The sequence below is a fragment of the Heyndrickxia vini genome, from assembly GCF_016772275.1.
Taxonomy (GTDB): domain Bacteria; phylum Bacillota; class Bacilli; order Bacillales; family Bacillaceae_C; genus Heyndrickxia; species Heyndrickxia vini.
In genome coordinates, this window is the sequence record NZ_CP065425.1 from 691,306 (window position 1) to 748,976 (window position 57,671).

At 37.3% G+C, this 57,671-nt stretch carries 48 protein-coding genes and 1 pseudogene (1 of these 49 running past the window's edge); 44 read left to right on the forward strand and 5 right to left on the reverse strand.

Annotated elements, in window-relative coordinates; genetic code table 11:
• Positions 1–40: 40 nt before the first annotated feature.
• The 20 genes and pseudogenes from galE to I5776_RS03695 all read left to right on the forward strand — a co-directional run bounded on the left by galE (position 41) and on the right by I5776_RS03695 (position 26,271).
• Positions 41–1,027 carry a UDP-glucose 4-epimerase GalE gene (galE, locus tag I5776_RS03600; protein ID WP_202779009.1) on the forward strand — a complete coding sequence of 329 codons (987 nt, stop codon included), beginning with the start codon at positions 41–43 and terminating at the stop codon, positions 1,025–1,027.
• Positions 1,028–1,039: 12 nt separating this feature from the next.
• Complete coding sequence (galT, locus tag I5776_RS03605) at positions 1,040–2,530, forward strand: UDP-glucose--hexose-1-phosphate uridylyltransferase (protein ID WP_202779010.1); 1,491 nt, start codon at positions 1,040–1,042, stop codon at positions 2,528–2,530.
• Between the two features lie 147 nt (positions 2,531–2,677).
• The gene (locus I5776_RS03610; protein WP_343066427.1) at positions 2,678–3,997 is read left to right on the forward strand and encodes a serine hydrolase domain-containing protein; all 1,320 of its coding nucleotides are present in this window, start codon (positions 2,678–2,680) and stop codon (positions 3,995–3,997) included.
• 342 nt (positions 3,998–4,339) lie between these two features.
• The gene (locus tag I5776_RS03615; RefSeq protein WP_202779012.1) at positions 4,340–5,305 is read left to right on the forward strand and encodes a bile acid:sodium symporter family protein; all 966 of its coding nucleotides are present in this window, start codon (positions 4,340–4,342) and stop codon (positions 5,303–5,305) included.
• Positions 5,306–6,135: 830 nt separating this feature from the next.
• On the forward strand, positions 6,136–7,470 hold the full coding sequence (locus tag I5776_RS03620; protein WP_202779013.1) for a spore germination protein: 1,335 nt from the start codon (positions 6,136–6,138) through the stop codon (positions 7,468–7,470).
• Between the two features lie 12 nt (positions 7,471–7,482).
• Positions 7,483–8,565 (forward strand): GerAB/ArcD/ProY family transporter, encoded by a 1,083-nt coding sequence (locus tag I5776_RS03625; RefSeq protein WP_202779014.1) that lies wholly within the window; start codon positions 7,483–7,485, stop codon positions 8,563–8,565.
• 32 nt (positions 8,566–8,597) lie between these two features.
• Positions 8,598–9,650, forward strand: a complete 1,053-nt coding sequence (locus tag I5776_RS03630) for a Ger(x)C family spore germination protein (protein ID WP_246483905.1) — start codon at positions 8,598–8,600, stop codon at positions 9,648–9,650.
• 202 nt (positions 9,651–9,852) lie between these two features.
• Positions 9,853–11,262: an ABC transporter permease gene (locus I5776_RS03635; RefSeq protein WP_202779015.1), complete on the forward strand. Its 1,410-nt coding sequence runs from the start codon at positions 9,853–9,855 to the stop codon at positions 11,260–11,262.
• Between the two features lie 58 nt (positions 11,263–11,320).
• Entirely contained in the window at positions 11,321–11,857 is a 537-nt protein-coding gene (locus I5776_RS03640) for an NAD(P)H-dependent oxidoreductase (protein WP_202779016.1), read from the forward strand.
• Positions 11,858–12,192: 335 nt separating this feature from the next.
• A complete protein-coding gene (locus I5776_RS03645; RefSeq protein ID WP_202779017.1) occupies positions 12,193–14,718 on the forward strand; it encodes a glycosyltransferase in 2,526 nt (841 codons plus the stop codon).
• Between the two features lie 49 nt (positions 14,719–14,767).
• Positions 14,768–16,306 (forward strand): polysaccharide pyruvyl transferase family protein, encoded by a 1,539-nt coding sequence (locus I5776_RS03650; protein WP_202779018.1) that lies wholly within the window; start codon positions 14,768–14,770, stop codon positions 16,304–16,306.
• 324 nt (positions 16,307–16,630) lie between these two features.
• Entirely contained in the window at positions 16,631–18,436 is a 1,806-nt protein-coding gene (locus I5776_RS03655; protein ID WP_246483906.1) for a S9 family peptidase, read from the forward strand.
• Between the two features lie 327 nt (positions 18,437–18,763).
• On the forward strand, positions 18,764–19,210 hold the full coding sequence (locus I5776_RS03660; protein ID WP_066231654.1) for an Lrp/AsnC family transcriptional regulator: 447 nt from the start codon (positions 18,764–18,766) through the stop codon (positions 19,208–19,210).
• Positions 19,211–19,260: 50 nt separating this feature from the next.
• Positions 19,261–20,106 (forward strand): M55 family metallopeptidase, encoded by an 846-nt coding sequence (locus I5776_RS03665; protein ID WP_202779020.1) that lies wholly within the window; start codon positions 19,261–19,263, stop codon positions 20,104–20,106.
• Positions 20,107–20,280: 174 nt separating this feature from the next.
• Positions 20,281–21,207, forward strand: a complete 927-nt coding sequence (locus tag I5776_RS03670; protein WP_107920667.1) for an ABC transporter permease — start codon at positions 20,281–20,283, stop codon at positions 21,205–21,207.
• 1 nt (position 21,208) lies between these two features.
• Positions 21,209–22,153 (forward strand): ABC transporter permease, encoded by a 945-nt coding sequence (locus I5776_RS03675; RefSeq protein WP_202779021.1) that lies wholly within the window; start codon positions 21,209–21,211, stop codon positions 22,151–22,153.
• Positions 22,154–22,164: 11 nt separating this feature from the next.
• Entirely contained in the window at positions 22,165–23,187 is a 1,023-nt protein-coding gene (locus I5776_RS03680) for an ABC transporter ATP-binding protein (RefSeq protein ID WP_066231637.1), read from the forward strand.
• Positions 23,180–24,132 (forward strand): annotated as a pseudogene (locus tag I5776_RS03685) (ABC transporter ATP-binding protein). The gene I5776_RS03680 and the pseudogene I5776_RS03685 overlap by 8 nt, the downstream one beginning before the upstream one ends.
• Before the next feature lie 70 nt (positions 24,133–24,202).
• On the forward strand, positions 24,203–25,810 hold the full coding sequence (locus I5776_RS03690; RefSeq protein WP_066231635.1) for a peptide ABC transporter substrate-binding protein: 1,608 nt from the start codon (positions 24,203–24,205) through the stop codon (positions 25,808–25,810).
• 86 nt (positions 25,811–25,896) lie between these two features.
• Entirely contained in the window at positions 25,897–26,271 is a 375-nt protein-coding gene (locus I5776_RS03695) for a DUF3899 domain-containing protein (RefSeq protein ID WP_202779022.1), read from the forward strand.
• Between the two features lie 901 nt (positions 26,272–27,172).
• On the opposite strand, the gene I5776_RS03700 is transcribed toward I5776_RS03695, so the two are convergent.
• Entirely contained in the window at positions 27,173–27,961 is a 789-nt protein-coding gene (locus I5776_RS03700) for a MurR/RpiR family transcriptional regulator (protein WP_246483907.1), read from the reverse strand.
• Between the two features lie 71 nt (positions 27,962–28,032).
• Here I5776_RS03700 and pfkB point away from each other — a divergent pair, with 71 nt between their 5' ends.
• Genes pfkB through lacD form a run of 3 tightly spaced genes read left to right on the forward strand, consistent with a single transcriptional unit; the run spans position 28,033 to position 31,895 of the window.
• On the forward strand, positions 28,033–29,013 hold the full coding sequence (gene pfkB / locus I5776_RS03705; protein ID WP_246483908.1) for a 1-phosphofructokinase: 981 nt from the start codon (positions 28,033–28,035) through the stop codon (positions 29,011–29,013).
• Positions 29,014–30,909 (forward strand): fructose-specific PTS transporter subunit EIIC, encoded by a 1,896-nt coding sequence (locus I5776_RS03710; protein ID WP_202779023.1) that lies wholly within the window; start codon positions 29,014–29,016, stop codon positions 30,907–30,909.
• Between the two features lie 14 nt (positions 30,910–30,923).
• Complete coding sequence (gene lacD / locus I5776_RS03715; protein WP_202779024.1) at positions 30,924–31,895, forward strand: tagatose-bisphosphate aldolase; 972 nt, start codon at positions 30,924–30,926, stop codon at positions 31,893–31,895.
• A 49-nt stretch (positions 31,896–31,944) separates the two neighbouring features.
• Here lacD and I5776_RS03720 read toward each other — a convergent pair whose 3' ends face one another.
• Together I5776_RS03720 and I5776_RS03725 are read right to left on the reverse strand one after the other, a co-directional pair.
• A complete protein-coding gene (locus I5776_RS03720) occupies positions 31,945–32,802 on the reverse strand; it encodes a Cof-type HAD-IIB family hydrolase (protein WP_202779025.1) in 858 nt (285 codons plus the stop codon).
• 144 nt (positions 32,803–32,946) lie between these two features.
• Positions 32,947–33,555 carry a TetR/AcrR family transcriptional regulator gene (locus I5776_RS03725; RefSeq protein WP_202779026.1) on the reverse strand — a complete coding sequence of 203 codons (609 nt, stop codon included), beginning with the start codon at positions 33,553–33,555 and terminating at the stop codon, positions 32,947–32,949.
• Between the two features lie 230 nt (positions 33,556–33,785).
• Here I5776_RS03725 and I5776_RS03730 point away from each other — a divergent pair, with 230 nt between their 5' ends.
• The 20 genes from I5776_RS03730 (at position 33,786) to I5776_RS03825 (ending at position 54,186) form a co-directional block, all read left to right on the forward strand.
• Positions 33,786–34,538: an SDR family NAD(P)-dependent oxidoreductase gene (locus I5776_RS03730; protein ID WP_202779027.1), complete on the forward strand. Its 753-nt coding sequence runs from the start codon at positions 33,786–33,788 to the stop codon at positions 34,536–34,538.
• Between the two features lie 49 nt (positions 34,539–34,587).
• A complete protein-coding gene (locus I5776_RS03735; protein ID WP_246483909.1) occupies positions 34,588–34,959 on the forward strand; it encodes a nuclear transport factor 2 family protein in 372 nt (123 codons plus the stop codon).
• A 329-nt stretch (positions 34,960–35,288) separates the two neighbouring features.
• Complete coding sequence (locus tag I5776_RS03740) at positions 35,289–36,011, forward strand: GntR family transcriptional regulator (RefSeq protein WP_202779028.1); 723 nt, start codon at positions 35,289–35,291, stop codon at positions 36,009–36,011.
• Between the two features lie 130 nt (positions 36,012–36,141).
• On the forward strand, positions 36,142–37,485 hold the full coding sequence (locus tag I5776_RS03745) for a M20 family metallopeptidase (protein ID WP_202779029.1): 1,344 nt from the start codon (positions 36,142–36,144) through the stop codon (positions 37,483–37,485).
• 52 nt (positions 37,486–37,537) lie between these two features.
• Positions 37,538–39,091: an ABC transporter substrate-binding protein gene (locus I5776_RS03750; RefSeq protein ID WP_202779030.1), complete on the forward strand. Its 1,554-nt coding sequence runs from the start codon at positions 37,538–37,540 to the stop codon at positions 39,089–39,091.
• A 73-nt stretch (positions 39,092–39,164) separates the two neighbouring features.
• A complete protein-coding gene (locus I5776_RS03755) occupies positions 39,165–40,082 on the forward strand; it encodes an ABC transporter permease (protein WP_202779031.1) in 918 nt (305 codons plus the stop codon).
• 59 nt (positions 40,083–40,141) lie between these two features.
• A complete protein-coding gene (locus tag I5776_RS03760) occupies positions 40,142–41,020 on the forward strand; it encodes an ABC transporter permease (protein WP_202780670.1) in 879 nt (292 codons plus the stop codon).
• A gap of 15 nt (positions 41,021–41,035) precedes the next feature.
• Complete coding sequence (locus tag I5776_RS03765) at positions 41,036–42,028, forward strand: ABC transporter ATP-binding protein (RefSeq protein WP_202779032.1); 993 nt, start codon at positions 41,036–41,038, stop codon at positions 42,026–42,028.
• The gene (locus tag I5776_RS03770; RefSeq protein ID WP_202779033.1) at positions 42,025–43,047 is read left to right on the forward strand and encodes an ABC transporter ATP-binding protein; all 1,023 of its coding nucleotides are present in this window, start codon (positions 42,025–42,027) and stop codon (positions 43,045–43,047) included. The genes I5776_RS03765 and I5776_RS03770 overlap by 4 nt, the downstream gene beginning before the upstream one ends.
• Before the next feature lie 39 nt (positions 43,048–43,086).
• Complete coding sequence (locus I5776_RS03775; protein WP_281397306.1) at positions 43,087–44,211, forward strand: NAD(P)/FAD-dependent oxidoreductase; 1,125 nt, start codon at positions 43,087–43,089, stop codon at positions 44,209–44,211.
• Between the two features lie 194 nt (positions 44,212–44,405).
• Positions 44,406–45,485, forward strand: a complete 1,080-nt coding sequence (locus I5776_RS03780) for an ABC transporter substrate-binding protein (protein ID WP_246483910.1) — start codon at positions 44,406–44,408, stop codon at positions 45,483–45,485.
• A gap of 15 nt (positions 45,486–45,500) precedes the next feature.
• A complete protein-coding gene (locus tag I5776_RS03785; protein ID WP_202779035.1) occupies positions 45,501–46,568 on the forward strand; it encodes an ABC transporter ATP-binding protein in 1,068 nt (355 codons plus the stop codon).
• A gap of 1 nt (position 46,569) precedes the next feature.
• Positions 46,570–47,496: an ABC transporter permease gene (locus tag I5776_RS03790; RefSeq protein ID WP_202779036.1), complete on the forward strand. Its 927-nt coding sequence runs from the start codon at positions 46,570–46,572 to the stop codon at positions 47,494–47,496.
• Positions 47,493–48,293, forward strand: a complete 801-nt coding sequence (locus I5776_RS03795) for an ABC transporter permease (protein WP_202779037.1) — start codon at positions 47,493–47,495, stop codon at positions 48,291–48,293. Before I5776_RS03790 ends, I5776_RS03795 begins: the two co-directional genes overlap by 4 nt.
• 15 nt (positions 48,294–48,308) lie before the next feature.
• A complete protein-coding gene (locus I5776_RS03800) occupies positions 48,309–48,632 on the forward strand; it encodes a (2Fe-2S)-binding protein (protein WP_202779038.1) in 324 nt (107 codons plus the stop codon).
• The gene (locus I5776_RS03805; RefSeq protein WP_202779039.1) at positions 48,622–49,710 is read left to right on the forward strand and encodes an NAD(P)/FAD-dependent oxidoreductase; all 1,089 of its coding nucleotides are present in this window, start codon (positions 48,622–48,624) and stop codon (positions 49,708–49,710) included. The genes I5776_RS03800 and I5776_RS03805 overlap by 11 nt, the downstream gene beginning before the upstream one ends.
• 36 nt (positions 49,711–49,746) lie before the next feature.
• Positions 49,747–50,076, forward strand: a complete 330-nt coding sequence (locus I5776_RS03810) for a (2Fe-2S)-binding protein (RefSeq protein ID WP_202779040.1) — start codon at positions 49,747–49,749, stop codon at positions 50,074–50,076.
• A 1-nt stretch (position 50,077) separates the two neighbouring features.
• The gene (locus tag I5776_RS03815; RefSeq protein WP_202779041.1) at positions 50,078–51,151 is read left to right on the forward strand and encodes an NAD(P)/FAD-dependent oxidoreductase; all 1,074 of its coding nucleotides are present in this window, start codon (positions 50,078–50,080) and stop codon (positions 51,149–51,151) included.
• 15 nt (positions 51,152–51,166) lie between these two features.
• Positions 51,167–53,344 (forward strand): malate synthase G, encoded by a 2,178-nt coding sequence (locus I5776_RS03820; RefSeq protein ID WP_202779042.1) that lies wholly within the window; start codon positions 51,167–51,169, stop codon positions 53,342–53,344.
• 71 nt (positions 53,345–53,415) lie between these two features.
• Entirely contained in the window at positions 53,416–54,186 is a 771-nt protein-coding gene (locus I5776_RS03825; protein ID WP_202779043.1) for a fumarylacetoacetate hydrolase family protein, read from the forward strand.
• 73 nt (positions 54,187–54,259) lie between these two features.
• Here I5776_RS03825 and I5776_RS03830 read toward each other — a convergent pair whose 3' ends face one another.
• Positions 54,260–55,144, reverse strand: coding sequence for a C39 family peptidase (locus I5776_RS03830; protein ID WP_202779044.1), 885 nt, complete (start codon positions 55,142–55,144; stop codon positions 54,260–54,262).
• A 155-nt stretch (positions 55,145–55,299) separates the two neighbouring features.
• On the opposite strand from I5776_RS03830, the gene I5776_RS03835 reads away from it, so the two are divergent.
• The gene (locus I5776_RS03835) at positions 55,300–56,481 is read left to right on the forward strand and encodes a DHH family phosphoesterase (protein WP_202779045.1); all 1,182 of its coding nucleotides are present in this window, start codon (positions 55,300–55,302) and stop codon (positions 56,479–56,481) included.
• A 122-nt stretch (positions 56,482–56,603) separates the two neighbouring features.
• On the opposite strand, the gene I5776_RS03840 is transcribed toward I5776_RS03835, so the two are convergent.
• Positions 56,604–57,671, reverse strand: the final stretch of a protein-coding gene (locus tag I5776_RS03840; RefSeq protein WP_202779046.1) for an NEW3 domain-containing protein. It continues 1,443 nt past the right edge of the window; only the last 1,068 of its 2,511 coding nucleotides appear in the window; the start codon falls outside the window, past its right edge; the stop codon is at positions 56,604–56,606.

Sequence of the window (57,671 nt, forward strand, 5' to 3'; positions counted from 1 at the left end):
ATTATAAAAAGGGAAGTTTCGGAAATAGGGGGGATTGTAAATGAGTATTTTAGTTCTCGGTGGGGCAGGTTATATTGGTTCACATGCAGTTTACCAGTTAATTGATAAACATTTTGATGTCGTCGTTGTGGACAATTTACTTACTGGACATCAACAAGCAATCCATCCAAAAGCAAGATTTTATCAAGGGAATATTAAAGATAAGGCATTTTTGCACCTAGTTTTTGAAAAGGAACAAATTGAAAGTGTTATTCATTTCGCCGCCAGTTCATTAGTAGGGGAGTCGATGACAAGTCCTATTAAATACTTTGACAATAATGTTTATGGTACACAAGTACTTTTAGAAGTAATGAACGATTTTGGTGTCAAACATATTGTTTTTTCTTCAACGGCAGCAACGTATGGTGAGCAGGAAGTCATACCAATTACAGAAACTGCTGAAACGAATCCGACCAACGCCTATGGAGAAACAAAATTAATAATGGAAAAGTTAATGAAGTGGTGTGATGCTGCATACGGGATTAAATATGTTTCTTTGCGTTATTTTAATGTTGCTGGTGCAAGAGCAACAGGAGAGATTGGCGAGGACCACGATCCGGAAACTCATCTAATCCCTGTGGTTCTCCAAGTACCCTCAGGCAAAAGAGATTTTATTTCTATTTTTGGCGACGACTATGATACTCAGGATGGGACTTGTATCCGTGATTATATTCATGTTGAAGATTTAATAGATGCACATATATTAGCGCTACAATATTTGCAAAAAGGTGGAGAAAGTAATGTGTTTAACCTTGGAAGCAGTAAAGGCTATTCCGTAAAAGAAATTGTGGAAGCTGCAAGGGAGATCACAGGGCATCCGATTCCAACAAAAATAGTAGAACGAAGAGCAGGTGACCCGAGTACATTGATTGCCTCTTCTGAAAAGGCAAAGCAAGTTCTTGGATGGAATTCGAAACGAACATCCATTCACCAGATTATTCGTGACGCTTGGAATTGGCATCGCACCCATGTAAATGGATATATGTAAGGAGGGATGAACATGAATGTGTATGGGTCCATTAACGAACTAGTCTTGAAAGCGATTGAATTACATATGATTCAGCAGGAGGATGAGATTTATGCACGAAACCAGATTATGGCCTTTCTCGGTTTGACCGATTTTTCGCAAAAAAATAACCATGTAGAGAGGCGTAATCTTGATGTTCCAGAACTTCTTGATGAATTGATGCTGTTTGCTGTTCAGGCGGGCATAATTGAGGATTTATTTGATGAAAGGGAAATGTTAAGCAGCCAAATCATGAATGTTTTTTTGAAACTGCCATCTGAAATTAATAAAATCTTTTATCAAAAATGGACGAACAGCCCTGAAAAAGCAACTGCCTATTTTTATGAATTAAGCCAAAATAGTAACTATATTCAAATGAAAAGAATCGCCGAAAATATTAATTACAAAGCCGTAACAGAATATGGCGAATTAGATATAACAATTAATCTATCAAAGCCAGAGAAAGACCCGAAGGAGATAGCTAGGGAAAAAGAGAGAAGAACGACCTCACATTATCCAACATGCCTGCTTTGTATAGAAAATGAAGGCTTTTCCGGCAGAATTGGTCATCCTGCGCGATCGAATCATAGAATGATTAGATTGGAATTGAATAAGGAACAATGGCTTTTACAATATTCACCATATGTTTATTATAATGAACATTGTATCGTACTATCCCATGAACATCGCAATATGGTGATTAATCGGGAAACATTTCAAAGACTTTTGGAATTTGTTGAGAAATTCCCTCATTATTTCATTGGCTCTAATGCAGACCTGCCAATTGTAGGAGGATCTATTCTTACTCATGATCATTATCAAGGTGGAAACTATGAGTTTGCAATGGTGAAAGCAAAGGATGAAATAGTATTTGCACTCGATGCTTTTCCAATGATTCATTTTTCGACGATCAAGTGGCCGATGTCCGTTATCCGATTAAGGGGCAGTGACATGAAACAAATGGTTGCTGCCTGTAACTATATTTTTGAAAAGTGGAAAGAGTATTCAGATCCCGTTTCAAATATTTATGCGTATACAGGCGGAACAAGACATAATACGATTACTCCCATAGCAAGAATGCGGAACGGTCGGTTTGAAATGGACCTAGTCCTCCGTAATAATCGAACAAATGAGGAGCATCCACTTGGAATTTTTCACCCTCACGCCGATGTGCATCATATTAAAAAGGAAAATATCGGATTAATTGAAGTGATGGGGCTTGCAGTCTTGCCTTCACGCCTGAAGGAAGAACTGTCAGAGGTGGAGAACTATTTACTAGACCGGACAAATCATATTAAACCCTGTCATCTTCCATGGTCGGACGAGATGAAAAATCGTTATCAAGATGAAATTACACCTGCAACCGTAAAAAAAATTATCCAAAAAGAGGTTGGATATAAATTTTTAAAGGTGCTTGAGGATGCAAGTGTTTTTAAACGAAAAGAAGGGCAGGAGGCATTTCGAACGTTTATTTTCTCACTATAATTCTGTTCGGTTAATGGGATGAGCTGGCTTGAGAAAAGTGTATTTGAAATGATTCAACATAGAAACATTAAATAACCTTCCCACCTTTCCTACAAAATGATAGATTAATAATTATATTATTAATACTTCGATAAAGAGGTGGTTGCGGTGAACTGGAGATTATTTGAGGAGAACCTAAGTAAACGAATGGAAGCTGACCATATCCCGGGAGTGGCTATTGCTGTCAGCAAAAATGGGGAAGTGATTTATCAAAAAGGATTTGGCGTAAAAGATCTGGAGTCCATGGAATTAGTAACACCAAAGACGATTTTTGGCATTGCTTCCGTTACAAAATCCTTTACTGCACTCGCGATTATGAAACTAGAAGAAGAAGGTAAACTGTCTATTCATGATCCAGTTATAAAGTACTTGCCAGAATTTCAGATTCCTAACATTGACGCGATGGAATCGATTAAAATCTATCATTTATTAACGCATACAACAGGTTTAGCACCGATTAGACGAAGAGAAGAACTAAATAAATTCCACGAACACTTAACCTATTTAGCTGAAAAGGAACATTCTTTACTAGGTAAGCCCGGAGAATATTTGAGCTATTGCAATGATACATTTTTATTACTAGGTGCCATTATCGAGCGATTGACAGGTCGTATATATAGAAGATATATAACCGAAGAACTGTTAACCCCGCTGCAAATGAATCGTTCCTCTTTTAGTATCGAAGAAATTAATAAACTGGATGATGTATCGAGCCCTTATGTATACCATCAGGAAACAGAACAATTTGAAAAGCAAAATTGGCCAACCTTAGGGAATTATGAGGTAGGTGGAGGGATTCGCTCGAATGTTCTGGATTTACTAAAATACGGTGAACTTTATGTCAACCAAGGTCTAATTGAAGAAGACACATTCATATCTAAGAATCAATTAGAAAAAATGCAAAATCCATATGTACATATAAACCGGAATTCGTATTACGGCTTTGCATTGCAAGTCACACCGGATTATCACGGTGTTACTTTAGTCGAGCATGGCGGTGGCCAACCAGGTGTATCCTCTAATTTTGGCTTTATTACTGAACATAAACTTGCGATTGCCGTTTTAACAAATGTATCAGACGCCCCTGCAAAAGATATATGGTTAGAAGTGGCGAATACGGCGTTAGAGCTCCCTATAAAAATAAATCATAATTATTTTGAACCAACCATCGAATTACCTGAAGAACGAAAAAAGAAATTTGTAGGCACCTATCAGTCAGAAGAAGGAACATATCTCCAGATTTTACTTGAAGGCAGCGTTTTACAAGCAAAAATTGATAACAAAATATTCACGTTAAGAGCTACTGACCAAACAACGCTTGTCATAATGGAAACCGATCGGCCAATCCGTTTTTATTTTAATCCAAATGATGAACCTTGGGCCGCTTTTCTCGGGTTAAGAATGCTATTGAAAACGGCCGGAAATTGAGGACAAAGAAATTAAAAAGAGCGGTGTATTTTTTCAATTAAAAAAATACAAAGAGGAGCGACCCGCATCGGCGAAAACGAAATGGTGGCTCTTCTCGTAATTCATTTACCCTAACATACCGACTTGCGATAGGTAGTTACAAATTTTCAAACCAGGGAGTTCTGAGCTCCTTGGTTTATTTTATGTTTCTTTTTCGATTTTCTCTAAAGAATAGAATTTGTTCTTTACTTTCAAAAATCATTTACGTGCGTCCTCTTTCATATTAATCTAATAAAGTAAAAGCTCAGATTTCCAATAAGTGTCTGTTCCGGTGAATTTGAAGTTTAATAGGAGATGTTTTTCTTGTTATTGAGAATAAATAAGCAGCTTGAAAAATTGATGCCGTTTATCACACCGGCTAGTGTGGTTCTTGGAGTGCTGTTAACCGCTTATATAAAGGATTTTTCTTATTTAATCCCATGGATTTTTGCATTTATGACCTTTTCGGGTAGCCTCGGTTCTAATTTTCAATCACTTAAACAATCGGTGACACACCCATTTCCGATTATTATTGCTATGCTGGTTTTACATATTGTGATGCCATTGTGGGCATGGGGGATAGGGTGCATTGTCTTTAATGGTGATTCCTATACGATCACTGGTCTTGTATTAGGAATGGTCATTCCAACTGGGATAACGAGCGTGATTTGGGTTTCCATTTATAAGGGGAATATGGCGTTAACGTTGTCACTCATCTTAATTGATACGTTATTGTCCCCGTTCATTGTTCCTTTGACGCTGTCGTTATTTGTTGGGCAGGAAGTTGAAATGGACATTTTCAGCATCATGAGTGGATTATTTGGAATGATTGTGGTTCCTTCCATTCTAGGGATGATTCTAAATCAATTGACACATGGAAGGGTAAAAGAAACTTTAGGAACAAGATTGGCCCCTTTTTCTAAAATATGCCTAGGGATTGTTGTCATGTTGAATGGGGCTGTAGTTGCTCCACATTTAAAAAATGTAAATTTGAAACTAATCGGAATCGGTGCTGTTGTTTTTCTCATTGCTTTCACTGGTTATTTATTTTCCTTTTTGATTGGTAAATGGCTAAAGAGAGACCGAGATACGATTGTTTCCTTAACGTTTCTTGGTGGGATGAGAAATATAAGCGCGGGAGCTGTCTTAGCTGTTACCTACTTTCATCCAAGTGTGGCCACACCAGTCATTATTGCGATGCTGTTTCAACAAGTATTGGCGTCATTATTCGGACATATGCTAGATAAGTATTTTCGTCGTTCAGTATATTTAGAGAAAAGGATTGCTTAGTGTGTCACTTTCACCAATAATTAAGACGTTTAACTGCGGTGGAACCATCCCTTCTTTCTCTAGTCGAAACTACAAAAACCGCTTTACTCATGAACTTGAAAGGTTGTAAATACGTTTAAGTGCGATGAAGAATGGATTCAAGGGGTAACCCCAAGAATAACTATGGATCACGTGAACCAAAGTAACAAGATTTATAGCTAAGTAGAAGGGATAGTGGACCAAGTCTGCTGTCCCTTTATCATTTTAAAATGATAGATGGTCTACAAACGGAAAAAAGGTAGATTCCCAAGCTGAGTATGCATCACAAAACCAAAAGTATGATGCACAAAACAGAACCTATGGGTCGCAAACAGAATTCTATGATTCACAAAACGAAAAAAGGTAGATTTCCAAGCTGCGTATGCGCCACAAAAGCAAAAGTATGATGCACAAAGCAGAACCTTTGGGTCACAAACAGAAATCTATGATCCACAAAACGAAAAAAGTAGATTCCCAAGCTGCGTACGGGTCACAAAATCCAAATAATTTGTTTATAGAAGTAAAGCCAAAAGAGAAATGCTAGTCAGATGTCACATGAATAAAATTCCAATTACCAGGAGACAGTAAGAGAAGTGTTTTTAAAAGATAAATGTATAAATTTTAAAACAAACAGAATCTGCTATGTCTAGCTTCAGCGCTTATCAGCAAACGTATTTCGACGCCTTCCACCGGGATAACTCAACATGACCCGCTACCTCGTCGTGACTCCTTCATCTCAGTAAAAGACTATGAAATTCATACGTCGAAAGTAAGGTGTTTATGCTTTTCTAATGTGGGGAGGATTTATATATATGATTCAATCTATCCAGGAATCCTTAAAAAGGAAGGTTGCTTGCTCGGAAGAGGTTGTTTCTAAAGAGTTACATACGGAAGAAAAATCGATTGAAGTTTTATATATAAATACGATTAGTGATGAGAAGATCTTTCAAGAATATGTGGTTGTTCCTTTTTTTGAAATTAAATCTCCTGAACGGTTCTTAGATTACCTGCAATCACAGCCAAAAATTAAACCGTTCGAGGATGAAAAGAAAACGCTAGATGAGTTAGTAAGAGGGGTTTCGATTCTTTTTTATCAGGATTTTATTTTTTTATTAGATAGTAAAATTGATCAAAATAATGCCGTTTTAGATACTACCATTGAAACGACCACACAAGGCCCGCAATCTGGATTTAGTGAAAGCTTGCCTACCAATCTGGGACTCATTCGTCAGCGATACCCGTCTACTACTTTAACTGTAGAATCTACAACGATTGGAACGGTATCGCAAACAAAAGTAATGATTCTTCACGATACCAAATATGCCGATCCCGCTGTTTTAGAAAGAATAAAAAATTTTCTTTCCTCCGTTGAAGTTCAAATGTTTCAATCGGGCGAACAGCTCCTTGATATTATAAAAAAAAGTAATCGGTCGCTGTTCCCGGTCATGCTCGTGAGTGAGAGACCAGACAGGGTAGCCGTAAACTTAGCTGGTGGAAAAGTAGTCTTGCTTACTTCCGGCTCACCATTTGCGGTCATTTTGCCAACCGTAATGAAGGATTTCATGGCTTCAATGGAGGATATCTATCAAACCTATTGGGTCGGCAGATTTCTACAGGTGCTCCGCTATATCGGATTTTTCTTGAGTATTACTTTACCTGGGTTATACGTTGCTTTGACAAGCTATAATCCCGAGGTATTTAGAGCTCAATTAGCGATATCGATTGCTGGAAGCCGTACAGGTGTCCCCTATCCATCTTTCATCGAGGTATTATTGATGCTATTTATGATGGAACTATTAACAGAAGCTAGTATCCGTTTGCCAAAAGCGATTGGTCCAACTGCAACAACGGTTGGCGGGTTGATTTTGGGACAGGCTGCTACGGAAGCGGATTTAGTTAGCAATATCATGATTATTCTTGTATCTGCCGTTGCGATTTCAAACTTTGTGGTGCCGATTAATGCTTTTAGTTTTGCGATCAGAGTGTTGAAGTACTTTGTGTTGGTGTTAGCAACGTTATTCGGATTAATAGGCGTTGTCATAGGATTCTTCATGATTATCGCCTATTTTGTGAAGCTGGACAGTTTTGGGGAACCGTTTCTTACCCTTGTTCAAAATAAATCAAAGAAAAATCTAGGAAACGGGTAAAGGAGCAGGACGTTGAATCGTTATTTTTTATACCTTGTATTAATAAACATGCTGATCAATGTCATTATGTTTGTTCCCAAAATTTTAATAGAGTATCGTTTTGAAGGGGCTGTCATGGGGATATTGATCGCTGTACCAATAAGCCTGTGCATAACATTTTTGTTCATTAAAGCCATGTCTAAATTTCCTGAACAGGGATTTCCCGAGATTTTTGCCTCAAGTCAGCATCGATTATTGAAAATCACCTGTTTTTCTATGATGCAATTTTTATGGTTTTCTGCGGGTTTGATTACCTTGCTTGAATTTATTGATATTTTAAATCGTTTCATCAATCCTGAATTTCCTAAGCTGATGATTTTAGCCATTTATTTAGTTTCCATTTGTTTTGTTATCCAGTTGCCGACTGATAGAGTTATGTATTTATTAGAAATTGTGCTTTTTATTAATACTCCATTAATTGGATTTATTATATTCAAGGCATATACGAATGAAAATATTAGCTGGGATGCCATCTTAGAGGTGGGAACTCACCTTTTTGAAATGCCAAATTTAAAAGTAATCGGCACGGCAACCTACGTATTTACTGGGTTTACCAATTTGATTATTTTCAACCGTGTGATTAAGAAAACATTATCTAATTGGAATTTCGTTGCTATTTTTTTATTGGGCTGCGTTAGTTTATTCACCACTTTTTTTATCCCGATTGGGTTTAATGGGGCGGATCAAACGGAGGAATTTCTTTATCCATGGATTTCAACCTCGGACTCGATTCGAATGGTCTATAGTCCAATTGAGCGAGTGATCTTCTTGTTCCTCATTTTTTATATGAGTACAGTACTTATTAGTGTTTCTGTTCACTGGCATGTTGCCTTTGAATTAATGAAAGGAACCTTTAAAAAGAAATCTAGTAAAAAGCAAAACGGGACAGTTATTGCCCTTTATGTTTGTCTTTCCATTGTTGGTGTTACTTTTACAAATACTGTTTTATTAAATACATTCACATCTTACTGGATGGTCGTCCGATTCATTGTTGAAATACTTTTTGTCGCGAGTTTCTTTTTGTGGGCAAGGAGGAGAACACTATCAAAAAAATAGTTAAAAAGAGTTGCTTCGTATGTATTTTTCTTTTGCTGCTTATTTTAAGCGGCTGTGGATTTAAAGATATTGATAAACGAATATTTGTTGTGAGTATCGGAATAGATACAGCATCTAATAGTCAAAAAAAATATGATATTAGCTTAAAATTTGTGATTCCTGGTACGAAGAATGAGCCGGATGATTTTCTTATTGTTTCTGAAAAAGCTAATTCTATTTCCGAGGCAGTACGAATGATAAAAACAAAGGTGGACAAGGAAATTGATTTCGGCCATGCAAAAGTCATTTTATTCGGGCAAGATTTACTGCGGGAAAAACTCCCTGTGGAAATTAATTATTGGTTCGCGCGCAGAAGAGATATCCAGCAGATTGCATGGGTTGGAGTAGGTAAACCAAGTGCACTCGATGTGTTGAAAGTGAAACCAAAATCGGAGCAGCTTCCATCCAATGCGTTGTTCCTCGCCCTTGGAAAAGATGGATCGGAAACACCGTATATCATTCCACCCTTTTATTATGATTTTAAAAAAAGGCTGACGGAAAAAGGACTTGATCCAATGCTTCCAATTATCCAAGCAAAGGAATCACTATTTACAATTAATACGATGGCTCTGACCAACAAGAAAAAAATGAAAACCATCTTAACTTCAGAAGAAACCAAATTTCTTAATTACATGTTAAATAAAGAGGGGAAAAGTGTACTAAAAGTAAACAAAGGAAAAGATATGATCATTATTGAAACACAAAAAGTAAAAACGAAATACAACATTATCACTCCACCTGGCAAGCAACCTTATATTCATGTGAAGCTTAAAGTAAAAGGGAGAATCGAAGAAGCAATCAAAGCGGTACATAATGAGAAATTAACACATTATGAGAAAGAGTCAGAAAAGATGTTAAACAAAAGAATGAAGAAATTCCTAGAAAAAGTGCAAAAAGAAGGTGTCGATCCCATCGGTTTTGGCATGCGCTACCGAAGCAGACATTTCAACTCAAATGATTGGGAAGAATGGCAACACATCTATCCAACCCTTAAATTTAAAGTGCAATCGAACGTGCAAATTGAGGATACAGGGTTGATTGAATAGAACGATTCAAAAAAGCTATAGTTTTTAATGATACAAATATCAATAAAACATAAGCCCGGATGATTCTTTTGTTTCGAAAACAGAAGAACCATCCTTTTTTTATTTATGGAGTTCCCATCGCTTTTTGATTTCTAATAATCACCAACAAAACGGACATAATAAATAGGAATAAAATATATTCGTGGTTAGGGGATTGAAGGTCGTGAATCAGTTGTTTAAATTAAGCTCCTCTTGGTTTCCAATTTGGTTAATCTCTTTATTAATGTTAGTCATGGTCTTTGTTTACCTGCCAATATTTAAAGGGGCAAATCAAAACATGTCCGATGTTCCTCTGATTATTGTAAATGAAGATAAAGGAAAAGTTGGCGATGCTATATTATTAAATCTTATCGAAAAGCAAAATGGAAACTCCTTTAAATGGAAGGTTGACAAAACTAGGCAACGTGCATTTACCGATTTAAGAAATAACAAAGCTTATGGAGCATTAATTATTCCTTCAAATTATTCGAAAAATCTTGATCAAGTTCATGATACCCTTCTTTCCAATCTTACGAATGGTAAACCAGCTGATTTAGAAGTTTTATTAAACGAAGGGATTGGACAAACTGCGACTATGATTGCGAGTAACACCCTTCAAACCGTCGCTTTGTCTACTTCTAAAGAAATTAGCAGCCAACTAAAAAAGGAACTGCTGCAAAAAGGAATGAGATTAGCACCGGAGAATGCTACATTATTAGACAATCCAGTAAAGGTTGTTTCAAAAAATGTGCTGGGGCTACCGGTTAATCTGAATAAAGGAATGACACCATTTGTTATGGCCCTAATATCCTCCATTACTGGGATGTTAGGAGCAAATATGATTCACGGATATCTTTTGCGAAGTAATGGTACGTTGAAAAAAAGAGGATCGGCATTAAGTGAATCTGAAGTCCTTGCATCAGAAATAATGTTTGGTTTCATTTTAACGTTCTGTGTGTCAATTCTTATCCAACTTGGGGTATTTGGAATCTTTGGAAGTGCACATGCTTCTAGCATTTGGGCAATATTCCTGTTTACTTTTTTTAGTTGTACAACCATGTTTCTCTTATTTAAAACGATAGCGGTTTTTTTAGGAGGATGGGGAATGTTAGTCATGTTCCCGGTAAATTTTATGGGGATCTTTTCTAGTGGAGGAGCATTTCCATTATCAACATTGCCTTTTGTCCATCGATTTTTCAGTTATATTTTACCTACGAGATATATTGTAGACGGAATAAGGGCATTGCTTTATTATGACGGAAGATTAGAAGCGGGGCTAGGTCAAGCCTTAGGGGCGCTTTCCATCTATTTTGTTTTGACATTAGCGATTCTTATTGCCTTCATTACTACGATTAAGAAATATAAAGAAGTTAAACCGGTTGAAAGTGAAAAGAAAATTAGGGTAAAAATAGAGAATGAAATACCTCATACATCATCTAATCATGAGAACAAGGGAAGCCGCCATATTGGAGAGAAAGATGAACAGTTTCGTCAAGCATTAAGCCATCTAGCGCAGGGCAATCAAAAAGAGAAACAGGAAATGAATGATGATGAGTTTCGAAATGCATTGAAATCATTACATAAAAAGAAATAAAAAGAAAATACGCTTCCTACAATATTTAAAACTCTTTAAAGTAATGGAGAGATAGTAAATGAAGGTGTTTATTGTATACGATAGTGAAGGCGGACATACGGAAGCTTTAGCGAGAGAGATTGGTCATGGGGCAGAACAGACTGGAAAAGCTACTGTGTACGTCAAACATGTTGACGAAGCCGATGTCCATGACCTGCCGGAAATGGATGCAATTATTTGGGGATGCCCCGGCCATTTCGGCAGCATTAGTTCTGGATTAAAGAAGTGGATGGACAAACTTGGTTATCTATGGGCACATGGCAAACTGGTGGATAAAGTGGGCGCTGTTTTTTGTACAATAGCCACAACACACGGGGGATTGGAAGCAACCTTGCTAAATCTTATTACACCAATGCTTCATCAAGGGATGATCATTGTAGGGTTGCCGGGAAATATACCCGAAAATGTTCTTTACGGTTCTTATTATGGCGTTGGAATCTCATGCCCCGTAGAAAGCTCTGTTCTATTAAATGAGCAAGATCAGGCGCTGGGAAGAGCATTAGGTGAAAGGGTTGTTCAAGTAACCGCTCAGCTCCAAAACGATAACAGGAAATAGATGGTATTCTTTCTGCATAAAAATGTTCTTTAAAACGGGATAATGGTGATTACCTTATCTCTTTTTTTGTAAAATTAGACGATTAAATAACGATATAGTTGCAAATTAAATTAACAATTATTTTGACCTCGAACTTGACGATTAATAGTCTCTTCCTAATCAAATATTTCCCGCCAATTTGAAACATCCATTTTACCTTTGAATTTCCCCATCTCGTATTTACTACGCCTTTTGTATGAAATAAATATTTCAGGTATATGTTTTAAAAAGGAAGGTAAATCTTATTGTAAATGGGTTGGCTTATTGACAAACATTTTAATAAGGAGAAATAGTAATTGAATAAATATATAAGAATACCACTTCGAAAAGTAAAAAGACTAGTTGAAAAACTAACGGGATTTACCATCATTGTTACAAAACAAAAAAGAATCAACAAAACAATAAATCATCGAACTTCGGATCATGCCGAATACACATATTATTATGAAACATTAGCGATACGTGAACACACTATCCTGTTTGAAAGCTTTCATGGGAAAAATATGAGTTGTAATCCGTATGCAATTTTTAAACGATTAGTTCACGATGAACGATTCAACGATTACCAATATGTTTGGGCGCTTAATGATGTAAATAACTGTCCGAAAGAGTTCCTAGATCTGCCTAATGTTGAATATGTAGAAGTAAATAGTGATTCCTACTTAAGGTATTTAGCCAGTTGTAAATATTTAATTAATAACACCTCCTTTCCCCCGTATTTTATAAAAAAAGAAGGTCAGGTATATGTAAATACTTGGCATGGAACACCATTGAAAACTTTGGGAAAAGATATGAATGGTAGTTTAGGACAACATAAAAACCTCATGAGAAATTTTATGCATACAGATTACATAATTGCCCCAAATAAATTTACGGCTGATAAAATGATCGATTCACATGATTTAAGAGGGATCTATCGAGGGAAAATAGCCGAAACAGGTTATCCTCGAGTTGATCTAGTATTAGAAGATTCTATAAATAGAAAGAAGCAATTAGGATGTAAAGAAAATAAAAAGATAATCCTTTATGCGCCAACATGGAGGGGAGAAGTAGGAAATGTTTCAGATGAAATAAATAAGATCATTCATGACATCAAAGTATTGGAAAAAAGCCTTAGTGAACAGTATACGATTTTGCTTAAAGTACACTCATTGATGCAAAATCATTTAAAGAATAGTCATAAACATATATCAGTTGTTCCTGAGCATGTTGATAGCAATGAACTTTTGAGTATTGTCGATCTATTAATTACCGATTACTCTAGTATTTTTTTCGACTTTATTATAACGAAAAAACCGATTATTTTTTATGCGTATGATCAAAATCAATATAAAAAAGACCGTGGATTTTATTTGGATATTGAAGAGATGCCCGGTCCGATATGTACGAGTATTTTTGACGTTATTGACGAAGTATCCAATGCTCAACATTATCAGGATGTATATAAAGAAAAACTCGATTTTTGCCAAAAGACATTTTTACCTTTAGAGGACGGTCAAAGTACATCACGAGTGATTGATGCTATTTTTTATAATGATAGTACCTATACGTACACGGTTGAGGATGATAAGACAAATATATTAATGTATTGTGGCGGATTTTTAAACAACGGGATCACAACCTCTGCCATTAACCTATTGAATAATATTGATTATGAAAAATACAATGTGATGGTGTCGGAGAAAGGGAATTTTAACGAAGAAACTTCTAAGAATTTTAATCGATTGAACGAGAAGGTGAAAAAATATTATCGGGTTGGAAGTATGGATGTATTGTCAAATGAAGCGGATCGCCAAACCCATTTATTTAAATACGGAGCGGAAACATTTTATCTTAAAGGACCTAAAGATTATTTAGATAAAGAAATTCTCTCGATGTATAGGAGAGAATATAAAAGGCTGTTCGGTCATTCGAAATTTGACATTGTTATAGATTTCAGCGGTTATGTTAAGTTTTGGACCATTTTATTTGCAGTAAATTCATTTAATAAAAAGTTGATATTTCAACATAATGAAATGATGAAAGAGTATGAGAAGATTGTTGACAATAAATATAAGCATAAAGAAAACTTTAATGTAATTTTTCCTCTTTATAATTATTTTGATTATGTAATTTCCGTTGCGGAACATACGAGAAATGTAAATAAAAAAGATTTGGAGCATTTAGTTTTAAACAGTGATGAAAAAATGGTTTATGTTCACAACTCAATAAATTATACCTATGTATTAGATTCAGTTTTGTTAAGGGAAACAATGAAAATAGGTGATAAGGAATACGATTCTAATGAAAAATCGGTCAATATTCAAAGACAGTTAGTACCAGATCAGTCTGTATATAATTTTGTAACGATGGGACGATTGTCACCGGAAAAAGACCACCAAAAGTTAATTCAAGCGTTTGTTGAATGTTATAAAAAAAACGAAAAGATTCAACTGTTTATTATTGGCAGTGGTGAATTACAAGCGGAGCTAACATCACTAATACACTCATACGGATTACAAGAGAAAATCCATTTAGTAGGACAATTAGAAAATCCTTTTCCATTGATTCAAGATTGCGATTGTTTTGTGCTTCCCTCCAATCACGAAGGTCAACCTATGGTGTTATTAGAATGTTTAATTCTAAATAAACCAATTATTGCTACGGACATACCGGGGAACAGAAGTGTACTTGAAAATGGATATGGTGAAATCGTAGAAAATAGTATTCAAGGTTTGGTGCATGGCATGGAAAAAGTTATGTATGAAAAACCATCCTATAAAGTGTTTGACTATAAAAAGTATAACATCGAGGCAATGGAAATGTTGTATAAGTATTTATAAAATACCTATGAATTTTGAACAAAATAAAAAAGGACAGGAGAATGTTACTTTGAAAAAAATATTAATTAGATCGGGCATGTCTCCATTGGATACTTTTAGTGCAGATGAAATAATTAAAAGAAATGCAATTGGAAACAATGTCGGGAACTTAATTTATGCGTATAGTATTTTCCGAAACATGACAACAGACGATGTGGAACTATTCTCTGACTATTACGGGCAAAATCCAAATGATGCAGAACGAATCAATGAAACGTATGATGCTTATGTTTTTCCATTGGCAAATGCCATAAGAAAAAGCTTTATTCCAACATTACAGAGATATACAGCATTAATTGAACGACTGACGATTCCTGTTTATGTCATCGGATTAGGAATGCAGTTCCCCTATGAGCCGAACATTAGTGAAAAACGTCCTTATGATGATGACGTCAAACGATTTGTTAAGGCAGTATTAGACAAATCAAGTATATTAGGGTTAAGAGGTCAAATTACATCCGATTATCTATCGTATTTAGGTTTTAAAGAAGGAAGGGATCATCAGGTTATAGGGTGTCCATCAATGTATACATTTGGAAATAATATCAACATTCGTGGCCTTCACTTGAGTGAATCCTCTTCTATTAGTGTCAATATGACACCTGCCGCAGATCAGAAGGTGCTAGAATTTTTAGATGGCCTTTCCCATACATTTAATCATTTGCATTTCGTTCCACAGGATATAGATGAACTGTTATTAACTTATGCGGGTGCCCCTTTAATCGGCGCATCCATTAATAGTAAGTTGGCTAACTATCCAAATAGTCTTTATAGTCATGTATACAAAAATGGAAAGGTTAAATACTTTTTAAATGCGCCAACGTGGATTGAACATATGAAAACGGTTGATTTGAGTATTGGGACAAGATTGCATGGGAATGTTGCGCCAACGCTTGCCGGAACCCCTAGTATTACAATACCAATTGATGCCAGAATGAGGGAACTATCGGAATATCATAATTTTCCACGGGTCTCACCGGAAAAAATAAACGGGAACACACGTCTGGAAGAGTTAATTAAGAAGGTTGATTTTCGGTCTGTCGAAAAGAGTCATCAAAAAAACTATGAAAATTTTATTAGCTTCTTAGCGAAAAATGGGATTGACCATATTTATGATAGAAATACGGAGGGTGTGAAACAGCCACTTGAAATAAAGCTTGAATCCATTCAATTAAAACAACCAATCGGCCCAATCACGTCCTGTTCTTCAGATGAAATGAGAGACAGGCTAGAAAAAGGCTTTGAAATCATGTTATCTAAATCGGAAAAGATAAAAGAAAACTTCAATAAAAAAATTAAAGATAGAGATAAGACCATTTCAAGCCTTCGAAATAAACTAAAGAATCAAGATGGTGGAATAACGGACGAATCGACTCCTTATGTCGATTTTAAAAAGGAAATAGAAGAGAAAGACGTGTTTATTTTAAAACTTAAAAATGACATAGAGAAGAAAAACATGAAAATCAGAAATATGGAAAGCTCTCGCTCTTGGAGAATTACCATGCCATTACGTCGGTTTTCGAAAAAAATAAGTGGAACCGAAAGATGATGCGAAAAATCCGAATCTGGACTGATGTTCTTATTAGATAGAAAATCAACAAATAAATATTCGCTAATTGAAGTCGTTTTTTTTATAAAGGATTGGGGTCTTAACTATCACTCCCAGTCCTTTTTGTATCCCCCGGAAAAAGAATACTAGTAAAATTAAATAAAATTTTTTGGAATATATTTATTTATTAATATATTCAGTTTTGTTATCCTTGTTTTCATAATGCTTTATCTTAAAATGCACCGGTAGCGATTCAAGCAAAAAAAATTAATCATCATCAAACTTTAGTATAGTTTTAAATTCAACTAGATGGGAGAGGGAAAAATGATCAATCAAGAGGAATTACTCGAATATTTACAGGTGAATGCGGCATATAAATCACAAGTCATTCCAAAAAAAGAGACATTCACATTTGTTTCTAAAATAACAGGGATGCCTCAAATCTGGACTTTAGATGAGAAACAACATCCAGTCCAATATATAGAAACGAAAGACCGTCCGATGAGTATTCATCATTCGCCGAATGGTGAAATGACGGTAATTGGTATAGATGATAAAGGAAATGAGAAACAGCAAATGTATTTGTATGATCAAAAGCATGACAAATTGGAAACATTGGTCGAATCCCTCGAGCATTTTCATTATTTAGGTGGATGGTCTCCTGATGGACAATATTTCTCGTATTCTAGTAATCGCCGTCAACCGGGTTACTTTGATGTGTTTATTGTAGAGGTTGCCACGAAAGAGATAAGAGAAGTTACTCAATATGATGGAAATTGTACCCCGTTAAGCTGGCTTGATCAAGATCATCTAATAATTGATATCCCCGAATCGAATATTGATAGTGCTATCTATCGATTAAATATACATACGAAGGAGAAAACGAGAATCGGAGAAGACCATCATCCAGCTCGTTATCAATCACCCGTGATGATGAAAAGTAAAGAGGGCGGGTATGTTCTAACCGATCTCGGAGAAGAAACATTGTATCTAGCCCGGTTTACTTTTGAACATCCAGAGAAACTAGAAAAGCTTCTCCATTGGGAAAAATGGGATATAGGAGAATTGAAGAAATCTCCCAACGAGGATTACTTGGCATTAACACTGAATGAAGGAGGTATTTCAAGGCTATGGCTTTACCTTCCTGACTCGAATGAAAAAGAATATATAAAAGGTATTCCGGATGGTGTCATTGAGTCGATTTCTTGGTTGAATACTGATGAATTCATTTTTTCGCTAAAAACTCCAACCATTCCAGGAGACATATGGAAATATTCCCTTTCTTCTAAGAAACTTAAGCGATTAACTACTATTAGTCAATCGGAGATGATTAGTCGAAGTGGGCAAGCTCCGAAAATCTGTACCTATCAATCTTTTGATCAATTGGAAGTACCTTATTTTTACTATAGCCAAGGTCATGACAAAAATAAGCCAGCTGTCATCTATGTACATGGTGGGCCAGAAGGACAGTCAAAAGCGGATTATAACCCCGTTATTCAATTTTTAGTCCATCAAGGTTTTGCTGTTGCTGCTCCAAATGTACGAGGAAGTAATGGCTATGGCAGAAGCTATCTTAAACTGGATGATGCCCGGAAACGAATGGACTCTGTGCGCGACCTTGAATGGTTAGTGAAGGATTTAATTGATACACATGGGGTTGATCCAGGAAATATTGGAATTATGGGGCGAAGCTATGGAGGATTTATGGTGTTGGCTGCTCTCACCCATTATCCCGATTTATGGGCGGCAGGTGTTGATATCGTTGGTATTTCCCATTTGGAAACGATGTTGGAAAATACAGGCGAATGGAGACGTCGTTTAAGGGAATGTGAGTATGGATCTTTAGATCGGGATCGTGAATTTTTTGATGTAATAGCTCCGTTGAATCATTCACACAAAATAAAGGTGCCGCTCTTCGTTTTTCACGGGCGAAATGATACCCGTGTTCCAGTAAGAGAATCCGAACAAATGGTGGAGAAGATGAAGGCTCATGACCAAGAGGTTGACTTAATTATTTTTGAAGATGAGGGGCACCAGACAGAAAGATTAGAAAATCATTTGACCATGCATAAGAATACGATTGAATTTTTTACAAAGCATTTAATGGAGTCAACAACTATAGAAAACTAAACGTGATAAGTGAAGATGGGTGCCCAACATTAATGGGACACCCATCTTTTTATAAAAATAAAAGTATATAATTTTTGCTAGCAGTTCTACATACACTTTTCTTCGATTATTTTCCCGTTCTCGATATAAACTTTTGCATTTGCGAAAAAACGCGTTGTAGGAACCTACTGAATTTTTATAAAAGTTATTGATTTCTGAAAAATATAAATATATAATACCATTTATATTCTCTTTTTTGATAGTAAAAAGTGAAATTAGTATTGGAAAATGGAATATTTCATAATAATATTCCGTTTTATAGTACTAAATGCAAAAAGGAGGTAATCTATGGATTACGAGATTGATGATTTAGATCGTGGAATAATTAAAGCATTATCTATGGACGGTCGAATGGCATTTAAAGAGATTGCTGGACGACTAAATGTAACGGAAAAAACAATTAGGCTTCGTTATAAAAGTTTAGTAGAAAACAAAATATTAGAAGTTGTTGGTGTAGTGAATCCGATTACACTTGGTCTGAAATCTGGTGCTATTATTCAAATAAAAGTTGGCCCTCATTCCATTTCGAAAGTGATTGAATTACTGAAAAAAATAAAAGGTGTCCGCTATATCACATTAACATCTGGGGAATATCCACTACTTGTGCAAACAACTGCACCAAATCAAGAAGAAATCACCGAGACGATCAACAAATTAAATCAAATTCAAGAAATTACCCACTTTAATACGATTGTACAGCTACAAGTATATAAAAATTCGTTCGATTATTTTTAAAAGGGACAAGGGACTTGTCGCCTTTGTTCCTCAAAAAGGGGGAGACATTCATGAAAGTATTTATTTCGGCCGATATTGAAGGGATATCTGGGGTTGCAACGAATCAGCAGTTAAAAACCAATGCTGAATACCAGCGGTTTAGAAAATTGATGACATCTGAAGTAAATGCAGCGATTGAAGGAGCATTTAACGGAGGAGCTACCGAGGTAGTTGTCGCGGATGGCCATGGAAATATGTCAAATATCCTAATTGAGGACTTAGATTCTAGAGCCAGATTAGTGTCTGGAAGCAATCGTGTGATGTGCCAGCTAGAGGGATTGGACAATACGTTTGATGCGATTATGTTTGTCGGTCATCATGGGAGAGAAGGCGGTTCAGATGCGATAATCAGCCACACATTAGCAGGTATATGTGTAAACGAAATGAAAATAGGTGGCAAAGTGGTTGGTGAAACCGAGATGAATGCATTTGTTGCAGGTGGCTTTGGCGTTCCTGCGGTCTTTATCAGCGGTGACGATGCTTATGTCAAAGAAGTAAAGGAAACTCTTCCAGATGTGGAAGCTGTTGTAGTGAAAAGAGCCGTTGACCGATTTGCTGCAGAACTCATTCATCCGGATGTCACTCACAAGGAGATTCGCGAAAAAGCGGAAAGCGCAATGAAGAAAATAAGTTCGTTTCAACCACTCGCTTTAGATGGCCCTGTTACATTTGAAATTGAATTTAAGGGACCACAGCAAGCGAAGATGACCACCACACTTCCAACGGTGAAGCAGATTAGTCCGAAAAGAATTCAATTTACTTGCGACGATATCATCACTGCGTATAAGCATATGTGGGGTTGTGTCATTATTGCCATTACAGCTACCAATGGTGTTCTAGGAAATGTAAATGCATAAGTAGAGGTAAATTATACCTAAGGACTTTAGTACGACTCAGCTTTTAAGCGATAGTTGGGTTAAGGGTTAAAGGTTAAAGGGTCGTTACAGTAAAAAAGAGCATTTTATCGTTAAACTATGCCACCGTGGAATTTAAAAGATCAAGCCTAAATAATGAATGGAGGTGTATGCGGGTTGTATATATTAAAACGATTTTTTACGATGATTTTGACGATATGGGTCATTGCAACGTTAACATTCGTTATTATGAAACTCATCCCAGGCGATCCATTTGCATCGGATGCAGATGTCTTACCTCAAGAGGTATTAGAAAATATACGAGCCAACTACAACTTAGATAAACCAATTCCGGTCCAATATGTACTTTATTTAAAAAGTTTAGTGACGTTGGACTTGGGACCATCCATCCAATCAAAGACAAGAACGGTCAATGATATTATTGCATCAGGTTTTCCCGCTTCCGCCACACTGGGGCTTCAATCCATTGTCATTGCCTTAATTTTTGGTCTTTTACTAGGGATCATTGCCGCTTTAAATCATAATCGATTTTTAGACTATACGGCGATGGTAATCGCCATCATAGGAATATCTATACCTAGCTTTATATTAGCACCGCTTTTAATTAAGTTTTTCGCTGTTAAATGGGGGATATTGCCGGTTGCATCATGGGGTACATGGCAGCATACAATTTTACCTTCCATTGCCCTTGCGACTACACCTTTAGCTGTCGTTGCCCGCTTTATGCGTTCCAGCATGATTGATGTAATGAATCAAAATTATATTAAGACTGCAGATGCAAAAGGCTTAACGACGACGAAACTAGTTTTCAAACATGGAATACGAAATGCGATTTTACCGGTAGTTACCTTCATAGGTCCATTATTTGTTTCTTTAATTACCGGAACATTTGTAATCGAAAAAATCTTTGCTATTCCGGGCATAGGGCGTTATTTCGTAGATAGTATCTTCAATCGTGACTATCCAGTCATTATGGGAACGACCGTCTTCTTTAGTGTCATTCTCGTTGTGACATTGTTTTTAATCGATATTTCATACCGGCTTATAGATCCAAGAATTAAGCTGACAAGTAAGGGGGATTAACATGTTAGATAAAAAAATCGATCAATCCCTATTTCGGCCAGCCGATCCAAAAAGATTAGTAGCGGATTCCATCCAACGTCCGTCTTTAAGTGCTTGGAAGGACACTCTTTTAAAAATCGTAAAAAATAAGCTGGCCGTCCTAGGATTCACTCTACTTGTCATCATTGTCTTTTTTGCCATTTTTGGCCCATCAATGGTGTCATATAGTCCTTCTGATCAAAGTCTGACGAAAGCCAATTTAGCTCCGTCAAGTGAGCACTGGTTTGGAACAGATGATCTTGGAAGAGATATGTGGGCACGAACATGGTATGGCGCCAGGGTGTCATTGACGATTGGACTTGTCGCAGCATTGATTGATTTATTGCTCGGCGTCGTTATTGGCGGGGTTTCCGGTTATATGGCAGGACGTGGAAAAAAAGGAGACCGAATAGACAGCACGCTCATGAGAATTGTGGAAGTTTTATACGGTATACCTTATTTACTCGTTGTTATTCTATTAATGGTGATCATGGAGCCGGGAGTACCAACCATTATTATTGCATTAACTGTTACAGGTTGGATTGGTATGGCACGGATCATACGCGGACAAGTATTGCAGTTAAAAACACAGGAGTATGTTTTAGCTGCTGAAAAATTAGGTACATCCCATCCAAAAATTATTTTAAAGCATTTAATTCCAAATACACTTGGGATTATTATCGTCAATTTAACATTTACCATTCCTCAAGCGATTTTCGCTGAATCCTTTTTAAGCTTTCTTGGCTTAGGTGTACAAGCTCCACATGCGAGCTGGGGGACGATGGCTAATGATGCATTAGGTGTTATTTTAAGTGGTCAATGGTGGAGATTATTTTTCCCGGGCTTTCTCATTTCATTAACAATGTTTGCTTTTAATGCATTTGGAGATGGAGTTCAGGATGCCTTAGATCCAAGAAGCGGTGACTAGGAGGTGAAAACATGGAGCGTTTATTAGAGGTTTCGAATTTAGAAGTGAATTTTAAAACATATGGCGGTGAGGTAAAAGCGGTCCGTGATGTTTCCTTCCACGTGAATAAAGGCGAAATCATGGCCATTGTTGGAGAAAGTGGAAGTGGAAAAAGCGTAACAGTTCAAGCGATTATGGATTTAATACCAACACCCCCTGGAAAAATAAAAGGGGGAAAAATTCTTTTTCAAGGAAAAGATTTGCTAAAGCTTTCTAAAAATGGGATGCGAAAAATGAAAGGTTCCAAACTTAGTATGGTCTTTCAGGATCCAATGACCTCTTTAAATCCAACGATGAAGGTAGGAAAGCAAATCGAGGAAGCGATTTTAAACCATCAAACAGTGACTAAAGCTGAAGCAAAAAGAACCGCTATTGAGATGATTAAGATTGTTGGAATTCCAAACCCTGAAGAAAGATATCATCAATACCCGCATGAATTCAGCGGAGGAATGAGGCAAAGGGCGATGATTGCCATTGCTCTTGCTTGTAACCCTGAGCTTCTTATTGCCGATGAACCGACAACCGCTTTGGACGTAACCATTCAGGCACAGGTGTTGAATTTAATGAAAGAACTAAAGGAAAAAACGGATACATCCATTATATTAATTACACATGATTTAGGGGTCGTAGCAGAAACGGCCCAAAGGGTAGCTGTCATGTATGCAGGCGTTATCGTGGAAACAGCTACAGTAGAGGATATATTCGAATCACCTAAGCACCCTTATACATGGGGGTTGCTAGAATCGATTCCTAATTTCGATTCAGAAGATAAAGAACGTCTTATTCCTATTGAGGGTTCTCCTCCGGATTTATTCAACCCACCAAAGGGTTGTCCATTCGCGGCAAGATGCAAATATGCAATGGAAGTTTGTGTCGATCATATGCCCCCAAATTTTGATATGGGGAACGGACATACGGCAAAATGCTGGTTGAATGATGCCAGGTCTCCAAAGGTTGAAGATTTAGTAGCAGCAGGGAGGGAACAAAATGAGTGAGACACTTCTTGAGGTGAAAAATTTAAAAAAATACTTTCAAATTAAGAAAGATCAAACAGTAAAATCAGTGGACGATATCTCTTTCTATATTCGTAAAGGTGAAACATTTGGGCTCGTTGGTGAAAGCGGAAGTGGTAAATCAACACTCGGAAAAACGATTGTTGGTCTGCAGGCTCCAAGTGAAGGGAATATTTTCTACAATCAACAAGATGTTGGAATACTAGATTCGAAGAAAAAGAAACTAGTGAATAAAGAAATGCAAATTATTTTCCAAGATCCCCATGCCTCTCTTAATCCAAGAATGAGAGTAGGAGATATTATTGCAGAAGGAATTGATGCCTATAAGCTTGCCAAAGGCTCGAGCGTCAGAACCGCATCTATGAGCTACTGGAAAAAGTAGGACTTAGCCCAGATCACGCCAAAAGATATCCGCATGAATTTAGTGGCGGTCAAAGACAAAGAATCGGAATTGCAAGAGCGCTTGCAGTACAGCCTAAATTTATTGTTGCGGATGAGCCAATCTCCGCACTAGATGTATCGATTCAAGCACAAGTCATTAACTTATTAGATGATTTAAAACAGCAGGAAGGCCTAACCTATTTATTTATTGCCCATGATTTAGGGATGGTCAAACATATAAGTGATCGAATTGGTGTGATGTATTTAGGAAAAATGATGGAACTATGCGATAGCCATGAGTTGTTTAAGAATCCGTTACATCCTTATACCCAAGCATTGCTATCCGCTATTCCGGTAGCCAACCCGAAAGCAGTGAAAAGGGAGAGGATTGTATTAGGGGGAGATCCACCAAGTCCAGTTCGTCCACCTAAGGGATGTCGTTTTAGTACAAGATGCCCTCATGCAATGGACATTTGTCACGCACAAGCACCGGAATGGAAGGAAGTCCAAAAAGATCATTGGACAGCCTGTCATTTATATAAGTAAGCCCCCCGCGCGAAGTAGTATCTATTTCCCGCCCAATGAATCAAAACGAATGAAATGAGGAGGAAGGTTAATGAAAAAGTGGATTATCATGTTAGTTGCAATGCTTTCCCTATCTAGTATTCTAGCTGGATGTGGGGGAGACAAACAGGCATCAGGAGATAGTAAAGACGGGAAACAGGAAATGACACTCGGTATGACAACCGAGCCACCTGCCATTGATCCGGCAATTGCTACTGATACAACATCTGGTTGGGTATTGGATCATATTTTTGAAGGTTTATATACACGTGATAAAGAAGGGAACCCAGTTCTAGGAGCAGCAAAGGATCAAAAGGTATCTGATGATGGGAAAACCTATACATTCACACTACGTGATGATGCGAAATGGTCTGATGGCAGCCCTGTCACAGCACAAGATTTTGAATTTGCTTGGAAAAATGTGTTAAACCCTGATACAGGAAGCGCATTTGCTTTCTATATGTACTATATTAAAGGCGCTGAAAACTATAACAAAGGAAAAGGCACTGCCGATAAAGTGGGCGTTAAAGCATTAGATGAAAAAACATTGCAAGTAGAGTTAAATGCACCGCTTGGCTACTTTGATAAATTATTAACCATGTGGACATTCTATCCTGTTAAAAAAGATATCGTTGAAGGAAATAAAAACTGGTCAGCAGATGCAAAAAATTATGTTAGTAATGGCCCATTCAAAATGACAGATTGGAAGCATAATAGTGAGGTTGTATTAGAGAAAAATGACAACTATTATGGCAAAAAAGACGTGAACTTGAAAAAGGTAACATTTAAAATTGTTACAGATGCAACGACTTACTATCAAATGTATAAAACAAATGAGCTAGATTTCATTATGACTTTACCAACAGATGCAGTCACTGCAGAGAAAAATAATAAAGAGTATCAAGAAGTTCCTTACTTTGGAACATATATGTACATGTTTAATGTAGAAAAAGCGCCGTTTAATAACGTGAAAATTCGTAAAGCATTTGCCATGTCAATTGATCGAAAAGCACTTGCAGAAAACGTAACAAAAGCTGGCGAAATTCCTGCATATGGAATGGTTCCTCCAGGTGTTAAGTCACCAGATGGTGATTTCAGAGAAAAAGGCGGCAACTATTTCGAAGAGAATTTCGATGAAGCGAAAAAATTATTAGCTGAAGGAATGAAGGAAGAAGGCTGGGATAAGCTTCCACAAGTTACACTCCTTTATAATACAGCAGAAAACAATAAGAAAATGGCAGAAGCTGTACAAGAAATGATTAAGAAAAATCTTGGAGTAGATATTAAAGTTAGCAACCAAGAATGGAAAACATATTTAGATACAACAAAACAACATAATTTCCAAATGGCACGTATGGGATGGATCGGAAGCTTCGTAGATCCAGTCATCATGCTCGACTACTATTTAGGTGACAGCCCTAATAACCGTACAGGCTGGGTAAATAAGCAATTTGATGAAATTATGGCAAAATCAAAAATTGAACAAGATGAAAACAAACGCTTCGAGTTATTGCATCAAGCAGAAGAAGTATTAATGGCCGATCAACCATTTATGCCAGTATACTTCTATACAAACACATACCTAACATCATCAAAATTTAAAGACATTGCTTACTATGTAAACCGTTACCCATTCCTGAAATGGGCAAAAAAAGAGTAGACTTTTGATTGAAAGGTAAATATTAAATAAACAAAAAAGGCAGTGGGGCAACGGACCCGCCCTACTGTCCCAAGGTAGGGAATAGAATGAAAAAACATTTCATGTTAGGTGCACTATTTTTATGTTTATTGATTGGTTTTAAGATTTGGGAAGACCTATCACTATTGAATATGATTAATCTGACGTTTTTATTAGGGATTATTGCATTAGTGATAACTGTCACCATTAGCATCTGGAAAACGGGTTTTTTATCCTTATTTATCGATGGTTTTCGTGTTTTGGGTCAGTTCGTTATTCCGAAAACAAGATCAGCAATACGCGCCGATGACCAAATAAAAAATGATGAACAACTCAATCAATGGAAAGCAAACATAGCTGCATGGATTTCCTATACTTTCACAAACTTAGCTGTTATTTCATTAACCGTTTCTCTTATCAGTTTAATAGTGTATTATCAATAAAGTTTTAAAAAGGGACATGGACACGGGACACCGTGTCTATTTTTTTAGTCTTTTTAAACTACACGCCCCGCCTTTTAGCAATCGAACTTGTGAAGGTGTACCAGAAAAAGAAAAAAGGTAAATTCAAAAACAGCGTATGCGTCACAAAATCAAAAGTATGATGCACAAACAAGAATCAATGCGTCACAAACTAGATTCTATGATCCACAAAAGGAAAAAAGGTAGATTCAAAAGGTGCGTATGCGTCACAAAACCAAAAGTATGATGCACAAATAAGAAACGATGCGTCACAAACTAGATTCTATGAAACAAAAGGAAAAAAGGTAAATTCAAAAACAGCGTATGCGTCACAAAACCAAAAATATGATGCACAAATAAGAAACGATGCGTCACAAACTAGATTCTATGATCCACAAAAAGAAAAAAGGTAAATTCAAAAACAGCGTATGCGTCACAAAATCAAAAGTATGATGCACAAACAAGAATCAATGCGTCACAAACTAGATTCTATGATCCACAAAAGGAAAAAAGGTAGATTCAAAAGGTGCGTATGCGTCACAAAACCAAAAGTATGATGCACAAACAATAATCAATGCGTCACAAACTGAAATCTATAATCCACAAAAAGAAAAAAGCTAGATTATTAGGCAGTTTTGGACGTAATCCACTGTAACCAACTGACCTTTTGGTTTAGATTCCCGTTTTCATAGGAGTGTTTGTTTGCAAGTTTTATTATAATTTGAGCGAAAAAGAGTCCCATCTAGATTACTAGGTGGGACTCTTTACGTATTCAAACTAAATACATTTTTTAAATCTGCTTTAATTTATCTATGTCATACGGTAGATCTGATCTATTTTTTCGCCTTTCCCGATTTTGCATTTTATAAATACATACATTCCTCTAACTTAATTTCTCTTCCGTCCGAATAGCATAGGCATCTAATATAATCCGAGCCATTACTTGAATAGGCAAGCGTGATCGCACCTCATATTCAGGGAAATAGGATATCTCTGACTTAAAGCCTACTAAGGAAATTTCACATAAATCATATAATGGACTGTTCTGATTCGCGGTAAGGAGAAGGGTGCTTACACCTGTTTCTAGACAGTTTTGGGCAGCCTCGACAAGTTCCTTCGTTTTTCCATTTAAAGATACAAAAATAACAATATTTTTATTATCGATTTTTTTACTAATCGTCCTTATGATATTTGGATCATCATGCAGCTCACAGCTTTTTCCTAACAATTGAAATTTAACCATCATTTCTTTTGCAATTAGTTCGGAGAAGCCACGGGCAAAAATGATGATTTTTTTGGAATGAATGATTTTCTGGAGTGCATCTTCAATTGTCCCGCTATCCAGAAGCTGAATGGTTTTGATGACTTCCTGCTCATTTTTCAAAATCGCTTCTTGGATTTTTTTATCAATCTTTTCCACAATCGAAAATTCAGTGCTGGAGTCAAAATCATCTTTTAAGTGGATTTTAAAAGCGGTGAAACCACTATAACCTAATTTTTGCATCGTCCGAACTATGGTAGCGGTTGAAACGTTTGCCTGTTCACTCAATTTTACAATGGAGATTTGCGGAATCGTGTCTATATGCTGCTTTATATAATCGATTAAATATCTCTCTGTTTCGCTTAATGTATTATACTGATTTTTCACTCTATTTAAAAACGATTTTGACACATTTACCATCTCCATAAAGAAAAGTTTTACATTGAAAACGTTTAACTTTGTAAACATTTACATAACTTATTGTGCCACAATTAGAATATAAAGTGAAACAAAAGGTAGGAAGAAAGAAGGGGAACAACATGATTTATACATGTACGATGAACCCGGCTATTGATTTATTTACAGAGTTTGAGCAATTTTCACCCTTTGTTGTAAATCGCAGCAATTTTGAAGACTATCAGGCGAATGGTAAAGCTATTAATATTTCATTTATGTTAAAAAAGCTAAACATTGATAGTACTGCTACAGGATTTTTAGGCGGATTCACGGGCAAATATATAGAAGAAGAATTAGTCAGAAACTCAATTGATGTGAATTTCATCAAAGTGGATGGAATTACCAGAATCAATACATTTATCCGTTCTGGCGAATTAGAATATAAAGCGGTCAATAAAGGACCGGAAATTAATCGAAACGCACAGGAGGCATTGCTTCAATACATTAAAACTTTCACGAACGAGGATATGTTATTTGTCTCCGGAAGCTTGCCGAAGGGAGTAGAGGATGACATTTTCATGACCATCGCGAAATTATCTCAGGAGCAAGGCTTTTCTTTAGTGCTAGATATTAGTTCTGCGAAATTAATAGACTGCCTACCTTATCATCCATATTTAATAAAACCAAATGATGAGGAGCTAGCCCATCTTCTAGGTGTTCCAAATCTAGAATCAGAACAAGAACTTGTTAAGGCAGCACAACAGCTATTAGATAGAGGTGCAGAGAGAATATTGGTTTCCCGCGGTGAAAAAGGAGCTTTGTACGTTGATGAACAACATATTTTATGGACAACGGCTCCTAAAGGAAAAGTGGTGAATACCGCTTGTGCCGGTGACACGATGCTCGCTGTATTCGTTGGAAAGATGATACAAACAGGAAATTTAGAAGAAGCATTAATCTTTGCAACGGCAGCAGGATCATCTACAGCTTTTACAGCCGGGCTAAGTAATTTGGAAGACATTCCTTTATTAAGAAAGCAAATTCAACTAAAAAAGGGGGTTATATAAATGAAAACATACAGAATTATCGCTGCGACAGGTTGTCCAACTGGAATTGCCCACACCTACATGGCCCAGGAAGCACTAGAAGAGGCAGCGAAAAAAAGAGGCATCTCTATTAAAGTTGAGACACATGGTCAAGAAGGAATTAAGAATACTTTAACAGATCAAGAAATAGATGCAGCAGATGGTGTGATTATTGCCGCTGATAAAGATGTAAGTGCCGATCGTTTTATCGGAAAACCGGTTATCAATGTTTCTGTTAGCAAAGGTATTAAAGAACCAGATCAATTAATCGATGAAATTTTATCTGGAAATGTTCCTAAATATAAAGACGGTCAAGCAAAAACCCAACATCAGTCGGGGCAAAGCAATCAAAAGACATCTTTTTGGCATAGTCTTTACGTTTCGCTGATGAATGGTGTCTCCCATATGCTACCGCTCGTTGTTGCCGGTGGTGTAATGGTCGCAGTCTCCTTTATGTTTGGTATTCATTCAGCAGAACCGGATAGTCCCGAATACAATCAATTTGCCTATTATCTAAAAACCATAGGCGGCGTTTCTATGAATCTAATGGTACCCATTTTATGTGCCTATATTGCGGAATCAATTGCGAAAAGGCCGGGATTAATTATCGGGTTTATTGTCGGAATGATTGCCTACATGAATGGTACTGGATTTTTAGGTGGGATTATCGGAGGATTCCTAGCCGGGTATATCATGCTTGGGTTGGCACACCTGCTCAAAGGCTTGCCTAAACAGCTAGATGGATTAAAGGCAATTTTTCTTTTCCCTGTCTTAGGAATTTTCATTGCAGGATTTGCTATGTGGTTCCTTTCTGCTCCTATGGAGTCTATCAATAAAGGTATGATGTCATTTTTGGGTGGTTTTCAAAATTCAAGTCCTATCCTATTAGGGTTGATTGTTGGTTGTATGAGCGCATTTGATATGGGTGGACCTGTCAATAAAGCAGCATATGTTACTGGAACAGCATTATTAGCTCAAGGGAATTACTTCTTTATGGCGGGTGTATCAGCGGCGTGTATTGTTCCACCAATAGCTACCGGGTTTGCTGTTCTATTTGGCGGAAAAGCATACTCAGGAAGTGAACGCAGTGCTGGATATGTGAATTTCCTACTTGGTTCTACACATATTACAGAAGGTGCGATTCCATTTGCAGCGAAAAAGCCAATCAAGGTAATTCCAATTCTTATGCTTGGATCATCGATTGCAGCGATTTTAACCTACTTATTTAAAGTACAAGTGCCTGCACCACATGGAGGATTTATCGTATTACCAATTGTTACCCATGCAATTCTATGGGTGTTATCCATTTTAGTCGGTGCGATTATAAGTGGATTCCTCATGAGCTGGGATCAAAAACGAACAGTAGCGAAAGAGCAACAAACTAATCAAGAAAATCAAGAAAAGCAGTCATCAAGTGAACCGAAAAAATTAGATTCCGTCCTTGATATCAACAATATTTACTGTCATGTCGATGCGGCATCTCAGCAAGAAGTATTTCAAAAGTTGGCGGAAATTTCTAAAGAGAAGAATATAAGCAGTGATGAATCGAAAGTAATCGAAGGATTTATGGCAAGAGAAAAATTAAGTACGACAGGTATGGAGCAAGGAATCGCTATTCCTCACACAGAGCTGGATAGTATTCGCAAGGCTAGTATTGTGATTTTGAAATTAAATCAAGGTGTTGAATGGAAAGCACTTGACGGTAAACCAACAAATATCGTAATTGCCATGTTTATTCCTAAAGGAAAAGGGAATGACCACTTACGTTATTTATCGGAAGTATCAAAACTATTAATCCATCAAGAATTTATTGATCAATTACAGGAAGCAACTAGTTCCAAGGAAATCTATCAAATGTTTCTGAAAAATATTCACTAAGGGGAGATCCAACAATGAGAGCAATTAGCGAGAATAAGAGAAAAGCATTATTAAATTTAACAAATGAACAAGGCATTATTAGTGCCCTTGCTATCGACCAACGTGGTGCTTTGAAAAAAATGATGGGCGAAAATGGAACACAAGAAGCGATTGAGGAATTTAAAATGCTTGTATCTGAAATTTTAACACCTTATGCATCTTCCATTCTATTAGATCCGGAGTACGGACTACCAGCTGCTAGTAAAAGGAATGCAAATGCAGGATTATTGATTGCCTATGAAAAAACAGGATATGATGCGACAAAACCTGGCAGATTCCCGGATCTTTTACCGATATGGTCTGCCCGTCGGATAAAAGAAGCAGGAGCAGACGCTGTAAAATTTTTGCTTTATTATGATATCGACGAGCCTGCAGAAATTAATGATCAAAAACATGCATTTGTCGAAAGACTTGGTTCAGAGTGTGTGGCAGAAGATATCCCGTTCTTCTTAGAACTCGTATCCTATGACAGTAAGATTGAGGATGTAAAAAGCAAAGCATATGCAAAAGTGAAACCACATAAGGTAAATGATATGATGGTTGAATTCTCCAAGCCTCAATACCATGTCGACGTATTAAAAGTGGAAGTTCCTGTGAATATGGACTATGTAGAAGGATATGGCACTGAGGCGGTGTATACAAAGGAAGAAGCGTTGGGATACTTTAAAGCGCAAAGTGAATCAACGGATATTCCATTTATCTTCCTAAGTGCAGGGGTAAGTGCAGAAATGTTCCAAGAAACTCTGCGCTTTGCCCATGAAGCAGGCTCTAATTTTAATGGCGTCCTTTGCGGCCGTGCAACCTGGAAGGATGGGGTAAAAGTGTATACAGATTATGGTGCAGACAAAGCGAAAGAATGGATGCAAACACATGGAAAAGCAAATATTGAAGCATTAAATCAAGTCATTCAACAAACTGCATCCTCATGCTTTGAAAAAATAAAGTAAAGTTCATTTGTAATCGATTGAAAAAGGCAATGGAATCCATTGCCTTTTTTTAAGCTTCTATTACATAGTTCCGTAACGCGTAGGCTACTCCATCCTCGTTAAAATTCTTTGTCGTATATGTACTATTTCTTTTGGCTTCTTCTACTGCATTTCCCATTGCCACACTGATTCCTGCAACTTTAAACATGGAAAGATCATTTAAATTATCTCCGATTGCAACAGTTTCTTTTAATGGGATATTTAAAAAATTCGCCATATAGGTTAAAGCATTCCCCTTACTAACCTCAGCATGTGCAATTTCAAGCTTCGTCTTCCCTGAAGATGTTAACGAAATATCTTGACGGGAACTTAAACGATTTTCAAGATTTAGCAGCTTTTCTCTATCAAAGGACAACACAAAAATTTTATAAACATCTAATTCTGCCACATTGATATCTTTGTAATCATTTATATAATGTAATCCATGCTGATTGAATTGAATATCCCTTTCCTTCTCCGCCCATTCCGATAAGAAACTCGCATCTTTTTCGGTTAAAAAGCGTATCTCCCCGTCCAGCTGTTCCTTCCCATTTTTAAGAAGGTGAATCCCTTGATTCGTATATAATTCAAAATAAAAACCTTCGGATTCTAACAGGGGAATAAGCTCCTGTATAACATCCTCAGGTATAATTAGTTTGTGAATAAGCTCTTTGCCATGATAGGCAATCGCTCCATTACCGGTAATAACAGGGCAGTCAATTCCAGCATTCTGAAGGATGGCTTGTGTATCGTGAAGCGATCTTCCGGAACAAATCGTAATGATATCCCCTTGTCTTTGCACATCATGAATGGCTTCTGTATTTCCTGAACTAATATCTCCATTTTCCGATAAAAGTGTTCCGTCCAAATCAATCGCTATTAATTTCATTACTAAATCCTCCTTACCTTAAGCTTCTTTCATGAAACGAGAAATCATATAACGTTTCATTCTTTTTTCTTTATCATAGCATAAAGTGGAAATCCTAGGTGTGCCTATCTTACAGCTTAAACTCCCGATCGACTCTTAAATGGTTTATTGAAAAAAAGGATCATCAATATATGGCCCCTTTATGGCTAAACGCATGAGAAGTGTCGCCATATGCTTTGGTGTGTAGGGCATGTCATTCTCGAGCCACCATGTGACAACACCGAGAAAAGCTGAAGCTATGTACCTTATGGCGATTTCCCTTGGAACTGTAAGCTTATGATCGTCCGGTTGCATTTGGGCCATACCTTTCGTTATAAATTCGATGAATACATCCATCATTCTTGAAGTGAAATGAGGCATGTTTTTTTCAGTTAAAAACACTTTGTATAATTTACTATTCGACGATATTTGTTCAAAAATGTGGACAAAGGTATCATGTGGTTGATCGCTTTGAAAGTCAATTTCGTCTCTATTTCCAAGTGAATCGTTTATTCTTTTAATCAAATCATTTAAGATTTCTTCTGAGCTTTGACTTAAAAGATCGAGTTTATCACGGTAATGAAGATAGAAGGTGGCTCGATTTAATGTGGCTCGTTCTGTAATATCTTGAACTTTGATCTTTTCATAGCCTCTTTCATGAATTAATTCGACAAGTGCATCTCTTAACAATTGCTGCGTTCTTAAAACTCGCGGATCAAGTTTCTTTTTCGACATTTTCCTTCTCCTTGTATTATATTTACTGAATTATCAACAAAATATAAATAACTGTTGATAAAGCATCGAATTTGAATATTGTGTTGTTTGTTATTATTTTTAATACTGTTATAATTATTAACGACAGATGTCGATTAAGCAACTGGTTGTTTAAATATTAGACTGTGTTTATCTAACACGGTCGAATGTTTATGAGATCTTATATTTTAGCAATTAGGAGGTTAATGATGATGGGACGTTTAAATGGAAAAGTGGCAATTATTACGGGTGCTGCATCAGGTCAAGGTGCTGTAGAGGCAAAATTATTTGCTAAAGAAGGCGCAAAAGTGGTTGCAACTGATATTAATGAGCAAGCATTACAAAACGTTATTTCAGATATTGAAGCAGCGGGTGGTGAAGCCATTGCGATTAAACATAATGTTGTTAATGAAGAAGAATGGGCGAATGTCATCACTAAAGCGGTTGAAGCATTTGGGAAAATAGATGTACTTGTAAACAATGCAGGTATTGCACCATCAACACCTCTTGAACAAACCTCACTTGATGATTGGCACAAAGCGATGGACATTAATATGACAAGTGTATTTTTAGGGACAAAATTAGTCGTTCCAGCAATGCGTAAAGCAGGCGGCGGATCGATCATTAATATTTCATCAATGGCTGGGTTAGTAGGTACAGGTGCAGCGAACGCATATCCTGCATCAAAAGGGGCAGTTCGTATCTTTACAAAAGCATCTGCCGTTGAATTTTCAAAAGAAAATATTCGTGTAAACTCTGTACATCCTGGTGTTATTGAAACTCCAATGACGAAAGATGTTCTTGCCAATGAAGAATGGAGTGCAGGACTTAAAGCGGCGACACTTATTCCTCGTTGGGGTAAATCAGAGGATGTTGCATACGGTGTTCTATATCTAGCTTCCGATGAATCCTCTTTTGTTACAGGCTCAGAGCTTGTTATTGATGGTGGATATACCGCCCATTAATGGATACACTATCGATAGGTTTATTGGAAAAAAGAAGGAGGGATGAGCAGTGGATAACACAGCTATGAAAAAATCATTACAAGAATATGTAGACGCATTCAACGCAAAAGATGTAGATCGACTTATCTCTTTATTTGCGGATGATGCGAAAGTAGAGGACCCTGTTGGGAAACCAGCTAAAGTAGGACGCCAAGAAATTGAATCTTTCTATCGTGAAAGTATGCCGGGAAGTACGCTCGAACTGTTGGCACCACCTCGTGGTTCACACAGTAACGCAGCAACAATTACTTTTGCGGTTCACTCTCAAATGGGGGAACATTCTATCCGTATCGAAGTAACTGATGTTATGACCTTTGATTCCAATGGTAAAATTGCCACAATGCATGCATATTGGGGTCCAGATGATGTGCAACAACTATAGTAACAAAAAACTATTTCTTGTGGGAAATTTACGTGACTCTCTTAGTTCCCTAAGATTAAGATAACACACAATGGTAGCGAGCATGAAGGAGAAGTTTAAATCGACTTCTCCTTTTTGTTTTTCAATTACTAATTCCACACCACATTACCCCGTTAACGTAAAATACAAATATTAAATATTTAAAATTAACTAAAAATTTATTGAATTTCTATTTTATTATTGCTATACTTTAAAAAATATAAAATCTTCTAGGCGTTTAAGTTAAATAAAGGTAAACTTAAATTGTGGAATTAAAAGATATAATATTATAACAATTTAAGGAGAATCACATGAAAGTAAACAAAAACTTACCAACACCTTTATATCATCAAGTAAAGGATTACTTGGAAGAAAAAATTATTTTAGGAGAATGGGATCCTGGGTATCAATTACCTACAGAAAAGGAACTCTCAGCTCATTTTCAAGTAAGTACTATCACAGTTAAAAGAGCCATACATGATTTAGTCAACAAAGGAATTCTATATCGTCAAAGAGGAAAAGGAACATTTGTAAGCAGGAAGGAGGATAAAGATATATATCAACTCGTTTCACTCCGAAATGAAGCTGAGGAAGATAAACACCACCCACATAAGTCATTATCCTTTCAGGAAGAAGAAGCCGGTGTGAAAATTGGGAAGATGCTTGGAATAAATGCGAAAGATAAAGTTTATAAAATTCACAGGTTAAAGATCGAAGAAGAGACCCCAGTTGGGATTGAGTATACCTACATTCCGTACTCCTTATTTCCAGGTCTCACGGAAACGATGATAGAAGACGATCTTTTCTATAATGTTTTCACAAATAAATATGGAATGAATTTAGGAAAAGCAAAAATCTTTTTCTCTACCATAATTGCAGATGAGTACGAAGCAAACCTATTAAAGATACCTAAAGGTGAGCAGCTATTTGTATTAGAGAGGTTTACGTATACTGAGGAACAGCAAATCATCGAATATTCAAGATTTATTATTAGACAAGAAAAATCAAGGTATTTTATTGAAATTAGACTTTAGTGTTATAAGGTCTAATTTATGTTCATAAAATATAAAGTTATAATATTATATTTTTATATTTTTATTATGTTTTATCGGTTCTTATCAAGAAATAATATAAAATAATCAAAATTTAAAGGGGTGAAGTGCAGTGGACAAAGTATTTCAGTATATTGACGACCATGCTGATATGTATATTGAATGGTTAATCGAAGCGTGTAATCAACCAAGCGTTTCCGCCCAAAACCGTGGAATGGTCGAAATGAAAGAACTTGTAAAAACTTTTCTAAAAAGTATCGATGTTGAAGTTGAAGAACTAACAACAGATGGGTATCCGATTATTTATGGAGAATTAGGAAAGGATCATGATAGAACACTTACATTCTATAATCATTATGATGTTCAACCTGAAGATCCGATTGATCAATGGCTGAGTGATCCATTTGAAGCAAGCATTAGAGAAGGGAAAATTTTTGCAAGGGGGGTTGCGGATAATAAAGGAAATTTGATTGCTCGAATTTGTGCTATTCATGCTTATCAACAAGTATATGGAAAATTGCCTATCAATCTCAAATTTATCTTTGAAGGAGAGGAAGAGGTAGGAAGTCCGCACTTGGAATTTTTTGCGAATGAACATCCAGATAAACTCCAAACAGATGGAATCATTTGGGAAGGCGGTTCAAGAGAAGTTGAAAGCAAACGCCCACATGTAGGACTAGGTGTGAAAGGGATTTGTTATGTTGAGCTCATTTGTAAGGGAGCCAATATGGATTTACATTCTTCAGAAGCAGCGATTATTGAGAACCCGGCTTGGAGGCTCATTTGGGCATTAAGTACATTGAAGAATGAACAAGAAGAAATATTAATGGAAGGATTTTATGACGATATCCTTCCATTAAGTGAGCTAGACAAAAAGTTCATTGAGTCGATGATTTATGATGAAGTAGCTACGAAGAACTTATACGGGATAGACAGCTTTTTGAAAAATGTATCAGGAGATATATTAAAGGAAAGGTTGACCGCTGAGCCGACATGTACAATATGTGGGATTGAATCAGGCTATATCGGTGAAGGGTCAAAAACGGTTTTGCCGTCAATTGCAAAAGTAAAATTAGATTTTCGTTTAGTTCCTAATCAATCACCCGAGAAAATTGCCCAATTGCTAAGAAATCATTTAGATAAACACGGATACTCTGATATTGAAATTATCCAAGGTCATGGATTACATCCTTTTAATACTAATCCAAAGGATCCTTTTGTCCAAACCGTCCTTGAAAGTGTTCAAGAAGTGTATGAAGAACCACCTGTTATTTTGCGCAATCTAGCAGGATCTAGTCCGATGTATAAAATGTTAAAAAATACAGATATTCCTGCAGTTCAAATCGGTGTGGCTAATCTCCAATCTAATTACCATGCACCGAATGAAAATATCTTCATTGAAGACTATATTCAAGGGATTAAAGCTACAGCTGCGGTGATTAAGAACTTCAAATAAGTACGTAAAAAATATTCTGTAATTTTAAAATATTTAAATTTGGGGGATGGGTATGAAAAAATCTTTTAGATTGATTTTTGTCGCTTGTATTATTCTCGTCTTTATGGTTTCTGGATGCAGTAGTAATTCTTCAACCGGTGCAAAGAACAGTGGAGAAGGAGGAAAAGACAAAACAACATTAGTGTTGGCCCAAAGTGCCGACATAACTACGTTGGATCCGCAAAATTCATTAAGTACAACAGGTGATCGTGTATTTAGGAACATGTTTAGCCGATTATTCAATAGGGACGACAAAATGGAAATTCAGCCGGAACTTGTTGATTCTTACAAAAATACAGATGACGTCACATGGAAGTTTAAGTTAAAGGAAGGAGTAAAATTCCATAATGATGATCCTTTAACTGCAGAGGATGTCAAATATAGTCTTGAACGAGTGATGAAAGATCAGACATTAAAGGAATTTCCGTATTTTACACAGCTTTCAAAGATAAATGTCGTTGATGACTTGAATTTTGAAATCATAACGGATGGACCTATGCCTACATTATTAAGACTTCTAGCAAAAAGTGGTGCAGATATCATGCCAAAGAAATATATCGACAAAGTAGGAATGGATGAATTCTTAAAGAAACCAGTCGGATCAGGTCCCTATAAATTTGTTAAATGGGATCGAGATGACCGTGTTGTTTTAGAAAGTTTCAAAGATTATTTTGCTGGGGCGCCGAAATGGAAGGAAGTTATTGTCAGAGCCATTCCTGAGAGCTCTACCCGTGTTGGTGAATTATTAACGGGTGGTGTAGACATTGCAACAGATATTCCACCAAATGAATGGGACCGTGTGAATGGTGAAAAGGGTGTATCACTTATAAATGGAGATACGACTCGTGTCATGCTTTTAGTCGTCAGAACAACAAAAGGATTTGCTACATCAGATCCAAAAGTTAGGGAAGCTATTGATTTAGCTATAAATGAAAAGGCTATCGTTGATTCTGTATTAAAAGGTACAGGCGTACCTGTTCGAACACGTGTACCCGAAGGTGTGGTCGGTTCCAATCCCGATTTATATAACACATATGAATATGATCTTGAAAAAGCCAAAAAGTTATTGGCGGAAGCTGGGTATAAAGATGGTTTAGAGATTACATTAACAGCTCCAAAAGGCAGATACCCTCTTGATGGAGAAGTAGCTCAACTCGTTGCAAGTATGTTAGGTGAGGCAGGCATTAAAGTTAATCTAAAATTATTAGAGTCTAGTGCTTATTTAGATGAGTATAATTCGAACTCCAATAAAGAATTGTTGATGATTGGCTTAGCAGATGGATTGCTAGATGCTTCTTATTCATTGGTTCACTATACAAAAGATCGTGCAGCGGGACAAACCGATTATTACAATCCCGAAGTAGAGAAACTTTATCATGATGCTGGAAGAAATTTAAATGAAGAGGAACGAATCAAACAGTATCAAAAGATTCAATCCATTGTTGCTGAGGAGAGACCACATATTTTCTTATTCCAACAAAATGCGAACTATGGGGTTTCAGATCGAGTTGCATTCAATTCTAGGCTTGATGAGGTAATTAACTTTTCCGATATTTCTTTGAAGTAATTTATTTGTTGAGATGAAAATGAACGGGACTAGGAAAGAAAAACTAGTCCCGTTTACGAAAGGAGATCTTGAATTGAAGAAGTATCTGGTGAAGAGATTACTACAAATTATCCCGGTTCTATTTATTATTACATTTGTTGTTTTCGTATTAGTTTATCTAGCTGGTGACCCGGTTGCTTTAATGTTGCCAGAAGATGCTTCAGAAGCGGACCGAGAAGCGTTAAGAACAGCGCTTGGACTTAATGAACCATTTTTATATCAATATTTTCATTTTATTGGGGATTTATTTCGGGGGAATTTTGGAACATCCTTCCGCTATCATCAAGAAGCGTTGCCATTAGTATTAGAAAGGCTTCCCGCTACTTTTGAGTTAGCAGTGGCTTCTATGCTAATTGCCATAATTATTGCTATTCCAATGGGGATTTTTTCAGCAAAAAAAAGAAATAGCTTTGTTGATTTATTCATTACTGGGGGCTCTGTTTTGGGAAAAGCAATGCCAAGTTTTTGGCTTGGAATTATGCTAATTCTAATGCTAGCCGTGAACTATCAAATATTCCCGGTTTCCGGAAGGGGAACATGGGCACATTTAATTTTGCCGGCTATCACTCTAGGAACTGGTGTAGCGGCCGAAATGACGAGGCTAGTTCGTTCAAGTATGTTAGACATTTTAAATCAGGATTATATTCGGACGGCTAAGAGTAAAGGGGTAAGTGATACACTTGTTGTTTATAAACATGCCTTTCGAAATTCACTGATTCCGGTTGTAACGATTACTTCTTTACAAGTAACGCATTTAGTAAGTGGTGCATTAATTACCGAAACCGTTTTTTCTTGGCCGGGACTAGGGCAATTATTAGTTCAAGCCGTAAATGGTCGGGATATGGCGGTTGTACAAGCGGCTGTTTTTGTTATTGCTATTCTAGTTATTTTGATCAACCTCATAACGGACCTCATTTATCGTTTACTTGATCCAAGAATTAATTATTCATAGGAGGTGAGAAAGTGGAAGTAAATGTAAATCAGGATGCAGTCGTTGATGTAAATAAACCGATCACAAAAACAAAACATAACCGTCTTTTCCGTTTAATAAAATTATTACTCCGAAGTAAGACGGGCACAACGGGGTTCTTCATTGTCTTTGCTGTTGTCTTTGTTGCTATTTTTGCGAATATTTTAGCTCCACATAACCCTGCTGCAAATAATTTAGGAGATATGCTTAAGCCGCCTGCATGGTTGGACGGAGGATCTACGACTTATCTGCTTGGGACAGATAATTTAGGGAGAGACATTTTAAGTAGAATTATATATGGGACTCGAGTGTCATTGTTAGTAGGAACCTTTTCCGTTATTTTAGCAGGTGTCATCGGCATCTTAGTTGGAATTTTGGCAGGATATTATGGTGGAGTAATCGATAATATCTTAATGAGAATTGTGGATTCCTTCCTTGCGATACCAAGTATTCTATTTATTTTAGTAGTTTTAGCTGTATTTGAACCAAGCATTATGGTACTTATTGTTGTCATCGGTTTTACCAACTGGGTTACATATGCAAGGGTTGTAAGGGGAGAGGTACTAAGCATTAAGGAGCGGGAGTTTGTAAGGGCTTCAAAGTCTATTGGGACAAAAAATACAACGATTATGTTAAGGCATATCTTTCCTAATATTATCTCCTCTTTTATTGTTATATCAACTTTAAGTGTTGCTACGACAATCATTTTGGAAGCATCCTTAAGTTTTCTTGGGTTAGGGATACAGCCCCCAACTGTTTCGTGGGGAGGAATGTTGACGGATGGCAGGAATTATTTAGCTACGAACTGGTGGCTAGCCACTTTCCCCGGGATTGCCATAACGATTACGGTTCTTGGAATTATCTTTTTAGGTGATTGGCTTCGTGATGTACTAGATCCACGAACACAAGGAAGAAAATAGGAAGGGGATAACAACATGGTCAAAGCTCAGACTCTTTTAGAAGTGAAGGATTTACAAACACATTTCTTTACAGAAAGTGGGACGGTTGCTTCCGTAAATGGTGTGTCTTTTTCAGTTGGAAAAGGAGAAACGGTCGGTATTGTCGGTGAATCAGGTTGCGGAAAAAGTGTAACATCACTATCACTTCTACAATTAGTTAGTGAACCTGGAAAAATTGTTGGTGGGGAAATACTGTTTAATGGAGAAAATTTATTGAAGTGCTCAAAGCGGAAAATGCAACAAATAAGAGGAAATAAAATTTCAATGATTTTTCAAGAGCCATTAACCTCCTTAAATCCAGTGTTTACCGTCGGAAGTCAAATTTCAGAAGCGATTAGACTCCATCAAAATGTAGATAAGTCAGAAGCGAAAAAGAAAGCAATTGAAATGTTAAAAAAGGTAGGAATACCGCGAGCGGAAAAACACTTTTATTCATTTCCTCATCTGCTTAGCGGAGGTATGAGGCAAAGGGTCATGATCGCTATGGCATTATCTTGCAATCCACAATTGTTAATAGCGGACGAACCGACAACTGCCCTCGATGTTACCATCCAAGCGCAAATATTAAAGCTAATGAAAAAACTGAGCGAAGAATATGGAACATCCATTATTATGATTACTCACGATCTAGGTGTAGTTGCCGAAATGGTGGATCGAGTGATTGTTATGTATGCCGGTCAAATTGTTGAGCAGGATAATGTTTTTAACATTTTTAAAAATCCAAAGCATCCTTATACAAAGGGATTACTTAATAGTACGCCAAAAATACACCAATTAAAGGATCAATTAGAATCGATTGAAGGAAATGTACCAATACCTTCCGAAATGCCAACTGGATGTAAATTCCATCCGCGATGTCCATTCGCAATGGATATCTGTAGAAATCAAGAGCCTTCTTTAGTTCAAAAAGGAGATGGGGCTGAAGTGAGATGTTGGCTTCATAGAGAAGAAGAGGTGATTAATCTATGACCGTTGCCACCAACGATAATCTAAAAAAGGAGAATGAAACACTATTAGTAATTGAAGGGTTAAAAAAATATTTTCCTATTTCTTCAGGTTTTTTTGGGAAAACAAAGCAGTATATAAAAGCTGTGGATGGAATTAATTTAATTGTGAAGAAAGGAGAAACACTAGGAATAGTTGGCGAATCAGGATGTGGAAAATCTACAACTGGAAATACGATTTTGCGATTGATTGAACCTACAGATGGAAAAATCATTTTCGAAGGGTCTGATATTACTAAACTATCAGAACGTGGAATGCAAAAAATTAGAAAGGATATCCAAATGGTTTTTCAAGATCCATTTTCCTCCCTAAATCCTAGAATGAGAGTATTCGACATTATCGCAGAACCACTTCGTACTCATAAAGTAACAAAAGGGAAGGAATTAGAGCAAGCAGTTTATGAATTAATGGAAACCGTTGGGTTAGACCGATCATTCTCTAGTCGATACCCCCATGAATTTAGTGGTGGCCAAAGGCAAAGAATTGGAATTGCTCGAGCTTTAGCTTTAAAACCAAAGTTAATTATTTGTGATGAACCAGTCTCGGCTTTAGATGTTTCTATTCAAGCACAAATATTAAATTTATTAATGGATTTACAAAAGAAATTTAATTTAACATATATATTTATTGCACATGGAATCCCTGCAGTAAAATACATTAGTGATCGAATCGCTGTCATGTATATGGGGGAAGTCGTAGAGCTTTCTTCAAAGGAAGGACTTTTTAAGCATACCCTCCATCCATATACGAGCGGTTTAATCGCTTCAGTACCAATACCTGATCCGACTCTAAGAGATCGTAAGGAACAATACTTTTTAGAAGAGGATCTACCTGAACAAACAAATTTATCAACCGGCTGCAGTTTCTATCCTAGATGTCCATTTGGTACGGAAAAATGTATAGTTGAAAAACCCGAATTAAGACAAATTAAGGATGAACATTTTGTAGCTTGTCATCACCCACTACAAAATATTGTATCCTGATTGAGCGGAGATGGAATTAAAAATGAGAAGGGCTGTGAAATAATGAAAATAATTGTTATAGGTTCTGGAATTGTTGGGGCTAGTACGGCTTACCATTTGGCTAGAAAGGGAGCTGAAGTAATTATTATTGATAAACAACATGAAGGCCAGGCTACAGCGGCTGGTGCTGGTATTGTGTGTCCATGGATATCTAGGGTCGATGATCAAGACTTTTATACACTGGCTAAAGGTGGAGCTTGCTATTATCCTTCTCTCGTTTCCCAACTAGAGGAAGATGGGGAGTGTAATCTAGGATATGGGTTAGTTGGTGCGTTAGCTGTTAGCGAAGATGAGGATGAATTGAACATAATCGAACAAAAGGTTAGAGCTCGCCGGAAGGAAAATCCCGAAGTAGGTGAAGTTAGACGCCTGTCAGCTGAAGAAGCTCGCCAACTATTTCCTCCTTTAAGAGAAGATTTGCAAGCTGTTCATGTCACAGGAGCCGCAAGAGTGGATGGTCGATTACTAAGAGATGCTCTTATACGAGGAGCAAAGAAACATGGTGCACATTCCTATACTGGTATCGCCAAGCTCGAGCTTAAAAATGAGAAAGTAATTGGTGCTTATGTAAATGATGAATTAATTTCGGCGGACGCTGTGGTTATCACTGCAGGTGCGTGGGCGCCAGAGCTACTTTCTCCACATGGAATCGATATTCCGGTTGAACCTCAACGCGGGCAAATTGTCCATTTACAACTTCCGGATCAGGATACCTCAAAATGGCCGGTTATCCTCCCGCAAAGTAGCCATTATCTTGTTTCGTTTGATGATTCAAGGGTTGTCGTTGGAGCAACACGAGAAACTGGTTCCGGTTTTGATTATCGTGTAACCGCAGCGGGTTTAAAGGAGGTTCTTCACGAAGCACTTCATGTGGCACCGGGCCTTTCAGAGGGCACTTTGCAGGAAGTACGAATCGGATTTAGACCAGCTGGGCAGGATATATTACCATACTTAGGACCAATTCCTGCTTTAAAAGGAATAGTCATTGCCAACGGGCTAGGTGCTTCGGGATTAACAATGGGCCCATATGTTGGATCACTTGCTGCAAATCTAGCAATGGGTGAAGATATGGAAATTGATATTACAGCTTACAATCCCCTTAGAAATCGTTTGAATGTTAACTAAAGAAATCAACTATCTAGAACAAATAAAAATAGCATATCTCTTTACCTCGATAGAATATAATATTATAACTTTATAATTTACTAGATTGTTAAAAAATTTGTGACAGAGATCAGAGAAAGGGGTGTGATATTGGACTGTATGCATGTGGGCAAGCTTGTTTTTATCTATCACAAAATGAACAAGGGGGAACTAAATTGAAAAAACAATTTTTTGTATTATTCATTTGCCTTTTCCTTATCATCATGTCGGCCTGTGGAAATAAAACAGGAAATCAAGCGAATAAAGGTAACGGCGGTAGTGACAAAACGTTAGTGTTAGCTGCATATGGTGGAAGCTATGAGAAAAAAATTAAGGAGGCAGTTATTCCGAAATTTGAAAAGAAGTATGGTGTCAAGGTCAAGTATATAACAGGAAGTTCTGTCGACACATTATCAAAGCTTCAAGCACAAAAGGCTCACCCACAGATTGATGTTGCTTTTTTAGATGATGGTCCACAGGCACAAGCAAAAGCGTTTGGACTATTAGCACCGTTTGATGAAAAAGTGGTTACGAATTTGGGGAATTTATATGATATTGCAAAAGATGAAGATAACATCGGTGTTGGCTTTGGAATTATTTCAACAGGACTAGCTTATAACAAAGAAACATTTCAGAAAAATGGGTGGGAACCATTGAAATCCTGGAATGATTTAGCAGACCCAAAATTTAAAGGGAATCTAGTTTTACCATCGATTGCAAATACTTATGGTGTTCATTTGCTGATTATGGCTGCAAATGCTAATGGGGGAAGTGAAGAAAATATTGAGCCAGGCTTTGAAGCTTTGAAGAAAATCGCAAAGAATGCAGTCACTTTTGATAAAACAGCTGACGTATCGAACTACTTTTTACAGGGACAAATCGTGGCAAGTGCATGGGGAAGCAGCCGGGTTTATACATTACAGGATACAGGATTCCCAATAGAATATGTTGTACCTGATGAAGGTGCAATCGCATTGATGTCTACGATAAGTGTGGTGAAAAATGCCCCAAATAATGATTTAGCTCAAAAATTTGTGAATTTCGTATTAAGTGAAGAAGTGCAAAAAGATTTTGCTGAAGAATTGTTTGATGGTCCGGTTAATAAAAATGTGAAATTAGAGGGAGATATTACGAAGAAATTTCCATATGGTCAGGCCGAAATTGATAAATTGATTAAAGTAAATTGGAAGCTTGTAAATGAAAAGCGTGCAGAATGGACAGAGAGAGCAAATAAAGAAATTGAAATCTCGCAATAATGAAGAGGTGATAGAATGAGTTATTTAAGTCTGCGGAATATTGCCAAAAAATTCAATCAAGTTGAAGTTGTTAAGCGTTTAAGTTTAGATATTCAGCAAGGTGAACTCATTTCATTTTTAGGTCCATCTGGATGCGGGAAAACAACAACCCTTAACATGATTGCCGGCTTTTTGGATGTTGATGAAGGAAGAGTTATGGTGGACGGATCTCCCGTTCACTTGCTTCCGCCAAATAAAAGAGAGATGGGTATGGTTTTTCAAAATTATGCCTTATTTCCTCACATGACAGTGTTCGATAATGTTGCCTATGGATTAAAGCTGCGTAAGGTTCCAAATATTGAAATCAAGACACGAGTAGCAGAGGCATTAGAAATGGTTCGGCTGTCCGGTTATGAGCACCGATACCCAAAGGAATTATCAGGTGGTCAGCAGCAACGTGTTTCATTGGCAAGGGCATTGGTCATTAAACCAAAGGTGCTACTTCTAGATGAACCATTAAGTAATCTTGATGCAAAACTTCGCCAAGAAATGAGAGAAGAAATTGTTACAATTCAAAAACAGGTGAAAATTACGACCATTTTTGTTACACATGACCAAGAAGAGGCACTTGCTATATCCGATCGCATTGCTGTAATGAATGGGGGATGTATTGAACAAGTAGATGATCCTGCCACCATTTATAATCAGCCAAAAACAGACTTCGTATCAAAATTTATTGGTGAAGTAAATCAGGTACAAGGGAAAGTTATTGAAACCTTTGAAAACAATTTATGCAAAATCAACTTTTATGGTAATGAACAGCTTGTGTCCGTTCAAACTTCCGGAAAAAAGGAAATGAACTTCTTTATTCGACCAGAAAAGGTCAAAATATCACAGGATGAAGAGGGTAAAGGCTTTCAAACTCGGGTAGAAAGAAAATTATTTCATGGTTCCAAAACAAGATACATTTTAAATGTTAAAGAAAAAAAGCTCATTGCAGATATATCAAATACGGAGTTAAATCCTAATCATATTGAAGAAGGAAAGAATGTTCATACCTATTGGGAACCAGAGGATTTATTACCTTCAAAAGAGGTGAGTTAACTTGACGCAAGGAGATATTGTAACGAATCAGGAACAATCATTGTTACTGCAACAAAAAAGGAAAAGAAATGTTAGAAAAAAAATAGATGTTTGGTTGCTACTACTACCGACATTACTTATCTTTATCTTTTTCTTTTTACTTCCATTAGTTTTCCTCTTTGTTACTAGCTTCAAAACTTTTGATGCTAATAGTGGAATTGGAAGTGAATGGACAATTCAAAATTATGTAAAGTTCCTATCTGATTCCTTTTATTTGAGCGTTTTATGGCGGACGGTGAAAATTGCCCTGTTAACGACATTGATCACAATCATCATTTCCTATCCGGTAGCCTACCAAATCTCAAAAGCGAAGGGAAGAATGAAAAACTATTTAACTCTCATTGTTTTATCGCCATTATTAATTAGTATGGTGATTCGTTCGTATGGTTGGGTGATTATTCTTTCGAATAAAGGGGTTATTAATAATACGCTGATGGACCTAGGTATTATTAATCAACCACTTACATTACTTTATACAGAATTCAGCGTTATTTTAGGTATGATCCATGTTTTGTTTCCCTACATGGTGTTAACGATCATGGGATCTCTTGAAAGAATCGATCCGTCCGTCATTCGGGCATCGCAAAACCTTGGTGCAAGTACTTTGAGAACCTTCTTTTCAGTAATGTTACCGTTAACATTACCGGGAATATTTGCCGGGTCAGTAATGGTATTTAGCTTAAGTGTAAGCTCCTTTGTTACGCCAGCAATTCTTGGAGGACCACAGGTAAAAGTGATGTCTTATTTAACATATGAACAAACGGCTGTGATGTTGAATTGGCCATACGGTTCAGCGATTGGTTTCCTTCTCATCTTTTTAGCGATTATCACAATCGTCATCTATAGTAGAATACTAGCTTATTCTGAAAAAGGAGTCGCCATCCAATGAGAAAAAGACTTCCAAAACTTACGTTAAACACATTCTGTATAATCGTATATATTTTTTTACTGGCGCCGATTGTGGTAGTTTTACTTTCATCTTTAACTAAAACAGAATACATTGCATTTCCTCCAAAGGGATTGACATTACGATGGTACACTGAATTAATTAATCATCCGGAATTTATGCAATCGTTAATTCTTAGTATTGTTGTTGCTCTTGGAACAGCTATAATTTCAACAATTATCGGTACACTTGCATCACTTGCGGTTGTCAGAAATCAATTCAAAGGAAAAGAAGCAATTGTACAGTTGATTGGCTCACCACTGTTAATTCCTTCAGTCGTATTTGGAGTCGCACTCCTTCAATTTTATTCATGGATTGGCCTTGCAGCGAGTCCGCTTGCTCTGATTATTGGACATATCATTCTAACGGTACCATTCGTGCTACGTCTAGTCGTTGCCAATTTAGTTGACTTTGATCGTTCCATTGAAAGGGCAGCGATGAATCTAGGGGCGAGTTCCTGGAAAGTATTTTTTCACATTACCTTACCGATTATCAAATCCGGAGTCATTGCAGGCTGTATCTTTGCCTTTATTACCTCATTTGATGATCTGACTGTGGCATTGTTTATCGTTAGTACAGATGTTGTAACGTTGCCGGTTAGAATCTATACGTATATGCAGTACCAATACGATCCTATAATTACTTCTATTTCAAGCATTATGATTTTATTTACTATTATTTTAATGATTGTCATCGAAAGAGTACTAGGTGTTGGCAAAGTATTTGCATCCAAAAACTAACAAGTAGGTGTTATCATGCATATCAAAAACCATCCAATATTGGGAGAGCGTTTACATGATCCCGTTACGATTTATTTTAATGGAAAGCCGCTACAAGCCTATAAACAACAAACAATAGCCGCTGCATTAATAGCGAATGGTGTCAAAAAGTTCGGGGAAAGCCGAAAACTGATGCAGGCTAGAGGCTTATTCTGTTCTCGTGGTCGTTGCTGCAGCTGCTATATGACGGTGAATGGGGAGGACCATGTTAAAACATGTATGAAAATGGTTGAGGATGAGATGGTAGTAATTCCGAATATCGGTGATCCAGATGTGAGGGGGGATAGTCATGGAAACTGATGTGCTCATCATCGGTGCGGGTCCCGCTGGACTAGCTGCTGCATTTGAGGCTGGATCGAGAGGGCTGGATGTTGTGATGATTGATGAATCAAGCCGGCTTGGAGGACAACTTTCTCAACAAACGCAAATGGTGTCAATGCTGCCATCCCAATATCCGCCAATGAAAGGCTTTGAATTAGCCAAGTTATTAATCAATCAATTACATGATTTTCCCGTGAAAATTTTATTAAATCATCCATTTATCGGATTGTATCAAGACGGAAGTATTGGTGTCTCCGATGGGAAAAATGTTTTTCCAATATCAGCAAAAAAGGTGATTGTGACAACAGGTGCAGCTGAACGGGCTATTCCATTTTTAAAATGGACGATGCCAGGAGTTATGACGATTGGTGCCGCTCAAACTTTAGTCAATCGGGATTTTGTCGTCCCAGGGAAAAAAGCGGTCATTTTCGGTTCAAGTGATTTTGCGCTTGATGTAGCGATTCAACTGAAACAAGTTGGCGTAGAAATTGAAGGAATCATTGAAGAATCAACTAAATTAACAGCTCAAAATATGGATAAAATAAATTTGATCAAACAAGCGAGTATCCCCATCTACCTTAATTCTTTTATTAAGGAAGTGGGGGGAAATGGTCAGGTTGAAGAGGTTTATGTACAACAGGATCAAGAAGTAAAAACGTTCCATGCTGATCTTGTTTGTGTAGATGGAGGTAGAAAACCGATTACAGAGGTCTTCTATCAATTGGATTGTTCCTTTAGTTATCAAGAAAAGCTTGGGGGATGGATCCCTCAATATAATGAACGCCTTCAATCCAGTCAGGAAGGGGTTTACCTAGGTGGGAATGCTGCAGGGATATCCTTTCACGGTTCCATCCTATTAACAGGAATAATCGCTGGTATCAGTGTGTGTGAGGATCTTGGCGTGTTGGAGGCTGACGAGGCGAATAGCTTAAGAGATTCATTATTTAAAGAGATAAAAATAATAGAGTCCAAACAAGATGATCATTTATGGTTAGAAAGAATGACACACATTGAAAATTTCCTCCATCCTAAACTGAAGAATCAATTTATTTCTTAGAGCAAACCAATCTGGAGAGGATGAAAGGAGAATTATATGGATAAGGATACCATTATTTGTCGCTGCGAGGAATTAAGCTTTGAGGAAATTGAAGAAGTGATTTGCCTTGGTGCGGAATCTTTTGATGATATTAAACGAATCACTAGATGTGGGATGGGGCCATGTCAAGCAAAGATTTGTGCTGATCTTGTATCAAAAATGATCCATGAACAAACAGGGAAAATTTATGAGGAGATTCCAATGCCCCGAATGAGAATGCCCGTATCTCCTATTTCAATCGAAACATTGTCCACAAACAGTCAACATTTTTCCACAGTGAAATCTGTTTTGGATGAAGTTGAACTCGAAGATGGGAAGGTGAGATAAAATGAATACGTCCTATGAAACGATTATCATTGGAGGTGGAGTCATTGGAAATAGTATTGCCTACCATCTTTCTGAACGATATAGGGAGGGTGTCCTCGTTATTGACAAAAAATATCCCCTTTCCGGTACTTCGGGATCCACCCAAGCTTGGGTTTGGGTACATAATAAAACGCCATCGTCCTATGCTGAATTTAGTATGTATAGTGCTGAACTATATCCCTATTTATCAAGAAAAATAGGTGATGTGGAATATAAAAGAACAGGTGGACTCTCCCCATTTTTTAATGAAAAGGATCGAGATAAGGCCAAGCGATTGGCGGAATCGTATCGTGAAATTGGCATTAAAATAAAGGTTTTATCACGGGAAGAAGTGATTGAAAAGGAACCTTCGATTAATCCAAATGTTGCTGGGGCAACTTTTAGCAAAATCGATGGAAATGTGAATCCCTTCAGACTTGCCGATATGTATATGAGAGCGGCTAAGAAAAATGGTATCGAGTATTCGTATTATAATGAAGTAATCGATATTCAAAAGAAAAACGATCAATTTATCGTTTTTTCCAAAAATGGCGAGTATACTTGTAAAAACGTCATCCTAGCTGGGGGCACTTGGTCTCGGGAATTGGGAAAAATGGTAGGTGTTCATATTCCGGTAAATCAGGTAAGAGGGCAAATTCTTGTAACAGAACCACTAAAGCCGTTTATCAATTATACGATTAGCGGAATGAGACAGGCGAATAATGGGGAAGTGTTAATTGGCTATTCCATGGAGGAGGCTGGTTTTAATCGTTCTACAACTTTAGACGTTATGCAGGAAACGGCAAATATGGCCATGTATTATATTCCTGATCTTGGTAAGGCAAAGGTTGTCCGAGCTTTTTCAGGTATTCGAGCTGTCCCGGAAGATGGGCTCCCGATTATTGGGAAAGTTCCCTCTGTCGAAAATCTTTATGTCGCAACGATGCATAGTGGGATCACGCTTTCCCCTTTAGTAGGGACATTAATGACAGAATTATTAGTCGACGGAGATACATCCTTATCGATTGCCCCATATTCGATTGAAAGATTTAAATAAGGAGGAAAAGAGACGATGAATGATATTGTAAAAGTAGGAAATTTACAAGTGGCACAAGTACTCTATGAATTTATTAATGCAGAAGCCCTTCCCGGAAGTAAGGTCGATCGGGAGCAATTTTGGTCAGGATTAGAAACGCTCATAGAAGATTTAACTCCGAAAAATAAGGAATTATTGGCTCAACGTGATGATTTACAGAACAGAATCAATTCATGGCACCGTGAAAATAAAGAGTTTGATTTTAATAGATATCAATCATTTTTGGAGGAAATTGATTACTTAGAGCAGGAGGTTGAGGATTTTAACATAGCGACGGAAAATGTGGATGATGAAGTGGCGATTCAAGCTGGACCACAGCTTGTTGTACCAGTTGATAATGCACGCTATGCGCTGAATGCCGCGAATGCACGCTGGGGAAGTCTCTATGACGCACTTTACGGGACGGATGCGATAAGTGAGGAAGCGGGAGCTCAGCAGGAAGGAAGCTATAATCCCGTTCGAGGGGAGAAGGTCATTCAATTTGGTAGAGAATTTCTTGATCAAGCTGTCCCATTAAAAGAAGCCTCCCATCGTAATGCGGTCAAATATTCAATTGTTGAAGGGAAATTATCTGTTTTACTTAGTAATGGACAAACGACTCGTCTTCAAGATGAATCTAAATGTATTGGCTACCAAGGAACAGCAGAAGAGCCATCCGCTGTTTTATTGAAGAATAATAGACTTCATCTAGAAATCCAAATCGACCGCAACCATCCGATTGGTCAGACAGATGAAGGGGGTATTAAAGACATCCTTTTGGAATCAGCATTAACAACGATTATGGATTGTGAAGATTCAGTCGCTGCAGTAGATGCCGAGGACAAGGTGCTTGTATATCGTAATTGGCTAGGATTAATGAAAGGTGATTTAAGTGCAACTTTTAAAAAAGGGAGCAAAACAATCACCAGAGCGCTCAATCCTGATCGAGTGTACACAGCCGTTACCGGTGAGGAAATCCATTTAAAGGGTCGTTCACTCATGTTTGTTCGAAATGTAGGACATTTAATGACTAGTAACATGATTGTAGACCAGGACGGTAAGGAAGTTCCTGAAGGAATTTTAGATGCCGTGTTTACGAGTTTACTAGCCAAACATTCTCTGCTTGGAAATGGGAACTATCAAAACTCTTCAAAGGATTCGGTCTACATCGTAAAACCTAAAATGCATGGATCACAGGAAGTGGCATTTAGTAATGAACTTTTTAATCGAGTGGAGGACCTTCTTAATCTTAAACGAAACACGTTAAAAATTGGTGTGATGGATGAAGAACGTCGTACGTCAGTAAACTTGAAAGCTTGCATTCGCCAAGTAAAGGATCGAATTGTCTTCATTAATACTGGGTTCCTGGACCGTACAGGAGACGAAATTCACACGTCAATGGAAATCGGACCAATGATTCGTAAAAATAACATGAAATCATCGAAATGGCTGCAGGCCTATGAGAAATCGAATGTAATGGTTGGTTTAGAGACTGGACTCAAAGGTCGCGCACAAATCGGCAAAGGAATGTGGGCAATGCCAGATTTAATGGCTGACATGTTAAAGCAAAAAATTGGTCATGTAGAAGCTGGGGCAAATACGGCTTGGGTTCCTTCACCAACAGCCGCCACCTTGCACGTACTTCACTATCATCAAGTAGATGTGACAAAGGTACAGGGAGAACTGGAAAAAGAGGACGGCAATTTCCTACGTGATATTCTCACCATTCCTGCAGCCGATCAGATCAATTGGAGTCCGGAAGAGATTCAACAGGAATTGGACAACAACGCACAAGGGATTCTTGGTTATGTTGTGCGCTGGGTGGAACAAGGAATTGGTTGTTCAAAAGTACCGGATATTAATAATGTGGGGTTAATGGAAGACAGGGCCACCCTGCGAATTTCAAGTCAACATATCGCAAATTGGCTTCATCATAGAATATGTACAAAGGATCAAGTTCTAGAAACATTACAGCGAATGGCAAAAGTTGTGGATGAGCAGAATGCGAAAGATGCTAATTACCATCCTATGGCGGAGGATTACGCCAACTCTATTGCCTTTCAAGCTGCCTGTGACCTTGTTTTCGAAGGCTATGATCAACCAAATGGATATACCGAACCAATTTTACATCGTCGCCGTTTAGAAGCGAAGGCGAAGTTTGCGGTTAGGCAATAATAGCAATCGGGGGCATTCTACATAAAGGATGCCCTTATTTCAAGACTAATCGATAGAAAGGAGTATGTACATTGAAGTTTATTAGATTTCAAGTTGATTCTACAGTTTATACGGGTGTGATGACAGAAGGAGCCGTTAAAGAAATAAAAGGAAATATATTTGGGGAGTGGGAATTTACGGATAAGGAATTCTCAGAAAATGAAGTGAAATTATTGGCCCCATTAGTGCCCAATCAAATCATTGGAATCGGGGCAAATTATGTTTCAAAAGTGGATGATTTACCTAGTGAACTTCCAGACATTCCTGTATTCTTCTTTAAACCTACAACATCTGTTATCGGAACGGGAGAAAGCATTGTCATTCCAAAGGGAATTGACCAAGTGAAATTTGAATCTGAATTAGCGATTGTTATTGGGAAGGAAGCAAAAAATATACATGAAACAGAAGTGCTTGATTATGTATTTGGATATACGGTTGCCAACGATGTAACAGCTCCACAATATTTTCACGGTGATGGCCATTGGACAATTGGTAAATCATTTGATACATTCACACCTTTAGGACCGGTTATTGAAACAGAGCTCGACCCATTTCAAGTTCGCGTTGAGGCAAGAGTAAATGATATTGAAAAGCAAAATAGTGCAACCGAATTAATGATTATTCCGATTCGCAAAATGATTTCCTATCTATCAACTGTCATGACCCTTAAACCAGGTGACGTAATCTTAACAGGAAGCCCTGTCGGTGCGGAGTTTACGGGAGAAGGAGATGTGATTGAATGTGAAATTAAAGAGATTGGTAGACTCCGGAATGGGTTTGTTACAGCAAAAGTATTGACATGAATTTTTTTCAATAAAGGAACATGTGTCTCTAAGTAAATGGGACAGTGAATCAGGTCCACTGTCCCATTATTTATTAATATGATAATGCACGTTTTCCTAATTGATTGTAATGATATTTCATTTGACTATAGGACAAATGCTTTTTCTTCCCATCCATTGGGTCTACATAATAAAATCCTTTTTTATCGTAACCTGTTAATGCAACAGTATGCGACATGTTAATGTTCCAATAAACGAATTTCCCCCACATCATAACAACTTTGCCTTTTTTTAATTGGGCTTTGATTTGATTAATAGTTGCCCCCGTCATGTTTTTATAACTTCCAGTGTATTTCTTCGTCATTTTCTTTAATCCCGGTGGATAAATGGCTGAACCAGTTGAATTATAGGGACTACCGATAAACCCCTTATTTGGGTTACTTGACCTTGGCATTTCTTTTGCCATTTGCATTTTTGTTACCTTAGCCCCTTTACCCCCAGCGTGGTTAACCATCATTGTAAAAGCTGTAATCTCACATCCAGTAGGTAATTCAGGTCTTTGGCTTATTGCTTTTACATTTAATTTGACTGTGTTTTTACTATTAATAATAAATTTTTTATTTTTAGGTTTTGTAATGTTTGTTTTAGAGGCTGACTTTTTTGAATTTGAACCTTTCATCGGAGCTAGGAGTTTAGATGCCTTTGCCGAAATATACCCAGTTTTCTTGCCAACTTTAATCTTGTAAGCCCCTTTTGCATATCCCTTTCCTCTCGTCCAACTTAGATAGGTGTATTTTTGACCACGTGTAGCTTTTGTTAAACGTTTTGATTTAGGATCCGCTTTTATATTTATATAGGTATATGAATCTATTACTTGGATATTTTTAGAATCAGTTTTTGCTAGAGACTTGGATTCGAAAGCTATTGCTAATGAAATTGTTAAAATAATAGAAGTCAATAACACCAAAAATTTTTTCATTTATCCCACTCCTTTTAAAAAAAGCTTCATTGATTCTTATTACGGAAATATTTTCTATTATATAATGGGACAGTGGACGCGGTCTACTGTCCCATTGGGATAAATTTTATTAGGTAGGAGACACTAACAACTATCTGTTTTTTAGGAGGAATATGATGTATCATCTTTTTTCGCATAATGATTTGGATGGAGTGGGCTGCGGAATTATTGCCAAGCTGACTTTAGGTAATCAAGTAACTGTTAGCTATAATTCAATTTCGAGGCTTAATCATTCGGTAGCACATTTTCTTGAAAATGCTACAGGGAATGAGACTTTGATTATCACCGACTTGTCCGTGAATGAGGATAATGAAAAGAAAATAAATGAGTACGTCGCAGGCGGCGGAAAGGCATTATTAATTGATCATCATAAATCGGCGTTGCATTTGAATGAGCATTCTTGGGCGGCAGTAACAGTAGAGCAAGAAGACGGAAAGCTGACATCGGCTACTTCACTTTTGTATGATTATTTAGTAGAACAAGGGCTGCTAACGAGAACAAAGAGTGCCGATGAATTCGTTGAATTGGTGAGACAGTACGATACGTGGGAATGGGATGCCAATCAAAATTTCATGGCGAAGCAGCTAAATGATTTGTTTTTCATGATTAGTATCGAGGAATTTGAAGAAAAAATCCTTTCCAAACTTGAGAACGATGAGCCTTTCCAATTCGATGAAATCGAAAGCAAGCTGCTTCATGTGGAAGAAAGCAGGGTAACGCGATACATAAACAGAAAAAAACGGGAAGTTTATCAAATGACCATTGGTGACCATTTGGCGGGGGTCGTGCATGCGGAGAACTATCATTCAGAGCTGGGAAATGAATTATCGAAGGAATTCACACATCTCGACTATATTGCGATGGTAATGGTCGGTGGTAAACGAATTAGTCTTCGGACGATTCATGATGATGTGGATGTATCCGAAATCGCAGCAATGTATGACGGAGGCGGTCATCGCAAAGCATCGGGCTGTAACCTAACAGAGAAAGCATTCAAGCAATTCGTTGAGCAGACATTTTACTCCGAACCACTCAAGCGGGATGCATACAACAATCAATTTAATCTAAAAGGTTCTCCGGAGGGTTCGTTCTATAAAGGTAAAAATGATGAAGCTATTTTTGTATATCAAAAAGCCAAAGGGGACTGGGGGATCAAAGTGAACCAAAAGTCTCTTGAAACAGATTTTCCTTCTTTTGAAGCAGCTGAAAAGTATTTAAAGAAAGAATACGTTGCCACCTTGGTTCGTGATGCGGAGTGGATTGATCATTTGATGGGATTTTCACCTTATAAAAAATGAACAAAAACCGCAGAAAGTAGTAGCTTTCTGCGGTTTAATCTAACTATGGTATTAATTGATGTACCTAGGTTCCGAATTAGAAAAAACAAATTATGGAAAGTAGAACTCATCGCCTATTACGATTAATTATTGTTACCATAACTAATTAGGTTTGTGAAAATTCGGTATCCTCCTGGAACTTGGCCTTGGATTTGGCGATAGAATACAAGATTGGTGTATAGGTAGGTTCCTTTTCCGTATTTCGCCATGAGGATGCCTCCTGTAAATGGATCTTCATTTGGATCGGCCATGCTTACAAAGGTTTCAAATTGATTATCCCATTCCATAGGGTAGTAGAGACCGCGTTCTTGAATCCAGTTATCCCAGTCACTATCAGTAATTTTATTCGGATAATTGAATAATGGAGAATCCGGCTTTAGCATGGTCACTTTAGCGTTTTCGTCAGTTACTCTCCAGCGAATGGATGGGTCGCCAATTTTCAACTTATAAGGTGCTGTTTGTAGCGGGTCCCAACGATCACCTGGTTTATGATACTGAACAACTAAATGTCCACCATCTTCTACATATTTTAGAAGGCGAGCATTATTTTGCAATAGGTCATCACGTGACAGATACGCACGGATACCCGTTACGATCGTATCATATTGATTTAAGTCCCCGGTTGCAAGATCAGCTTCTGATAGTTTCGTAATATCGAATCCTGCGTTTGTTAAATAATCCGCTACTTTATCAAAACCACTATCAATATATCCTACTTTTAAATGGTCTGGTTTTAGTAGTTCAAAGGCTACGCCTTTTAGTTCTGCAGGATATTGATAATAAAAGGTACCGATGTGATCATATTTGATTTCCTGAATCGTAGAGTCAAAGGATTTTCCGTTAACAGTTGTTACAGCAGATAGATTGAAATCACCTGCTTGGATGTTTTTTGGTGGTGCGAGTTTAAAGGTTACTTCTCTTTCTTCTAGCTTTTTATCAAAATTCACCTTTGCTGTTTGAGGTGAAACCTTCCATCCGGCAGGGATTTTTAAGCGGACAGATGAGCTTGTTTTTCCTTCTCGGTAGTTTTTGAGCTTAACGGTAACAGGAACTTCTTTTTGAACGTTCGCTGTATTTACAACAATATTTTCAGGTGATAATGTTGCGCTAACATCGGGAAGTACCGCCACAGTACCTTCTAATTCTTGAAC

Excerpts from the sequence above, each read along its gene's own strand:
- galE (WP_202779009.1), top strand. The coding sequence starts at position 41 with ATGAGTATTTTAGTTCTCGGTGGGGCAGGTTATATTGGTTCACATGCA.
- galT (WP_202779010.1), top strand. The coding sequence starts at position 1,040 with ATGAATGTGTATGGGTCCATTAACGAACTAGTCTTGAAAGCGATTGAA.
- I5776_RS03620 (WP_202779013.1), top strand. The coding sequence starts at position 6,136 with ATGATTCAATCTATCCAGGAATCCTTAAAAAGGAAGGTTGCTTGCTCG.
- I5776_RS03640 (WP_202779016.1), top strand. The coding sequence starts at position 11,321 with ATGAAGGTGTTTATTGTATACGATAGTGAAGGCGGACATACGGAAGCT.
- I5776_RS03655 (WP_246483906.1), top strand. The coding sequence starts at position 16,631 with ATGATCAATCAAGAGGAATTACTCGAATATTTACAGGTGAATGCGGCA.
- I5776_RS03660 (WP_066231654.1), top strand. The coding sequence starts at position 18,764 with ATGGATTACGAGATTGATGATTTAGATCGTGGAATAATTAAAGCATTA.
- I5776_RS03665 (WP_202779020.1), top strand. The coding sequence starts at position 19,261 with ATGAAAGTATTTATTTCGGCCGATATTGAAGGGATATCTGGGGTTGCA.
- I5776_RS03675 (WP_202779021.1), top strand. The coding sequence starts at position 21,209 with ATGTTAGATAAAAAAATCGATCAATCCCTATTTCGGCCAGCCGATCCA.
- I5776_RS03680 (WP_066231637.1), top strand. The coding sequence starts at position 22,165 with ATGGAGCGTTTATTAGAGGTTTCGAATTTAGAAGTGAATTTTAAAACA.
- I5776_RS03690 (WP_066231635.1), top strand. The coding sequence starts at position 24,203 with ATGAAAAAGTGGATTATCATGTTAGTTGCAATGCTTTCCCTATCTAGT.
- I5776_RS03695 (WP_202779022.1), top strand. The coding sequence starts at position 25,897 with ATGAAAAAACATTTCATGTTAGGTGCACTATTTTTATGTTTATTGATT.
- I5776_RS03710 (WP_202779023.1), top strand. The coding sequence starts at position 29,014 with ATGAAAACATACAGAATTATCGCTGCGACAGGTTGTCCAACTGGAATT.
- lacD (WP_202779024.1), top strand. The coding sequence starts at position 30,924 with ATGAGAGCAATTAGCGAGAATAAGAGAAAAGCATTATTAAATTTAACA.
- I5776_RS03720 (WP_202779025.1), bottom strand. The coding sequence starts at position 32,802 with ATGAAATTAATAGCGATTGATTTGGACGGAACACTTTTATCGGAAAAT.
- I5776_RS03725 (WP_202779026.1), bottom strand. The coding sequence starts at position 33,555 with ATGTCGAAAAAGAAACTTGATCCGCGAGTTTTAAGAACGCAGCAATTG.
- I5776_RS03730 (WP_202779027.1), top strand. The coding sequence starts at position 33,786 with ATGGGACGTTTAAATGGAAAAGTGGCAATTATTACGGGTGCTGCATCA.
- I5776_RS03740 (WP_202779028.1), top strand. The coding sequence starts at position 35,289 with ATGAAAGTAAACAAAAACTTACCAACACCTTTATATCATCAAGTAAAG.
- I5776_RS03750 (WP_202779030.1), top strand. The coding sequence starts at position 37,538 with ATGAAAAAATCTTTTAGATTGATTTTTGTCGCTTGTATTATTCTCGTC.
- I5776_RS03765 (WP_202779032.1), top strand. The coding sequence starts at position 41,036 with ATGGTCAAAGCTCAGACTCTTTTAGAAGTGAAGGATTTACAAACACAT.
- I5776_RS03770 (WP_202779033.1), top strand. The coding sequence starts at position 42,025 with ATGACCGTTGCCACCAACGATAATCTAAAAAAGGAGAATGAAACACTA.
- I5776_RS03785 (WP_202779035.1), top strand. The coding sequence starts at position 45,501 with ATGAGTTATTTAAGTCTGCGGAATATTGCCAAAAAATTCAATCAAGTT.
- I5776_RS03795 (WP_202779037.1), top strand. The coding sequence starts at position 47,493 with ATGAGAAAAAGACTTCCAAAACTTACGTTAAACACATTCTGTATAATC.
- I5776_RS03800 (WP_202779038.1), top strand. The coding sequence starts at position 48,309 with ATGCATATCAAAAACCATCCAATATTGGGAGAGCGTTTACATGATCCC.
- I5776_RS03805 (WP_202779039.1), top strand. The coding sequence starts at position 48,622 with ATGGAAACTGATGTGCTCATCATCGGTGCGGGTCCCGCTGGACTAGCT.
- I5776_RS03810 (WP_202779040.1), top strand. The coding sequence starts at position 49,747 with ATGGATAAGGATACCATTATTTGTCGCTGCGAGGAATTAAGCTTTGAG.
- I5776_RS03815 (WP_202779041.1), top strand. The coding sequence starts at position 50,078 with ATGAATACGTCCTATGAAACGATTATCATTGGAGGTGGAGTCATTGGA.
- I5776_RS03820 (WP_202779042.1), top strand. The coding sequence starts at position 51,167 with ATGAATGATATTGTAAAAGTAGGAAATTTACAAGTGGCACAAGTACTC.
- I5776_RS03830 (WP_202779044.1), bottom strand. The coding sequence starts at position 55,144 with ATGAAAAAATTTTTGGTGTTATTGACTTCTATTATTTTAACAATTTCA.
- I5776_RS03835 (WP_202779045.1), top strand. The coding sequence starts at position 55,300 with ATGTATCATCTTTTTTCGCATAATGATTTGGATGGAGTGGGCTGCGGA.